Origin of the sequence: Sutterella sp. AM11-39 (assembly GCF_003472385.1) — a bacterium.
GTDB lineage: Bacteria > Pseudomonadota > Gammaproteobacteria > Burkholderiales > Burkholderiaceae_F > Duodenibacillus > Duodenibacillus intestinigallinarum.
This window is the reverse complement of record NZ_QRLV01000006.1, coordinates 57,672-115,342: the sequence shown is the minus strand read 5'-3', so window position 1 is coordinate 115,342 and position 57,671 is coordinate 57,672. Positions and strand designations below refer to the sequence as shown.

Sequence of the window (57,671 nt, the reverse complement as noted above, 5' to 3'; positions counted from 1 at the left end):
CCAGATGAAGCTGTGCCCGCTCAACGCAGCGGCCGACCGTTTTCCAATCGATGCGCATGAGCTTTTCAATGCTTGAGCGAGGCAGGTACTTGGCCAGCCAGGCCACTTGTAAATCGAACTCCTTGGTGAAGCCCGATCCGTGAAAGGCCCAGGGAACCGCACTGGTAACGACACCATGATCCGGACACTGAATCCGGCCCGGCGCATGGCGCAGATACAGCAGGATGCCGCCGCAGTCCAGTGCACGCCAAAGGCGAGGTGATGCAGACATCGAGTCGTAGCCGGGGCAGCGTTTGCCGCAGTGCGGGCAACGACGCTGATGCCGCTTGTACGGTCGTACGTCAAGGATGACGGAGACGACACCGTCTTTATCAACGTTTAAATCCATGTCCTCGATGACAACCTGTTCGTTGACATGGGCGAAGTGCTTGCATACACTGAGCGGTCGAGCCATTGCTTTTGTGTGTTTGGTTGTGGAAGACGGAACAGTACAGAATGCGATGGCTTTTGTGTTTTTATACGCCGCAATGATTGGAGGGAGGCGCTGCCTCCCCCAAACCCCCACCGCGTTCGCCGCCACGTGGCTCGGGAGGATGCCGGAAGGCCTCCTCCGCGAGCCGAGGCTATCGCCGTGCCTTGGCCCGGTCAAGCGCTTTCGCGACATATCCTCGGTCGGCTGCGCCTCCCTTCGGTATTTCACGATCGCTTGACAGGGCCAAGAGCACGGCTACGAACGAAAAAAAACGGAACACAACGTGCTCCGACATTTTTAGCTGACTGAATTGTGACAAGACCGTGTCCGGCAAAGCTTTGGTGGATCTTCAGGCACATCCTCTACCCACAGATATGCCCGAAGCCTCGAAAAATTCAATATTCAGAAAGCCGGCATGACACGCTCTATGTGGAGTGAAATGGCGTTAGAAACACCGCTTAACAAGGAGGTGCCGGCCTGATAGGAAGTCCGTCAATCCGGATCTAATCATTTGAAATAAGGAGACCTTTTTCCGAAGGCTTGTCCGATAGCTATTCCTGAATGATTACCATAATGGCATTTGAATTTATTTGGCAAGGACAAGGTTTCTGAAGTTCATTTTTGGCCATGGCGGTTACCTGAATCGTCGACAGACCTGAGAGATTAATTGGAAGCGGCCTTCCAAAACACAAATGAAGAGAGCTGGCAAGCAGAGACGGTCAATCTTGAAGCTTCAACACAAAAAGCGATCAGTTTGCGTAGTCGTTTGGAATCAATAGTTGTTATCCAGCACGGCTCGACTTATCCACAACCTCGGCCTACGGCCCATTTAGTAGGATGAGCGGCCGAGGATGTGGATAAGTCTCTTGCCTCAGCTCTACGCAGCGGCTGATCACAGTTAAAAAACTAAGCTTTTTGCGCTCAAGACAACGCAATCAACGAACGATCGTACGGATTCGTTAAGGCTTTCTTGCCTTGACTTGCGCGGGTGGTCCAGAGATCATGCAGGGGAGGAATGCGGCTCTAAAACCCCGACGCTATTTTTTTGGGAGGCAGACAACAAATAGATGAATGTAGTCTGTACACTGAGTTCCTCGTGAAAGGAACCCTATGCTCACCGGACGCAAATTTGCCGCCAGGTTTAAGAATTCATCTGCACGCGAGGCCTACCTCACCTGGTCGGCCGGGCAGATGTTTATCTACAACGAATGCGTTCTGGAACAGAGGTTCTTTGACAGCCTCAGCCGACTGATAGCGGAAACTGAACGGCATAAGCAGCCGATTCGGAATGAGTGCCGCGTAGCGCGTCCCAAACCCGATCAGAAATACGCGCATTTCGTTGATAAGGCACAAAGACCGTGGTTGTCTCAGGTTCCCTCGGCAATTCTGGGCATCGGTGCTTTTCGTTTTTGTCAGGCCTCAAAAAGAGCGGCAACCGGACTGGCTGCTCGTCCCAAGTTGCGCGCCATCAAAGACGCCGATCGTCATCTGCTGCTGACGCGAGCCTACTTTACGATTAAACCTACAAGTCGCGCAGGTTGGTATGAACTGCGATTCGGATCCGCACGCATTCCGGGCGGAACGATTCTGTTTCGGGCACACCGTGAGTTTGTCGTGCCGGCAATGGTCAGCGTGACGCTGACAAGCAAGGCGCTCATTGTTTCCATGAGCTACGAGGAGACAGAACAAGAGCGATTCCCCGAAACAGAAAAGGAAATACTTGAGCGTCTGCGGCAATACTCCGAAGAGGAACTCATTGCCTGCGGAAACGGGATCGACCGAGGTGTCGTGCGCCCGGTTCAGACAAGTAACGATCCCGAGCCTTATGCGCCGACAAAGGATCAGCTGGAGAGGATCCGCCGCAAAGAACGTCAGCGCAAGCATTATCAGAAGCGCATGGCCCGTTGCGAAAAAGGCAGCCGTAACAGGGCAAAAATGCGTCGGAAAGTGGCACGGACGTTTGACTATCGCAAGAATGTCATCAACGACTTTGCGCATCAGACCTCGCATACTTTGGTCAGTGACGACAAAGTGCAGTTTTTTGTGCTTGAGGACTTGAGGGTCAAAAACATGACCAAAAGACCTGAGCCGAAATACGATGACAACGCAAAAGCATTGCCTAACGGCGCACGAGCCAAAGCAGGACTGAATCGAGCCATCCTCTCAAGCGGTTGGGGGAAGACGGAAGAATATTTGAAGTACAAAGCCAAAAAGGCCGGCAAACTTGTCATGAAGGTTGAGCCGGCCTACACCTCTCAGCGATGCCCGAAGTGCGGTCGGGTGGAGCGGAAGAACCGACCGTCGCAGTCGGAGTTCCGTTGTGTGAGCTGCGGATTTGAGTCGGCGAACGCGGATTATGTGGCAGCAGGAAATATCCTGATGGCAGGAGTGAAACTGATCCGCGAAGGCAGACTCGAACCGAAAAAGGTGAAAGCCACGCTGCGTGGGAAACCAGCGAAGGCAACAAATGTAAAGCTAGGTCCGGGCTGGGCCGATGTTATGCCTGTGGAGCCGGAGAGGTGTCTGGGGAAACTCAGATGCCGAACTCGCTGTGAAGCAGGAAGCCCCTCACTTAAGTGAGGGGAGATGTCACTGTAAAGATGCGTTACGCAACTGTCAGACTTTGGTAGCAAACGAGTCCGTGCCGCTTCAATTCAAGGGGCCTTTGGCCGTGTGACACTCGTCGCAATATCTTTTATTTGTCCGTTTGTCTCAAAACAAAACTCAAATGACAGTGCGGCAGTGGTAACTGCCTAAAGTGCGGGTGTCGGCAGCAAACGCATGCAACTTTGCTGCTCAACGGATTTACGAACTGACAATGGACACTGCACTATTCGATCTTTTTGTCGATTCTTTCTGGCAAATTCTGCTGCCGGGTTTGACCGTAACCATTCCGCTTACGGCGATCGCCTTTTCAGGAGCGCTCGTCATCGCGGTTGTGGTGGCGCTCATCCAGTACGCACACGTGCCTGTACTGAAGGATCTCGCGCGCTTTTATATCTGGGTCACACGCGGCACGCCGCTTCTAGTGCAGCTCTTCGTCGTCTTCTACGGTCTGCCTCACGCAGGAGTGCTGATCAATCCGTTCGTCGCCGCGGTAGTCGTCTTTGCCGTCAACGAGGGTGCCTACTGCGCCGAAACCATCCGTGCGGCACTCGAATCTGTTCCCGCCGGGCAGCTTGAAGCAGGCCTGTGCAGCGGCATGAGCTATCTGCAGACGATCGCCCGAATCGTGTTGCCCCAGGCTTTTCGAACGGCTTTCCCGACGCTTGGCAATTCGCTCATTGCCATGGTGAAGGACACATCGCTTGCTGCCAACATCACCGTCACGGAAATGTTCATGACAACGCAGCGCATCGTGGCACGCACTTACGAACCTTTGCTGCTCTATGTCGAAGTCGGCTTGATTTACCTCATTTTCTGCACAGTCCTCACGCGCCTTCAGAGTTACGGCGAAAAGCGCCTGAGAACCTATGTCTCCCGCTGAGACAAAGGAGCATCGCATGCTGTTGAGTGTTGAAAATCTGCGCAAGACCTTTCCGGGCACACCCGTATTGCATGGCATTGACCTGAAAGTCGAGAAGGGGGACGTGGTCGCGATCATCGGGCCGAGCGGATCGGGAAAGACCACGCTTTTACGTTGCCTGAATTTCTTGGAAAAAGCCGACGGCGGTCGGTTGACCTTTGCGGGCGAAATGTTTGATCTGGCGAAGATCTCCCGCAACAACGTTCTGAGGATCCGCAAGCGCACGGGTTTCGTGTTTCAAAACTACAACCTCTTTCTGAACAAGACGGCGCTTGAAAACATCACCGAAGGACTGATCGTCGGAAGAGGAATCAAAAAGGAACTGGCGCAAGCTAAGGCGCATGAGCTACTGGCTCGCTTTTCCCTGACACACCGCGAAAACGCCTATCCGAGTGAGCTCTCGGGAGGTCAACAACAGCGCGTGGCCATCGCACGAGCGCTCGCAGGCGATCCGGACATCATTTACTTCGATGAGCCGACATCCGCTCTTGACCCGGAACTTACGCGTGACGTGCTCTCGATTCTGAAAGAGCTTGCTCAACAGGGACTCACGATGGTCGTCGTCACGCATGAACTCTCCTTTGCCAAAGGCGTCGCCAACAAAGTTGTCTTTATGGAAGCCGGGCATGTGGTGGAAGCAGGAGACGCACAGACGATCTTTGGGAACCCGAAAGAACTCCGAACAAAAGAATTTTTGGAAACGCTTGCCTGAGCACCCAGCAAACAATCGATTTGGAAAAGGGAAAAACGTATGACAAGAAACCTCAAAACACTGACGATGCTCGCATCCACAGTTTTATTGACGGCGGCACTGACAGGGTGCGGAGAAGACGCTAAGCCTGAGCCTGCGGCAAAAACAGCTCAAGCGCAAACGCAGGATCTACTGGAAACGATCAAGTCACGCGGCTCGATCACAATTGCCATGGAAGGAACTTGGTCTCCGTGGACCTATCACGATAAAGACGGCAAACTCACAGGTTTTGACGTGGCCATCGGCGAGAGAATCGCCCAAAAGATCGGCGTCAAGGCTCAGTTTGTCGAAGGCAAATGGGACGGACTGCTCGCGGGGCTTGACGCGGGACGTTATGACCTGATGATCAACGGCGTGGGCATCACCAAGGAACGCAGTCAGGCATACAGCTTCTCGGATCCTTACGCCTATGACCGCGTCGCGGTGATTGTCAACGACGATCGCGCCGACATCAAGACTATGCAGGATCTCAAGGGCAAAACGACGGCCAACACCATTTCAAGCACCTATGCTCTGGCTGCTGAAGAAGCGGGAGCCAAGGTGATCGGTGTGGACGATATCAACCAGACGTTTGAGCTTTTACGCTCCAGGCGCATCGACGCGACGCTCAACTCGGAAGTGACATACCTGGACTACACCAAGGCTCATCCGGATGCCAAGATCAAAATTGCGCTCTATACGCCGCAGGCTGGCGAAATCGGCATTCCTCTGAAGAAATCGCCGCAGACTGAGTCGCTCAGAAAGGTTGTCAACGACACCATCGCAGAACTGCGAACCTCAGGTGAACTGGGCAAGATTTCGGTGCAATTCTTCGGAATTGACATCACGAAGCAACCGTGACAGCAAAACGGCTTCTATACGGCTAAAACACGCGCTATGTTCGGATTCCGTGTAAATATTTACGGGATCCGAAGGAAAACCGTGTAAATCTTTGATGCAAATCAAACTCGATACACTAAGATCTACCTTCTGTGAAAGTGGTCCTTTTATACGAAGTATTGCCAAAGCGTCTTGGCAAAAAGAGCAAGCAGCACGACGAGAATGATGGGCCGAACGATTGCAGTGCCGTTTTTAACGACAAGCGTTGCACCCAGATAATGCCCGGCAATTCCGAAGAGCCCGGCAATCAATCCGAGATGCCAGTCGACTTGTCCTGCCAGAGCGAAAGTCACCAGCGCTGCACCGGCTCCGGCAATGTTAACGACCTTTGTTTGACCGGAAGCTTCGCGCACATCCAAGCCGCCGAATGTGGAAAAAGACACGAGAAGGAATGTCCCGGAACCGGGACCATAAAACCCGTCGTAGGCATTGCACACAAAAGCGCAGGAAGACAATATGCCGACTCGTTTGGAATACGGCATATCGATATGTTCTGAGTCGTGCTTACGTTTGCGCAAAACAATTGCGGCAACGATCGGTAGCAAGACCAGAAGGATAATTTCAAAGACTTCCGGCGGAAGGTTCAAAGCAATGGACGCGCCCGCGTAACTGCCGACGAAGGAAACCAAAACGGGAAGAGGGGCGAGCTTCCAATCCACAAAACCGCTGCGGGCGAGCTTGAAGATCGACGCGGCCTTACCCATGCAGCTTGAGAGTTTGTTGGTACCGATTGCCATATGCGGCGGGATGCCTGCCAGTAGATATGCAGGCACGGCAATCAGAGCGCCGCCGCCACCGACGGCGTCGACAAAGCCGCCGAGAAAGACCAGCGGACAAACAACCAACAGAGTATTGAAATCCATTTCGATACAGAACGAAACGTGTAACGAAATCAGTCTAACACCGGGGTAATCTGCAGGCTAGCGCTGTGATAGGCTTGTCCGAGAAGATATTTCTGCCAGATGTCTGTTTTGCCATGCCGCGCTTTTCGCTTTGTCACCGCTATCTCAACGCCTTTCTCGTCTGTGCCCATGAAGCCGTCTCTGCAGAGATAGAACAACGACCGAAAAGAAAACCGCGGTAGTCACGAAGCGCCGAGGCTTTCTGAAGTTTGTTGTCGCAGTCCTCTCAATAGCGGCCGCATCCGTTCAGCATGCTCGGTACTGGCAAGAATGGATCGTTCTGATTTCCGGAACCACCAACTTTCGCATCTGGAAGAAAACCTGCGCTCGCTTGACTTCAAGCTGGAGCAATCCGAGTGGGAAGAACTTGAAAAAACAGTGGCTGCCATTCCAATCGTAGGATCTCGCTATAACACAGAACAACAAAAGCAAGTTCAGTGACAATTTTGAAGAGCGTCGATAGGTGTTTCCAAATCAAATACCTCGGCGCTCTTTTTGTCTATCGTTTCTCCATGGCATCCATAACTGTACGAAACTCAAAGAAAGGCAAAGTTAGGTAAAGCTCGAAGTTATTGTCGCAATTTGAGGTGATAATTGTTCTCAGCAAATACTTTCGGGATTTCACCATGCACTTTTTCTTCGAACTCTTGCTTCTGGCAGGTCTCGTTGCTCTGTTGATTCAGCTGCCCGCCAAATTTCTCGCAATCGCCCTGGCCATCGGCGCCATTGTTTGGTTTTTGTTGCCGGGAGGCCCCGGCGGATTTCACTTCGGAATCGGCTGCGACTGGCTAACGCGTTTCGGCGATGTCATGCACCACGGTTTCGGGCACTTCGGTTTTCCGTTCCACGGCTTTGGTGGTTTACTGACGGTTGCACTATTGATTGCGGTTGTCTGGCTCGCCTGGAAGGCATTCGGGCGAAATAAGAGTGCGGACAAGACGAACGAAAACGTCTGATGCAGTATCGACGCGGCGAGTCCAACTTGCCGCGTTTTTCGTCGAGGGTCAAAAATATGAAGAAGCTTTCGTTGGCAATGATCGGTTGCGTCGTGTTGGCCGGATGTACGGCACCTCAACAAACTACACCGCCCGTCATGGAGAAATCGGCACTAATGCCGATCGTGCAGACGGTTGTTCCCGAAGAACCGATCCTTAAGGCCAACGAAACGGTCACGGCATACACGCTCTTTGACAAGGCGATTCGCATCGGCTCGGTCGACGCCCGGTTTTCGGACTTCTACGTGCTCTTCAGTCCCGACGGAAAGCTCGCGCACCTGTATTCAGACGCCGGAAAGAAGCATGAGACATTGCAGCGCCGGTCACTGCCCAAAGGCGGCTACGTTTGGAATGTGGAAGACGACGACACCAAGAATCTGCGTCACAAAGACGGTGTTTGGACCATTGAAAAGCGCATGAAACTCATTGCCTCGCAGTCCAAATCTGACGTGGACGCGTCGCTCGGTCCGTGGGAAGAGGAATACTTCGAAGGCGTGCTGCCTGCGGCTTCCTGCCCCGGCATCCGCTATCAGCTCACGGTGCGCCACCGCTCTTATAGCGGCGACGGAGCGTATCACCTTGCGATGACCTACCTGGAAGCGGAAAAGGGTAAGGACGTGACGTTTGAGTCAATCGGCAAACGCCTCACCCAGCGCGGTACGACGGAAGATGAGGACGCCACGGTGTGGCAACTTGTGGGAGACGACGGCAAACCCGAAGCCAATTTCCTTTATGACCCGATGAATCAGACGCTCACGATGCTCACCAAAGACTTCAAGCGCATCGACTCGAAGCTCAATTACACGCTCAAGCCTACGAGCAAGAAGCAATGAGCTTAATGTGCAACCGGTTCGCGGCGGTCAACCTTTTCTGGCGTTGATCGCCGCATTTTTACCGACACGTCGCCCCATCACAAGGCAGTTGGTCATGCTCGCGCCGCCCAGTCGGTCAGTGCCGAAGATCCCGCCAGCGATTTCTCCTGCCACGAAGAGCCCCGGCATCGGCAGCCCTTGCACCGACAAAACACGCGCGTGCTCATCCGTGCGGATGCCGTCAAGCGTCGTGTGTATGTAGATTGACTCCTTGCCGAAGTAAAAAGGCGGCTGTTCGATGCGCTGAGAAAAGATCGTCTTCCCGGTGGCCTCGTCGTACCCCTTATCCACGCTCTTGTTGTAGGTCTCGATCGTCTTTTTGAGAACCGGGGAGGGGACGTGCATACGGCTAGCCATCTCTTCGATGGTGTCGGCTTTATAGACAATGCCGTTGATGAGCTTCAGCCCCAGCATGGCGCCCTTGTGCGATCGGGCGTCCGTGATCACCCAGCAGCTGCGGTCGTCAAGGTCAAGCATCTTGTCGGTGATGACCTTCCAAGGAAGGGATTCGTTCACAAACCGTTCGCCGGCGGCATTCACATAGATGTCGCCGCCGTCGTAGTCCAGCAATCGACCGCCCCAGAAGGGCAGAAGCTGCAGGCCGAAGCCGTCGGTCACCGCGGCGCCCACGGCCTGTGCGGCGTCCAAAATCTCAGACGTCGCTCCGTCCCAGACGGTACCGTAAGGATTGGCGGTCGTGTGCACTTCGGCCGTCAGACGCGGATCAATTCGTGCGCAGCGCTTACGGTCTGCTGTAAAGCCTCCGGAAGCAATCACCAGGCTTTTCGCAACATAGGTCTTCGATGTTGTTTTGCCGCCGGCAGATTCCTTCACGTTCACGATCCAGCCGCCCGAAGAGATTCTTTCAAAGCCCACCACCTGGCTGTTGAGTCGGAATGCGGCACCGGCGTCTCTCACGCATCGCGCCATGGCTAGCACATAGCTGCGGCCTGCGGAGTTGCCGGGCATTGCAAAGCATCGCGGATGCAGACCTGACTTCGCGGTAAAAACCGGACCGAAAAAGACACCTGTGGATTCGAGCCACTTGAGAGCCGAATAGTCTTGTCGGTCGTCGGAGCAAAGATCTTCGGTCGACCTTCGCCAATCATGAGATTGCGAACCTTAACGGGTTTGACCTTGCCCTGAGTCCAGCCTTCGATGCGGTTCATCGTGTCAACCGGACGCTGTTTTGTGGAGAAGCGTTCAGTCGTGCTTGCCAAAGCGGGAAGGGAAGCGGAAGCTGCGGCGGCAACCGTAGAGCTCAGAAGGAATTTGCGACGATTCATTGTTGTTTCCTCTTTTTTTGTAATCAGGCGCCTGCCGAACATTGCAGGCGTCCTTCCTGAGCCGAATTTTCGAAAGAACTAGTTCGAACCGATACCCCCAAACGGGGGATAGGGATAAAAACAGAGGAAGAAGAGGGAAGCCGAATGGGCAGAGTGTGGAAACGGAACACAACAAAACGCGGCGAAGGTTGAATGAACACTTGCCGCAAGGATGAAAGTGCAAACTTCAGAAATGAAACTTTCGACGAATAGGTGGCAGCACTTTCTTCTCAGAAAGCGACAAAATTGCGAAAGGGGCAAATAATTGTCCCTTAGAACGAAGGGTTTCTACAAAATCATTTCGATGTATAGCAAGTGCCATTACTGGATCCTGCTGATTAGCTCTTGGAAGAAGTAGCCACAGCGTTTGACGAATAAACAATATGGAGGTGTAAAAGTCTGATATCTTAGGATTAAGAGTTTTGATTTTGTCTAGCGTCTCCACATTATCATCACATGAATCCTCCTTTCCGCTCAGGTCGAAAATGACAGGGACAGTGCAGTTTAACCATCTCTTAGGAAAAACTTTCTCAGGATTACTAATGATGCAGCAGTCTCGAATAGGGACCAAAGGAACTGCTTTCATTTTTATTTTCGCTTTGACAAAGTTGTCAGGAAGTGACATTTCCTTTAGAAAATTTTCGAAAGAAGATCGCGCATCAACGACCCAAAATAGATTTTTGTAAAAATTGTTACGTGATTGAAGCTCGCCTTCCGAGATTGAGGAATGTTGAAATTCGAGAACTAAATTAGTCGGAAGCTTGACGTCTGCAACATGCTTTTCGCCCGTTTTCTCATCGTGATGAACAACCTCCTGCCACTCGTCAGGGAATTCTGACTTCCATTGCCGATGCCATGGCGTTTCTGGCTTCCACTGAACAACGCAATTGCAATTAGGAAAGTGCGCCCAGTGTTTGATCCGATATTTCCCGCAACGAGAATAAACCTCTTGCATGCAGGCTGGACAAAGACCTCGTTGCCCGGACTTGGTTGCCCTAATTTTTTGGTTGTCAGCGTTGGAATTTAAGGGGAGAGCTAATAGCATAACAACTCCTGATTAATTTGTTCGAACCATCAAAGAACAAAATCAATCATATATCCCATAAATAAATAATTCAAGTTTCAAAACGAAAAATATTTATCGCAAATAAATTTTTGTTAAGATAACAAGGCTAAAAATTCTTACTGATCTAACCGAGTTAATTGTTCTCGCCAGCCTAACGCAGATAAGATTGCTTAGCTAAATAAATCATATAATTCTTCTTAAAAGGCTTACTTAACTAATTTCTTTTATAAGCCTAACCTCGCTAATTGTTCTTATTGATCTGAGGCGGCTAATTTTTCTTATATAAATAGAACCGCGGATCCTTCTTATCAGGCTAGCTCGACTAATCTGGCTTACAAGACAAACTCGTCGAGCAAACTGTACAGATACCCCCTGGCAACGGACCGCAGAGAAACTGAGGCCCAACATCTCTTCTTCTATCTGTCTAAAGATAGTGTGGTGAGTGGGTCCCTAGTTGTTCAACAGGTATGTCTCACATGTTCTTGACAAACTCCAGTCTTGCCAAGTGCCAGCCTTTCTTTGTTTCCTCAATGCCGAGCGCCTGATCTTGCCAGTCGTTGAAAAAGGACAAACCGATCTCGCCGGGATGAGTGTAGAAGACCCCCATCTTGTCTTGAAGCTTCTCGCAAAATCGAATTTCTTCAAGCGTCAGCAACGACGGAGAAAATTCAAGCTACGGAGAACAGATCTGAGCTTGTGTTGTTTTTTATCCTTGGGTTAACCCCCACCCCGAGGCCACTTTCTTTCATTGTTTTCTTGGTGCCCCGTATCTCCTGGTGACAAGATCGTGCCTGTCCGAACGGACTTCCGCCGGATTGAGCTTAAGTCTTTGCAAGAGTCCTTTAGCTCATGTTCCGATCCGGCGGTTTTTGCAAAAACCTATTTTTCCTTGCAGGTCTGAATAAGACTAGGAGATAAATCATGAAAAAGACTTTGGCTGCTGTTGCAGTTCTCGGAGCTTTCGCTGGCTCGACTCTCGCTGCTGACGTTCAGCTCTACGGTATTGTGGATACGGGTCTGGCTTATGTCCACGGCGACGCTGATGGTCTCGGCGAAGACTTCGACTCCTTCTCCATGGAATCCGGTCAGGGTTCTGGTTCCCGCTGGGGCATCAAGGGCACTGAAGACCTCGGCAATGGTCTGACGGTTGGCTTCATCCTTGAAGACGGCTTCAACTCCGACGACGGCTCTGAAAGCGGCGTTATGTTCAACCGTGAATCGAGCCTCTTCATTCAGGGCGGTTTCGGTAAGCTCGCCTTCGGCCGCATGGGCGCTCTCAACAACGGTCAGTCCTCCTGGTCCAAGATCGGCATGATCAATGCCTTCGGCACGTCCTATGGTGAATACACCGCCCGTGTTGAACGCGTTCTGACCACCGCCGCTCAGTGGGACAACATGATCGCCTACGAAACGCCTGATTTCGCCGGCTTTAAGGTCTACGCTCAGTACGGCATGGGTAACGCTGTTGACGACTACGACAGCGAAGAAAACGAATCCTCGAGCGATCGTTTCTACGCTATCGGCGCTACCTATAACAACGGTCCGTTCGCCGCATATTTGGCTGTTGACTCCATCAATTACGCGAGCTGGAGCCACGATGCTGACGGTTTGGGTAACGACGGCGGTAGCAAGGACGTTGACGACAGCTTGACCGTCACGTTGGGCGGCAGCTACGACTTCGAAGTCGTCAAGCTCTACCTCGGCGCTCAGTACTTCGATGAAATGAAGCTGTCCACCCTCGGCGGCATCATGGCTGACGTTGACGTAGCCTGGAACGGTGAGAAGATTAAGGGCTACGGCATTACCTTCTCCGGTGACGCTCCTCTCTGGGGCGACAAGGCTCTCTTCGGGCTCGGCTATGTTGACGCTGAGTCCGCCGACAGCTTCGAAGATACCAACAACGGCGCTTCCTTTGACTTCAAGCGCTATGTTGTGAGCGTTGGCTACGACTACCCGTTCAGCAAGCGCACGGACGTCTACGCTGTCGCTTCCTATATGCAGGATCAGTGGGAAACCACGACCGCTCAAGGTGCCACCGGACGTGATGCAGATCCCTCTGCGTACTCCGTTATCGTCGGCCTGCGTCACCGCTTCTAATCTGACCCTCTTTATTTAAGAGAGACATTGATTAGCCAAACCCGCTTCGACTTCGGTTGAGGCGGGTTTTCTGCTGTTCGGCGCCAATTCAAGACCGCAACAAAACACCCTTTTGTTGCCTGAGTGTTTTTACCTATTTTTTCTCCGTCAAAAATTCAAACTCAGGCGTAGACTCAAATTGATTGAGACCCATAAGAATCGCTTAAGGCTTCCACAAAAAACCTGCACGATTCTTGTTCGCCTCAGACATTTCGATTCGTTTGCTCAACTTCAGATAGGAGAGAGGAAAGATGAGTATTCGCAAGGTTTGTGCGGCGTGTCTGACTGCGATGTTTGCTGCCGGCGCAGCAACGGCTCTGCAAGCAGCCGAACCAGCCAAGACGGCTCCGTCGACGTTCAAGCCCGGTACCTACACGGCTACCGTCAACGGCCACAATGCTCCGGTCACGGTGAAGGTCACGGTCAGCAAGAACCGCATCGAAAAGATCGACACCTCCAAGAATCTTGAAACGATTGGTGTTGGCCAGGTTGCTCTTAAACTGATGACCGACAAGATCATCAAGTACCAGTCGCTGGGCGTTGATGCAATTACCGGCGCTTCGATTTCGAGCTTTGCCGTTTTGAGCGGTGTTGAAAAGTGCCTGGAACAGGCCGGCGGCAATATGGACAAGCTCGGCGAACAGGTTGAAAAACATCCTGCCGGCACAAAGACCTATGACGCCGATGTCGTCGTGATCGGCGGCGGCGGTTCTGGTCTGGCAACCGCCATTGCCGCTTATCAGGCCGGTGCCAAGAAAGTGATCGTCATTGAAAAACTCGGCTATCTCGGCGGTTCGACCAACGTTTCCGAAGGTGCTCTGAACGCCGTTGACCCGAAGCGTCAAGGCAAGCAGGGCATTGAAGACAGCTTCGAGAAGTTCTATGACCAGACGATGAAGGGCGGCCACAACAAGGGCAATCCGGAACTCGTGAAGTATTTGACACAGAACTCCATGAAGTCGGTCGAATGGCTCGAAAGCATGGGCGTGAAGTTTAAGGACGAGATCGGCACGGCTACGGGCGCTCTCTGGCAGCGCAGCCACTATCCTGCCACTCCGTCCGGCAACACCTACATCCGCAGCTTCGAACAGGTCATCAAGGATACGAACGGCGCAATTCAAGTTCTGACGGATACGGCCGCCACCGACCTTCTGCAGGATAAGGGTCGCATCACGGGCGTGACCGCCAAGCACTTCGACCAGAAGGTAATCCTCAACGCCAAGGACGGCGTCGTGATCGCCACGGGCGGTTTCGGTGCCAACATCAAGTTCCGCCAGGAAGTCAACACGGGCGTTTGGAAGAGCGTCAAGCTTGACAACTCGATCGGCTGCACCAACATCCAGAAGGCCGCTCAGGGCGACGGTCTGATCATCGCCAAGAAGCACGGCGCCGACTTGATCAATCTGGACGACATCCAGATTCACCCGTGCGGCACGCCGGGTACCGGCCTGATGGAAAACATCCGTACGTCCGGCCGCAACCGCATCTTCGTGAACGTTGAAGGCGACCGCTTCGTCAATGAAGGCGCAGCACGCGACGTTCTCGCTGGAGCCATCTTTGCTCAGCCCAAGAGCACGTACTACGTCGTTGTTAACAAGGTTCGCTATCCGAGCCGCGACTGGGTTGACGCCAACGGCGCCACGATCCGCGACATGGTTGCTCTCGGCTCTGTTGTAGAAGCCAACACGCTTGAAGAACTTGCCAAGAAGACCGGCATGAATCCCGCCAAGTTGAAGGCCAGCGTCGACAACTACAACAAGATCGTCAAGGGCGAGATGAAGGATCCGCTGGGCTTCCAGGCCAACAACAAGGCTGACACAACCTTGACGGAAGGTCCCTGGTACGCCTGCAAGAAGGTGCCGACCGTTCACCACACGATGGGCGGCATCAAGATCAACGTCAACGCTCAGGTCATTGACGTCAACGGCAAGGTCATTCCGGGTCTGTACGCTGCCGGTGAAGTCACGGGCGGCATTCACGGCTCCAACCGTCTTGGCGGCAACGCCATTGCCGACATCATGACGTTCGGCCGCGCGGCAGGTACCAATGTCGTGAAGATGAAGTAACGCAAAATCGGCACTCGCTCGCCGTTACGGCGAGCGTTCCGAAAACCGGCAAGAACTCAAAGAGAAATTTCCTCGAGAGTTCGAGCCGGTTTCTTTTTCGCTCTTATCGCTGGTCATAAGGCAAACGGTCTAGGGCATTTGCCTCAAGACAAGTGAAATAGCCGCTCCTAAAATCGCCAAGATAGGCTATGAGCCGAGAATAAGCATCAAGCGAACACATAGAACAATGAGAGCTTGAAAAGACAATGGGAGATAAAAATATGAAAGCGCTTGCCGCCTTAAGCCAATTTGTCAATAAAACATTTGCCCTGTGGGTGCTTGTCTTTGCGGCAATCGCCTACGCCGCACCCGATCCATTTAAACCGCTGGCCGGTTGGATTTCTCCGCTTTTGGGTTTGGTGATGTTCGGCATGGGTCTGACCCTTTCGGTCAATGACTTCAAACTGGTGCTCTCAAAACCCGTGGATGTGTTGATCGGCATCCTCGCCCAGTTCATCATCATGCCGACGCTTGCTTATCTGCTTTGCATCGTGCTGCAACTGCCGGCCGAAATCGCCGTAGGCGTGATCCTCGTTGGCTGCTGCCCGGGCGGAACCTCTTCCAACGTCATGACCTTCCTGGCGCGCGGCGATACGGCGCTGTCGGTTACCATCACCAGCTGCACGACGCTTCTGGCGCCCATCGTAACCCCGGCTCTGATTTGGCTCTTTGCACATCAGTGGATTGAAATCGACCCGCTGGGCATGTTCTGGTCAATCTGCCAAATCGTTCTGATTCCGATTGCCATCGGCGTGGCGATTCATACGATTCTCGGCCAGGACCGCGTGGCCGTGGCCGCAACCTGCCTGCCGCTCATTTCCGTGGTGTCGATTGTTCTGATTGTGATGGCCGTCGTTGCCGTCAGCCAGCCCAATATCGCCAAGAGCGGTCCGCTGGTGTTTGCCGTGGTTGTTCTTCACAACGGTCTGGGCTACGTAGTGGGTTATCTCGCCGCCAAGCTCTTTAAGATGAATCTGGCCAAGAGAAAGTGCTTGGCCATCGAAGTCGGCATGCAGAACTCGGGCCTTGGCGTGGCGCTTGCGACCGTACACTTTGCCACGATGCCGCTAGCCGCTCTGCCTTCGGCCATCTTCAGCTTCTGGCACAACATTTCCGGCCCGATCGTCGCAACGATTTTCCACCGTTGGACGGAAGAGAACACGAAGTCGTAGTGCTCTGAGCAACACCGGAAGTTAAAAAAATGCCGGCGAGCTTTTTAGCTTTGCCGGCATTTTCTATTGTCAGTGCGATTGAGCGGTCGCCGCTTTGGGCGGAATCACACCGCCTCGGAATAACCCAAGGAGTGTACCGACGGCTGCCGCGAACCAGACGGTCAGGAGCAGAGCCATCAGACCATAGGCAATCATGCCGAGAAGTTCTAGGTTCGCAAGGCTCGAAAGTCGAATGCTCAACACGGTCATCGAGCCGATCGGAAAGACGAACGCCCACCAGGAAAGCGCAAAGGGCAATTTGCCTTGCAGCGCGTTGCGAACGGTCATGGCCAAAGCCAAAAGAAGCCACCAAAGCGAGGCCCCCATAAAGCCCATCGCGACCAACAAGCCGTAGCTCATCGCGGCTTCGTTGCCTGCGGCGTGCAAAAGCGACAAAAGACTCAGCGGAATCACACCGAGCGGAGCCAGATGCACCCACAGCGTCGGAGTCATCTTGCCTTCGATGGCGGGCATCAGGAAATGGCGTGCCATAGTGATGGCCACCAGTGCGATGTACATGAAGAACCCTGCACCCATGCCGAGCATGTTGACGCCGAAATATACCTCGCGCATCAGGCCTTGCGCCTGAGCTGCGAGGCCGGCACCGGCCACCGGAATCACCACGAGACCCACCGCCGGGATGAAATGCGCGGGCGTGACCATCTGAAGCTTCAGGCGATCAAGCGTAAAAAGCCGAAAGAGAATCAAGTAGCTTGCGGCAAAGGTGCCGATGGCGCCGGTCCACCACAGCAAAGCGACCCAATCGGGATCAATGCCGCGCATGCTCCATTGACCTGCCATAACCAATAACGCGATAGGGAAGGTCGCGTAGAAACTTCCCTCGACGGGGTGCGAGATCGTTTCAAAGACCGCGCGAGGGTAGATGAGAATGCGCAGCACGGCGGCGAAACCGAGCACCAACAGCATCGCAATCGCTGTGTAGTGAAGAGCGTCGGCAATCCACACCGCTGAGGTTCCCGCAAAAAGAAGCTGAGCGGCCAGACTGGCCACCGACGTTCCCATGACGGAGGCAAACCATCCCGGGGCCATTGTTTTGACAAAGTGCATCGTTAACTTTCCTCAGAATCGGTTGAAACAGTCAACAACTCGGGCGATGAAGCCTTCCAGTCCTGTACGCCGTCGGAGAGCACATAAAGCGTCTTACCGTGTTTGGCAAAGATTTCCTGAGCCTGCCGCGCCAGAAAGCAGTAGGGACTGCGGCAGTAGGCGGCAGCGGGAGTTTCCGAATCCAGTTTTGTAATGGTCTCGGAAAGACTTGCCAGCGGCATGCTCAGGGCGCCGGCCAGATGTCCGCTTTGGAACTCTTCGAGCGGACGCACGTCAATGAGCTGAAGTTTTCCCTGCTGTGCAAGCGCCAGACCTTCGGACAGCGAGAGTTCATCCTTGACGTCCGTTTGCGGAGCCCCAAGAAGTGTCTCGGCCGTCGTGCGAAGCAGCACCGCCAGTTGCAAGACTTCCTGACAGCGCACGGCGTACCAACGGAAACGCCCTTTGCGCTCGACCGTCAAAAGACCGCATTCGACCAACACCTGAAGATGCTGGCTCACGCTTCTGATGTCGGTCTGCAAAAGGGAGGCAATCGTCTCGACGCTTCTAGGAGCCTGCGCCAGGATCTCGATGATCTCCAGACGCGTCTGCTGACCTAACGCGCGGCTCAAGCGCCCCACTTGCGCGTACAAGGCATGCTTCTGAGCAAGATATTCAGACATAGAAAAACTCGATCGTCGTGAAGTTGTTTTCCGTCAATCTACAGAACGTTGGAATGTTGGGCAATACACTTACAAAACAATGAGTTACTCAAGTAACGGAAAGCATCTTAAGGGATACTTCAGATTGGCCGATCGGCGCCATACTCATCAATTTATGAGTGCCCAACATAGAAAATATCTATTGAGCCGATGATCAAAAAAAGAACAACGATGGGTACTCCTTCGGGATAGAGCCCAAAGTTCGGCGGATCGGGGCATCAATGAAGAAAGAGGAGGGAAACGGGAATCGTTTTTATCGGCAAAAGAAGTAGAGCGACTCCGCATAACGGATTAGGGAAGACATTCGGGAGCCGTTCCACAGAGGGAGAGACAGAAAGGAAACGAACGTTAACAATGGCTCAAACCTTGGCGAAAGGCTCTCACAAGAGGGCATTCGCCGGAGTCAAAAGCTTTTTGTTTTTTCCACTAGGAGAGCCCCCATGAACGAGTTCCTCGGACTCTACCCGGCCTGGCTTGAGCCCGGCATCGGTGCGGGATGGGTGATCGGCTTCATCGCCACGATCCACGTGCTGTTTTCGCACGCTTCGGTCGGTGCCGCGCTTGTCTTTGCGTGGCTTGCACGACGTGCGGTGACGGCCAACCAGCCCCAGCACCTTGACTTTATCCGCAAATACGGCGCCTTCCTGCTGATCTTCAGCTACGTGCTCGGCTCGGTCACCGGCCCCGGCATCTGGTTTGCCGCCACAATCGCCAATCCCCGCGGCATTTCGGCGCTGATTCACAACTTCGTCTGGCTCTGGGCCACCGAATGGGTGTTCTTCCTGATCGAAGTCGCCGGCGTCTATCTGCTCGTGTACCTCGCAGGCCGCGTGCCCATCAAAACCTATCTGCGCTACTGCACGATCTTTGCCCTCTCGAGCGTCGGCACGCTTCTCATCATCGTGGGCATTCTCTCGTTCATGCTCTGGCCCGGTCAGGATTCGTGGTACCAAACGGGCGGGGTGCTCTCGGCCTTCTTCGGAGAATCGATGTTCGCGCAGCTCTCGGCCCGGTTCTTCTTCATGCTCACCATCACCGGCGTCGTGGGCGGCTTTGCAGCAGCCAAGACCGCGGATCCGGCAGAAAAGAGCTACATCGCGCGCACGCTCTCTGGTCTGGGCGCTATGGGCGCCGTGTTGGGTACTGCGAGCCTCTACTGGTTTGCCTCGACTTTGACGTCGGACGCCACCATCGTTTCGGCTACGCGCATGCCCGAAAGTTTTGCCGCGATGATGTGGGCAGCTCTCGCGGTCACACTCGTGTACTTTGCGCTCACCGCCTGGCGACCGTCCGTAATGAATCTTCCGCTGACCGTCGCCGCCACGCTCGTTATCCTCGTGCTGGGACTTGCACCGAGTGAGACGGCCCGTGAAATCGTTCGCAAGCCCTGGGTGGCCGGCCGCTTTGTCTATGCCAACCAGATCATCGGACGCGACGTACCGGCACTGGAAGTTAAGAGCGAATTGCCGGTTCTCTCCAAAAACGGGTTCCTTGCAACGCACCCGTTTATACCGGAGAACCTTCGCAAACCCGAAAGCAAGTGGGAGCGTCTGGAAGCAGGCCGCCTGATTTCGATTGCCGCCTGCTCGAGCTGCCATTCGCTCACCGACACTGGCATCCGACCGATCGCCAAGTACTTCCCGGCAGAGGCCGACGCTGCCGGCATCAAGGACTGGCTCTCGGCAGGGCTCTACCGCGGCCACATCGTCTACATGCCGCCGCTGCCCTTGCCTGAACTCGATCGCGACGTGATGAGCGAATTCCTCGCCGAAATCATCGCCGTTCAGAAAACCGATCCGCAACGGGCCGCGAATTACGCCGTCAAAGGCTTTCCGAAGGACTCCGTGGGAGGTAAGTAATCATGAATGAAAATCTGACGACTGCCGCTGCCGCCATGACCGCAGCTCTGGCCGACCCCGCGGGCGCGCCCTCGCATCCGGCCATCTTTCTGGTGTTGGGCGTCGTGACCTTTGCGCTTCACATCGCTGCCGTGTCGATTCTGCTCGGCAGCACCGGTCTGGCGCTCTTTGCCCGCTACAAGGCAACCGACTATTGGCTGCGTCTGGGTTCGACCATGGCCTTTACGGCCAAAGCCGCCACGGGAGCCGCAATTGTCCTGGGCGTCGCGCCGCTTCTTTTCGTGCAGGTCATCTTCGACCCGTTCTGGTACGCCTCCAGCATGCTCTCGGCCGTCTGGACTCTGGTGTTCCTGGGCTTGCTGATGATCGGTTATCTCGCGCTTTACCGCGTTCACTCGATCCTTCACACGCAAGGAGGAGAGAATAAGGGCCGAGGAGCCGTACTGTGGCTTGCCGTCGCTCTGGTGCTTTTTCTTGCCTGCGGCACACTCATGCACGTTCTCTCAAATCAGGCGCTCTTTCCGACGCACTGGCTTGAGTGGTATGCGCCCGAAGGTCAGGTCGACACGTCCGGCCGCGGTCTGCATTACGTACTGATCCCAAGACTGCTCTTTTTCTTTGCCTTGTCGCTGCCTGTTACGGCCGCCTGGATCTACGGCATGCGCCGCTGGGTGCTTTCCAAATCGCACCAGACCATGGAAGACGGGCTGTATTCCGACTTCTTGGAAAAGGTCGCCTTCGGCATGGGCCGCACGGGTGGCATTCTCGTGGTGCTGTTGGGCATCGTCTGGATGGCATGCCTGCCTTCCGAGCAGTCCTGGTTCCTGTTGTCGGCCTGGCCCTATGTTGGGCTGATCGGCGCACTCTTCTTCGTGGCAATGCCGTTCATCCAGAAGCGCCGGCGTCTGTGCACGACCTGCAACTACATGGCTTTCGTGATGACGATTGTCATGACGGTGCTGCTTGCCGCCGTACGTGAAGCGCTGCGCGTGGGCACGCTCCTTGAATCTGCCGGCTTCAACCCGATGAATCTGGCCGTGCATTGGGACGTTCCGAGTCTTGCCATCTTCTTTGTGACATTCCTTCTGGTGGGCGGAACGGCTCTGGCGTACATCTTCATTTCAGCCTGGAAAGCGGGACTTGCGACGGCGGGACAACCCGGCGCCGTCTGGACCCCGTCAGCAGGTCTGGAACGTCTGGGCTTCTGGGCCAGCACACTGCTGGGCCTTTGGATCGTCGGCTACTTCGTGGTCGGCTTCGCGGTTGTTTTGCAATAAGGGAGACGACACGATGCAAACCAAACAGCTGAAGTATCTGACTGTTGCGGCGGCCTCCGTACTCATTGTCTCGGTCGCCTACGCCGCCGACAAACCGGCAGAATCCACCAAAGAACCATCGGGCGCAACCTTTGCGCACACCTGCGCGGCCTGTCACGGCACCTACGGCTACTCCAACGACTCGGCGTTTCCGGGACTGGCCGGCATGGACCACCAAGTCTTTGTGCGGGAGATGAAACGATTCCGCTCCAAAGACCGTCCGAGCTCCATCATGAGTCACATTGCCGACGGTTACAACGATGCCGAACTCGAGCGCATGGCCGCGTTCTTTGCCGCTTTACCGAAGAAACCTGAGGGCAAGTCCGCACCCGAACAACCGAGCAAAGGGGAGACACCGTGATGTTTGATACCTTTAACACCAAGGGCCTTGCGGGCCGCAGTGCGACCTCGCTCTACACACGCCGCCGACTTCTGGCGACGGCAGCTGGCTTTGCCGCTGTCTCGATGCTGCCTGCCGCAGGCGCTCTAGCCAATGTCAAGAGCCTTGCCAAACACCGCGTTCTCATCGTAGGCGCCGGGGTGGGCGGCGCAACGGCAGCGCGTTATCTGAAGATGTGGCAGCCCGACGCCGACGTCACCATCATCGAACGAAATCCCGTGTTCATCCGTCACTACGGCAGTTCCGAACACCTCACCGGTGCGGTTTCGATGGCCGACCTCACAGTAAGCTATGAGGGCCTACGCGCGCACGGCGTCAAGATCGTGCAGGGTGTGGCGCAAGCGCTTGACCCCGTGAGAAAGGAAGTCGCCGCCACGGTCAACGGTTCGGTGCAAAAGTTCGGCTACGACTCTCTGCTCGTCTCGCCCGGTGTCGAGCTGCTCTACGACAAGATTGAAGGCTACAGCGCCCAAGTTGCCAACAGCACGATTCCCTCGGGCTGGATTGCGGGCGTACAGACCGAGATCCTGCGCCGACAGCTTCTTGCCATGCCCGACGGCGGCACCGTTGTGCTCGTTGCGCCCCCGAATCCGTACCGCTGCCCGCCGGGGCCATACGAGCGCAGCGCTCTGATGACCGAATGGCTCGGTCACTACAAACCGCGCAGCCGCGTTGTGATCGTCGACCCGAAAAACGACTTCGTGACCGACGAGACGATGATTCTCGGCTGGAACCATCTCTACGGCTTTACACCGCCTCAGCCTTACTACGACAAGCTTGAAAAATTCATGGTCGAGCCCAAAGCCGACTGCAGGCTCGAGTGGATTCGTCAAAAGGACGGCGGAAAGCCGCTTTCCATTGATCCCGCTACCCGAACGGTCACGGCTGAAGGCGGAAAGATCAAGGCGGACGTCTTGAATATCGTTCCGCCGATGCGTGCGGCCAACGTAGCACGAGCCTTTGGGCTCACGAATGACTCCGGGTTCTGTCCGATTGATCGCCGCACCTTCGAGTCGACAAAAATTCCCGACGTATATGTGTTGGGCGACGCCTCAATTGCAGACGCCATGCCCAAGTCCGGATATTCGGCCAACACGCAGGCAAAGGTCTGCGTACGTGCTCTCATCGGCAAGGTCACGCAGACCGGCATTCCGGAACCGGCGTGGTCCAACACCTGTTATGCGCTTGCGGGCGACGACTGGGGGCTTTTCGTGGCCGACACGTTCCGTATCGTCGACGGCAAGATTGCTCGCACCAACACAAGGGCGCGCTATCAGGATCTCAGCGCCTCGCGTGAAGAACGCATGGTCGCCTCACGCTACTTGAGAGCCTGGATGCGCAGCATCACGGCCGACGCATTCGGTTAGGAGAACACACGATGAAGACTTTGAAATATCTTGCCGCAGCCGGTCTTCTTGCGGCAGCCGCCGCAGCCGTTGCCGCAGAAGGTAGCCCGGTGATCTCCGAGCAGGCGGGCGCGAAAAATTCGACAGTGACGGCAGACGTCACCGTACAGGCGCCGGCCCCCGCTGTCAAACAAAAGACAGCACTTTCGCCCGAGGAGTGGCAGCGAGTATCAGCGGCCATGCCCAAAGCCGAAGTCATAAACGGCTTTGCCGTGCACAGCAAGCAGTTCTGCGCAAGCTGTCACGGCAAGGAAGGCATTGCCGATACGCCCAACTGGCCGGATGTGGCAGGCCAACCGTATGCCGTCACCGTCAAGGCTCTTTTAGACTATCGCGACGGTCGGCGCAAGGGAACGCCCGCGTCCGACCTGATGTCGGCGGCCGCCGCCAAGCTCACCGATCAGCAGATTGCCGACGTGGCGGCGCTTTACGAATACCTTCCGGGACGCAACGCCAAGAAAGCGGCGCCGACCACACCCGCACCGGAACTTGTCAATTCGGGCGACGCCTCGCGCTACATCACCCCGTGCGCTGCTTGTCACGGCATTGATGCCCGCGGCAACAACAACGGACTGGTGCCGGTGCTCCACGGTCAGCAAGCGACTGTACTTGCCGCCGCACTCAAGGACTACCGCTCGGGTGCCCGACAGTCCGACATTCTCGGAGAAATGCGCGTCTTCAGTCGCAAGCTCACGGACGCCGAAATCGAGCAGCTGGCCAACTGGTACGCCGCTCAGCCGGGACGCGTCGGTCAGGAAGAAAAGAAGGGAGAAGGGGAGCCGTAACCGGTCAAAGGAACGGACTTAAGATCCTTTCGTTGAACAAAACCAAAGCCCGTGAGTGTTGTGCTTGCGGGCTTTGCGTCATCATGCAAAGCAGTCTCATTCTCGCCCATATACTTTGTACAATCTTTACATCAGTTTTTCTCGACCTGATGCCTAAAGAAGCTTGCAGCACGGTCCACCCAACCTTCGGCTGCCGTATTCGTCCCGAGACCAAAGAACAGCGGCTCGTCGAGCACGTCGCCGACGGTTGACTGCGGCGTGAAGGTACCGTTCGCAATATCACGAGCAATGGACATGGGGCCAAAAGAAGAAAAAGAGGCGGCAGCAAGGAACGTCAGAAGCTGCCGCCTGGAGCCAAGGTTATGCACCATGGTCAAACTCTTGGGATGGATGTCACTCACTCAGTCAACCGTTGCGTCGGTAAAACGACTGTTGTAGCGGTCGCATTGAATGGGCAAAGCGTCGAGCATGCGGTTGAGCTCGGTCATTTCCTCGTCCGTGAAGACCACATCGGCAGCTCCGACGTTTTCTTCCAGACGATGCAGTTTCGTAGTTCCCGGAATCGGCACGATCCACGGACGGCGCGCCAACACCCAAGCCAGAGCAATCTGAGATGGCGTTGCGTTCTTGGCCGTAGCCATATTGCGGATGAAATCAATGATGCCTTGGTGAGCCTTGATGTTTTCAGGATAGAACAACGGCAGATTGCGACGGAAGTCCGTTTCCACGAGCTTTTCGTTGGGATTGATCGTTCCGGTCAGGAACCCGCGCCCCAGCGGGCTGTAGGGAACGAAACCGATGTTGTGCTTTTCGAGGACATCGAAGACACCGTTTTCTTCGGACTCGCGGAAGATCCATCGAAAATTCGTTTTCAACCGCTGCAAGCGGGCAAACAGCCTGTGCACGCTCAATCGTCTTGGTGCCGACCTCTGAGAGTCCCCAGCCGCGGATCTTGCCTTCGGCAATGAACTTGCCCATGGTCTCGGCTACGTCTTCCACAGGCACCTTCGGATCGACGCGGTGCAGATAATAAATGTCCACGTAGTCGGTTCGAAGACGCTTTAACGATCCTTCGAGCGACTTTCTCAGAGTCTCGGCTCGTGCGTCCAAAATCAGATTGCCGTCGGCAGCAAAGGCGATGCCGCATTTTGTGGCGATGCTGACTTTATCGCGCAAACCGTCGAGCGCCTTTCCGACGAGCTCTTCGTTGATGTATGGACCGTAGCTTTCGGCGGTGTCGAAAAGCGTCACGCCCATATCCACTGCCTTATGGATGAGCTCGATCATGTCCTTTTCGGGCGACGGACGACCGTAGCCGAAGTTCATGCTCATGCAGCCCAGGCCGATTTCCGAAACCGTGATGCCGCTTTGTCCGAGAATGCGTTGTTTCATTTCCATGTCCACCAAAATGAGTTTTTGACAGGAGAAATCGTATTGAGCGGCCCGGTCGTTCTTTTGCCGAAAGTCCGCTCGTTTTTGCCAATTCCTGCCGTTTCGGTTTTCATCAGTGCTCTATGTGACGAGAGCACATCCACTCGATGATCTTCGGATCACGGTGCGAAAAGAACTGACTGGTGTTGGTATCCAATGCCGCAATGCGTTTCATGTCGTCCTCTTCAAGCTCGAAATCAAAAATGTTGAGGTTCTCGACCATGCGTTCGGGACGAACGGTTTTGGCAATGACAACAGCGCCAAGTTGGTGGACGTAACGCAACACGATCTGGCCCACCGTGCGTTCATAACGATGAGCAATGCTCTCAAGCGTCGGATGCGTGAACAAATTGTTTTTGCCCTCGGCAAAGGGTGCCCAGGCCACAGGCGTCGTGCCGAACTTATTCAGAATCGGAAGAGTTTCCTGCTGTTGACAGAAGGGATTGATCTCAATCTGATTGACATGGGGGCAAATGGCATTGTGATGCGCAAAATCAATGAAACGATCCGATGCGAAATTGCTCACGCCGATGGCTCGAAGAATCTTGTTCTGGTAGAAGCTTTGCATCGTGCGCCAGGCGCCGTAAACGTCACCCACCGGTTGGTGAATCAGATAAAGGTCGAGGTAATCGAGACCGAGCAAGTCGAGAGAGCGGTCAATGGCTCGGCGCGCACCTTCTTCGCTTGCATCCTCCACCCAAAGCTTGGTTGTGATGAAAAGTTCTCGACGATCCAACCCGCAAGCCTTGATGGCGTGACCGACGGCAGCTTCATTGCCGTAAGAAGCGGCGGTGTCAATGGCACGGTATCCGGCAGCAATCGCATCTTCTACGGCTTTCTGGCATTCCTTGAGGTCGCGAATTTGGTACACACCGAAAACGGCGGCCGGCATCAGTACGCCGTTGGAAAGCGAGACGTTTGGAATCCTAGACATTTGTTTTCTCCGAAGGCGGCAGACAGAAGAACAAGCAATTCCGCCGCCGAAGTGTTTCCGATGCCGATCATTCTCGGCCAGGAGATGGGAACTCAGCTACGGCAAAACAAACCGATCTTTTGCCTTTTTCTGCCTCGAAGGTGCTGAATCGTTAACGGACGGCCAATTACCTGAGGAAAACCGTCATCGGCAGTTTTAGGCAAAAATCAGAAATCAAGCGGCAAAGATTTGACCAAGGCAAGTGCGAGGATGCTCGTGAGGAAATATCTTTTGCCAAGGAGTTCATCATGCTCGAGCTCACACGCCGCGAACTGATCTCAAGCGCCATCGCCGCCGCAGGCCTGATGGCCACGTCACCGATTTCAAGCGCCGCCGCGCCCAAAAAGCCGATCGTCTACTGGACGCCGGAACTCTCGGGCGACGCTCTGTTGCGTCTGTACCAACTGATCAATAAGGACATCACAGGCCGTGTCGCTCTGAAACTTCACACGGGCGAACCGGGCGGACCTAACATTCTGCCGCGCGAATGGATCAAGCAGTTCCAGCGCGCCGTACCGCAAAGCAGGATTGTCGAGTCCAATGTTCTCTACAAGAGCCCGCGTCAGACAAGCGAAGGCCATCGTCGTGTTCTCGCGCAAAACGGTTGGAACTTCTGTCCGGTTGACATCTTGGATGAAGAGGGTGACACGCTGCTTCCCGTCAAAGGCGGCATGCATCTGAAACAGTTCCATGTCGGCAAGCACTTCTTTAACTACGACTCCATGGTGGTGCTGACTCACTTTAAGGGACACGGCATGGGCGGCTTCGGCGGTTCGCTCAAGAACATCGCCATCGGGTGCGCTTCGGGCGCACACGGCAAAGCGGAAGTGCATGCGGTAAAAGCCGACGGGAGCTGGACGACAGGTGCAGCCTTCATGGAACACATGGCCGACGCCGGCAAGGGCATTACGCAGCACTTCGGGAAACGAATCGTTTACCTGAACGTGCTGCGTAACATGTCGGTTGACTGCGACTGCGCGGGCGTTGCCGCAAGCGAACCGACGATGCCGGACCTGGGGATTTTGGCTTCGACCGATTTGGTTGCCATCGACCAAGCGTCGATTGACATCGTCTACGCGATGCCCAAGTTCATGAACCATTCGCTCGTCAAGCGCATTGAGTCGCGTGAGGGGCTCCGCCAACTTTCGGCCATGAAGGAACTCGGCATGGGCACGGGGCAATACGAAATCGTACGAGTGTTGGATAAGAAACCCGGTCAGAGACCGATCGGTGACGGTACGGACGAAGCGTGAGCCAATTTGCGCGAACTTTGTCAAAATAGAGAACCAAAGCGAAACAGCGGCCGCTGATCGTCAAAAAAGCTTCTCCCTCAGGAGCTCAGCGGCTGCATTTCGCTTTTCCTCGTGTGCAGGTGGACAATGACAGGCGACACGACCAAAATTTTCAACGCAATTGACACCGTCGAAGAACCGGAAGTCAAAGCACTTCGGGAACGGCTGATCGAGCGCGTGCGCAATGCCGTCAAAGGCTACACGCCCGTCGATCAAATTCCGGGATTGCATCTGTCCTACGTTGAGCAGGCGCAGACTGTCTCCAACTGCTTTTACGTGCTCTCTGTCGGACTGATCCTCCAAGGCACGAAAAACCTCGTGATAGGCGACAAGAGCTACCGTTACGGAACGGGGTCGATGATCGTCACTTCGGTCGATATGCCCACGTCCTACGAGTTGGTCGGCGTCAAGCCTTCAAACCCGTTTGTATCACTGTCGCTGCGTTTGAATCCCGCCACAATCGCGGATTTCCTTCTGGAAGAAGACCCGCCGCAGGACGGTGTGCGCGATGTCTTTAACGTCGAAAAGCCCACGCAGGAATTGCTCGAAGACTTCGAGCGGCTCTTGAAGCTTCTTGATCATCCCGAGCAGATCAAGGCCAGAGCCCCGATCCTGATTCGCGACATTCATTACCTCGCGCTTTCGAGCAGCTCGGGCGCCTGCCTGCGCGCGTTGTATGCTCCGAGCACCGTTGGCCAGCGCATCCGAAAGTCCATTCAATGGCTGCGAGCCAACTTCAGGGAATCCGTTTCTGTTGAGCAGATGGCTTCCGTTGCCGGTATGGCGCCGACAACGTTTCACCGGCACTTCAAAAGCTTCACATCGCTGTCGCCGCTCCAGTATCAGAAACGGCTGCGTCTGTACGAAGCGCAGCAGTTTATGCTCAAGGGAGAAGGGGACGTAAATTCCGCGGCCTACGCCGTGGGCTATCAAAGCCCTCAGCAATTTAACCGAGACTACAAGCATCTGTTCGGAATCTCACCGGGAAAAATCATCAGAGAGCAGCGCCAGTCGCTCTATGAGGCACTGACAGAAAAGCCAACTGCGCCCTGACTCCGAATTGATCTCCAACGAGCCGCCGTTCTTCCTTGAGCGGCGGTTTTCATTGTTCAGGGCGATATCAAGCGACCGAACCAAGCCGTTTGTTGCCTGAAAATGTTTGGAAAGTTTTCAAACGGGCGTTTTGTCTTGCTAATCATATATTCTGAGTATATGTTTTACGTACAACGCCTAAGAATGATTTTCGTTTCGGCGTAGAGAATTTTTTCAACATACCCATACAGGAAGAAAACCATGCTGACCGCCCGTCAAAAAGAACTTGTCAAAGCCACCGTCCCGGTCCTGCGCGAACACGGCGTTGCGCTGATCTCGCATTTCTACAAGCGCATGCTCACGGGCAACCCCGAGCTGCAAAACGTCTTTAACAACGCGCACCAGGCGCGCGGCCACCAGCAGCAGGCATTGGCGGGCGCCGTTCTGGCCTACGCTGAAAACATTGAAAACCCGACGGTGCTTCTGAACGCCGTCAAGCACATCGCCACCAAGCACTGCACAATCGGCATCCGCGCCGAACAGTACGGCATCGTGGGCAAACACCTTCTCGCATCCATCAAGGAAGTGCTGGGCGAAGCCGCCAACGACGAATTGATCGAAGCGTGGGCTGCCGCCTACGGTCAGCTGGCCGACATTCTCATCGGCGTGGAAGGAGGCATCTACAAGGAACAAACCCTGGCTGACGGCGGTTGGTCGGGCTGGCGTCCATTCGTGGTCGAGCGCAAGGTGCAGGAAACCGAAAACGTCACGAGCTTTTACCTGAAACCCGCCGACAAGGGCACCGTTTCCGCGTACAAACCCGGCCAGTTCGTCTCGGTGCGCGTGTATCTGCCTGAACTCGGCATCATGCAGCCGCGTCAGTATTCGCTCTCGCGCGCTTCGCTTCAAAACGACGGTCTGCGGATTTCTGTCAAGCGCATTGACACCGCGTGCGACAAGCCCGCCGGTCTCGTTTCCAACCATCTGCACGCCCGCGTCAATGTCGGCGACGTGATCGACGTCTCGGCTCCCACCGGTGAGTTCTATCTCAAGGAAGGCAACAACCCGGTCCTGCTCGTGAGCGCCGGTATCGGTATCACGCCCATTCTCGCCATGCTTCAGGACATCGCCGCGAAAAACCCGCAGCGCCCGGTCAAAGTCCTGCACGTGGCTCGCACCGCGGATGACTTTGCGCTCAAGAAGGAAGTGCGCGAAGCTGTAGCCAAGCTCGAAAAGGGCGAATGCGCCGTGTATCTGACGCGAGCCACCGAAACGAAGGAAATGTGCCCGTGCTTCAAACTCAGTCGACCGGACGCCGCTGCCGTTGCCGCGCTGGAGCCTGCCGCTGAGAGCGACGTCTACATCTGCGGTCCCGTGAGCTTCATGGACGATATGCGTGAAACGTTCGTGGCTGCGGGCGTTCCGGCAGCCAACGTGCACTCGGAAGCCTTCGGTACGGGCAATCAGAGCTAAAGAGATAGAGAAAGGACGCGGACCGAGTGTCCGCTGTGAAGAATCGGGCGGTGTTTCGGAAATATCCGACGCCGCCCTTTTTTGTTATCACTGGTCGACAGACCGTATTTGCACAGTGATTCCCAAGCCAGCACAGATTTGAAGTAGGGGAACATACAGACAATTTTTGATTGTCTCAAAAATGCAACATTTAACGTAAAGTCCCCGCTTTTTTCCATGTGATTGACCTAAATCAAGACGTTTTCATGGGGGGGGCAAAATGCCTCGTCCCTTTTGCGAGGGAACTTTTCAATCCTTGGAGACTACCAATGAAAAAAACTCTTCTTGCTAGCGCACTCCTGCTGGCATTTTCAGCTGGAGCTCACGCTGTCGAATGGGAAAACCCCGTTCTGGAATACGATGGCAACAACGATGAGGCCATGAACAAAGCCTATACCAAGTTTGTGAAAAATGATCTTGGACATACATCCGGTTTGACAGAACTGAAGGAAGACGAAACGGGTTACGTTACCTCTCCCAATCTTCAAAATGGTGAAGATATCAACTACGGCGGCGCTCCCGTTTTCCTGCAAAGTAGCGATACCAATCTTGAAGTTGTCAATAATGGCAAGATTTGGGTTGTTGGCGGTGTAGAAGAGGAAGGCAAGGCCTACGTGGCCGAAGGTATGGGAACTTCCGGCGCATCCACGGAACAATCGGTAACCAATAACGGAACCATCTTTGTTGACGGGAAAAATAATTCCATGGCCTACAGCCGTATCAAAGGTATGTCGGCAATCAATGGGAAGGCCATAAACACTGACACTGGAACCATTTTTGTCAAAAACGGCGGTGTTGCAATGCTTGACAACACTGCAACTGGAGCCGACGGTACCAAGGTGCTGCAAAACGACGGCACTATCATTGTGCAATCGGCAGATGTTCGCGCCATCGGTATCTATTATCGAAAGCAAGGTAACGCCGAAGTCAGCAACAACGGGACGATCTACGCCCAAGGCGAAAATGCAGTAGGCGTAGTTCTCGGCGCTGACATTGATGAACAGAAGGAGTTTACGAACAACAACGCAATCTTAGCTTCGGATGGTGGGAAAGCCATTGTTGTCTCCGATGAATTGACCAAAGGTGCTACGCTCAATTTCGGCGCAAATTCCCAAGTCGACGGTCTGGTTGATGCCAACAGCAACACTATCCTCAATTTCACTGGTAATACCGACACCATCGAACTGGCAGACGATGCCCAGGCGATTAACGTTGATAGCGCAAGCAATATTACGATTCGCCAAGGGACCGACACCGGACTTGATATTGATTCTGTAACCACAGCTCAAGGCGGTTCCACGTCTTTTGAACTTACCCGTTTGGGTACCACCGGCGACGAAGTTTTGGCGATTGGACAGGTTGACGGTGATATTTCTGTCGGTTACACCGGCGATGTCTCTGACGATCTTGTCCAGGGTGCCGACGCAAACGACTTGTTCAATGGCATTCTGATCGAAGAAGGTCAAGACTTGACTACCGTCACGGTCGACGAAGGTGCGTGGGGCAACGCTTTGGTCGCCACCAAGGATGAAAACGGTGTCCATCTGCGTTCCACCTCCACGAACTCCCTTCTGTCTTCTGCCAAAGATGTGGCCTTGACTGCCGCATTGATGTGGAGAAGCCAGCTCACCAATTTGACTGACCGTCTCGGAACGTTGCGTACGTTGCCGCAGGCTGCCGGCGGCTGGGCTCGATACAACAATGGTCGTCTGGAAGGCCGCGGTATCGAACACGATTACAACACGATTGAAGTGGGCTTCGATGCTCCTGTCAGCAACAACTTCCTGGTTGGTGTGAGCTTTGACTACACGTTCGGCGATACGGACATTGCCGCCGGTACTTCCGACAACGACACCTACGCCTTGGGCTTGTACGGCACCTATTTCTCCGAAAGCGGCAGCTTCCTTGACTTGATGGCCAAAATCGGTCGAATTGACGCCGAATACGACCTTGACAACGGCATTCATGAAAAAGCCGACTACATGATGACCGGTGCCATCGTTGGCGTTGAAGGCGGTCATCGCTTTGACCTTAGCCACAATATGTTTGTGGAACCGCAGGTACAACTGACCTATAGCTGGTTGCGTGCTTCCTCGTACTCAACCGACATTCGTACTGTTGATTTGGAAACGATGGAAAGCCTCATTGCTCGTGTGGGCTTCATGGGCGGTGTCAAGTTCAACGAGAACAAGGGCGCTGCTTATCTGAAGGCAAGCTACAACCATGACTTCCTGGGTGACGTTGATGCCAAGTTCAGCGGTGTCGTTGACGGCAACCCCATCGCCCTTGGCATCAATGATGAGCTTGATGACAATTGGGGCGAAGTCTCGCTGGGTGCCAGCTACAACGTTACCGATTCCGTACACGCGTTCATTGATGTCGGCACCAGCTTCGGTGGCGATATTGACCAGAAGTGGCGCGTGAACTTCGGCGGTCGATACGTCTTCTAACGTGAGTCATATGCCCTGATAAAGGGTTAAAAGGACTCCATATGAACATCCCCAACGAGACCATTAATTTCGTTGGGGATGTTTTCATTTGAATCTAATTTACGAATCAATCTGAGACCACTCGGATTGTCGCAATTTTGTCCATTGGAAAAACTGCGATCTGATCGAGTGTCACCCCGTCAAGTTCCTTGTAGAACGCCTCGCGTGCATTGAAAAGAACTCCGCGCAAGCGGCAACCGCCGTTTAAAAGGGGACAACGGGGTTCGTCGCACTCGACAAGCTCTTCATTGACTTCCGTGAGACGCACGATGTCGCCGACGCGATATTCACGAGCAGGTTTGGCAAGCGACACACCGCCGGTGCGACCGCGAACAGCCTTCAAATAGCCCTGCTGCACGGCTAGGTGCGCGACCTTGATCACCAGATTCTTGTTCCAGTTGAGCGCTTCGCTCAAGTCGTGAATCGAGACGTGGTCCTCATCGGGGTGAGAAGCCAGATACACGAAAATGCGAAGAAGGATGTCGGTGGCGCGCTTGAGCTGCATGGCATCAGGTGATTGGAGAAGGATGTCGGTGGCGCGCTTGAGCTGCATGGCATCAGGTGATTGGAAAGAGAATTGGTTAAACGAATGATAACGGCCAAAAAAGCGACAAAAATGAACGGCGCCGTTCGAAATCGAATCGAACCGGCGCCGTTTCTATCAAACGATGTGAAGAAGGATTACTTCTTGGCGGCCTTTTCCTTCAGAGTGAAGTTGTGGCAGCTGTTGCACATCAGTTCGGGCTTGGCCTGGTTGGCCTTGTGGCAGTCCTCGCAGTTGACCTTGCCCATGTGGTTGTCATGGGGGTTGGGTTCGAGGTTGGCCGTCTTCTTGGCGAGATCTTCGTAAGAAACGTGGCACTTCAGGCACTGGTTCTTCGTCACAAAGCCGTTTTCGGACTTCGGCCACATGCCCTGATGCTTCTGAGCGAGGGTCTGTTCAGCAGCAGCGGCGGCACCGGCAGCAAACGAAAGGCTCACGCTGAGAGCCAAAGCGGCGATAAAACTCTTTTTCATTTTGTCTTTCTCCCGGTGATTGGTTACTTCTTGGCGGCCTTCTTGGCGCGGTTGGCCATTTCAACGCCGGCCACACGGCCGAACACGGTAGCGGCACCGAGCTGTGCACCGCCCGCGTAGTTGTGGAAGAAGATGCCGCCGGCGGAGTTGCCAGCTGCGTAGAGACCCGGGATGCTCTTGCCGTCGAGGTTCTGGATTTCCGTCTTCGTGTTGATCAACGGACCGCCGAAGGTGGCCGTCATGCCGCCCTGAAGCGGAACGGCGTAGAACGGAGCCTTGGCAATCGGATGGGGCTTCTTGTAGGTGCAGGGCGGATTCATTTCGCCGAGCTTGCCTGCCTTCATCTTTTCGTTGTATTCGTCAACGAGCTTCTTGACCTTTTCTGCGGGCAGGCCGACCTGCTTGCACAGTTCTTCGATCGTGTCGGCCTTGCCGTAGGGCGAGTTCAGGCGGTCGAATTTCGGAATCACCTTGTCGAGCACGGAGCAGTCGCTGTCAACAATCACCCATGCGGTGTTGTCGAGCGTCATCTGAGCCGTCGTACGGGCCTTGATGACGTAGGTGTTGTTTTCGTCCATGTAGCGGTTGCCCGAGGTATTGACTTGGATGCCGTAACCGGAGTTGAGAACGTCGGCGGGATTGACGTGAGTCTTGCCGATGATCGGACCGGAGTGGAACTGGTCCATGTTCACGAACTTCGTAAAGAGCGGCAGGGTGAGGGAAATGTTTTCGCCGGTAATTGCAGGAGAACCACGCAGCACCATGCGGGTTGCCCAGCCGCCGATGTAGCGGTCGACCATTTCGGGATTGCCCGAGAAGCCGCCGGTGGCGATGCAAACGCCGCCGCGGGACATGAAGGTCTTCTGGCCGGCCGGAGTAAGGGCCTTGACGCCGGTCACGGCGAACTTGTCGTCGTGCAAAAGTTCGATGGCCTTGTGTTCGTAGCGGATGTCGATACCGCGCTTTTCAGCTGCCTTGAGAAGAGCCTGAACGAGGCGGGCGCCACCCGTTTGGCCTTCGCCCAGAACGCGGCAGGTGCGGCCCAGACGCGGATAGGGCATGGGACGGATCTTGCCGAACTTCACGCCGATATCCTTTTCAAGCCAGTCGATGCCTTCGGAAATCTTGTCGGTGTAGAGGCGGTTGAGAGCCTTGTCGCCCATCTGCTTGGAGATGTCCATCATCATGGCGTAGAAGGCGTCGGCCGTATCCTTGATGCCCTGTTCAGCCTGGTGGCGCGTGCCCCAGCCGCAGATCGAACCCAGAGCGAAGATGGCGTTGCCGTTGGGACGGTCGCACTTTTCGAGCACGACAACCTTGGCGCCGGCGTCATGAGCGGTGATGGCCGTGATGAGGCCGGCGGGACCGGCACCGAGCACGATGGCGTCAAACGTTTCCGCCTTGGCCTTCTTGGGGGCGGCTTCAGCAGTGGAAGCCAAACCAAAGCCGGCGGCGCCGACGGCGGTCGCGCCCACGAGCGAGCTCTTAAAGAGGCTGCGGCGGCTCATTTCTTTTTCGATCATTGTCTTCTCCTGATTGAGGTAGGCAAACGCACCGTCGCGACATTCAAGACGCCGACGCCGCTCTTAAGACCGATCGGATCAATGACTCTCCGACCCTGAGCACCGGCGCCGCCTGACGCGATCGATACGCCGCCAAAAGATTCGAGGTCTCTTAACAGACCTTCTCTCTGACTCAAGCGTATTTTTAGACCTCGTAGGTGCTACGTAGATTTGACGTAAATCAAAGATTCGAGTGAAGACCCGGAGGATTTTCCCGAATCCGGACCATACGTCGGGCCGAATCAGAAGAAATGTTCGGAGAGAACGACTTGAGGTTCGCCCGCGGAATTGATCTCCACCCAGCCCTTGCGAGGGCGATTCTTGTCATCGAGATCCCAATCGGGAATCACGGTGCGGGTGAAGTTGTCATAGACGTAATGCGCCGGGCGGTGGGTGTGGCCGTGAATGACGTGAGCGCAGTTCTTGGCGAAGACTTCACAAGCGACTTCGTCATAGACCACGTCCATCATCTCGCGCGAGCGTTCGGTCTTGGTCTTCTTGGACTGCGCGCGCGCTTTTTTTGCAAAGTCGATGCGCTCCTCAACAGTCATGCGAAGCGCCATCAGCTGAAAAGCTTCGTCGTGCATCTGACGGCGAAACTCCTGGTACTCGTCGTCCAACGTGCACCACTTGTCGCCATGAGAAAGAAGAATGCGCTTGCCGGAGCATTCGACGACGGTGCCGTCGGCGACAAGCTCGGCGCCGCAATGGCGCGCAAAATCTTCGCCGATCAGAAAGTCGCGGTTGCCCTGCATGAGGTAAACACGTTTGCCCAGAGAGGCGTATTTGCGCAACGCTCGGGCCAGGGGTTCGGCCGGAGAAGAGGCGTCGTCGCCGATCCAGTATTCAAAAATGTCGCCGAGCAAAAAGAGTTCGTCATAGTTTTTAGCCTGAGTTTTCAAAAACCACAGAAACCCGAGCACGGTCTTTTTATTGCGGCCGGAAAGATGCAGGTCGGAAACGAAAACGGGACGCGACAATGGCGCCATTTCAGTGATACCGCTGACGCAGGGAGCCTTGAGCGGCTCGGAGAGTTTGAGTCCCGTAAGCTTCATTTTCGGTAAGCAAAAGAAGCCCCCGCACGAAAGCAGGGGCCGTATTTCCTGATAAATCAGATCTCTTCGACCTTTTCCATCACAACGTCTTCGACAGGCACATCACCGTACCAGGAGCGGGAAGCCGTGCGCACGCGAGCGATGGCGTCAATCACGTCGGTGCCGGAAACAACCTTGCCGAACACGGCGTAGCCCCAGCCGCGGGAGGTGGGGGAGGTGTGATTCAGGAAGTCGTTGTCGGCCACATTGATGAAGAACTGGCTCGTGGCAGAGTGCGGCTCGTTGGTGCGGGCCATCGCGATCGTGTACTTGTCGTTCTTCAGACCGTTGTTGGCTTCGTTTTCAATCGGAGCCTTGGTTTGCTTCTGCTTCAGACCGGGTTCAAAGCCGCCGCCCTGAATCATGAAGCCGCTGATGACGCGGTGAAAAATCGTGCCGTTGTAAAAGCCCGAGCGAACGTAGGAAAGGAAATTTTCGCAGGTCTTCGGAGCAGCTGCTTCATTGAGTTCGACGTCAAAGACGCCCATATTGGTCGTAAAGCGAATCATGATTACGAATCACATCCCAAAGAAAAAAATAAAAAATTCAAGGCCAAAGACACGGAGCTCCTTTGTCGCAAGAAGCTCCACACTCACTTAGCGCTTGATCTTGACGGAGAGGATTTTAACGGTTTGCATCGGAACGTCACGCATGCCCATGCGCGTACCGGTCTTTGCGGAGCCGATCTTGTCGACAACATCCATACCGCGAATCACTCGCCCGAACACCGTGTAGCCCCAGCCGTCGCGTGCGTTTTTGGCATCCAGGAAGTCGTTGTCGACCGTGTTCACGAACCACTGACAGGTGGCCGAGTGAGGTTCATTCGTGCGGGCCATGGCAATCGTGCCGCGCAGGTTGGGCAACCCGCCGCGGGCTTCGTTGACAATCGCGGGGTGCGTTGCACGCTTTTGCTTCAAGTCAGGCGTAAAGCCGCCGCCCTGCACCATGAAGCCGTCGATGACGCGATGAAAGATCGTTCCGTCGTAAAAGCCTTCGTCGGCGTAGCGGATAAAGTTGGCGACCGTGATGGGAGCGCGCTGGGCGTCCAGACGCACGACGAAGTCGCCGAGCGAGGTGGAGATTTCCGCGATCGGCTCATCCTTGGGTGCGGCAACGGCGGAGCCGCCCGCAACAACGGCGGCCAGAGCCGCAGGGAAGGTCAGACGGAAGCGATTGGCAATTTTCATGATGTGTCTCTTCGAACAAAGGCGCTTGAGCATGTCAGGACTTAAGCGCAAAAAACGATTGCGGTCGATTACTCGCCCAGAAGCTTGTTGAGCAGTTCAATGTTAGCGTTTAGCTTTTCTTTATTGCCACCCGTTTTAATTGCGGTGTTGTAGGCGTTCTTGGCTTTTGCTAAATAGAGGTTGCCTAAATTCATATGAGCTAGCGCAAAACCCGGGCGAAGGGCCACTGCCTTTACAAGAAGCTCTTCGGCTCGTACGAGGTTGCCGTTGCGCGAGTAGAGCCCCGCGAGATTGTTGTATGCCTCGGGGATTTCCGGATAGGTGCGGATGAACTGCTCAAAGCCGTTGATCGCCTTGTCGCGATCGCCCATGCGTTCGTAGACGACGCAGCGCTGGAATCGGAGCTGTGCGGAGTGGGGGTTGGACTTGAGGCCCTCGGCGATGAGTTTCAATGCGTCGTTGTAGTCACCGCGGTTGATGAGCTTGTCGACCACGCCCGGCACCTGGCCGTTATTGAGAAGGACAGAAGGCGCGTCAGGATCGACGAGCGCGGCGCAAGCCGGAAGCGTTGCTGCCGCCACCAGAGCGCAGCCGGCGGCAACGAGCGCCGGACGAACGAAAGAAAGCATTCGGGTCATTGGGTGGAATTTGTGAGCCTGACGCCGGCAAGTTGAAAAAAGCCCGAAAAAGCGGGTTCGGGCGCCATTTTTCAGGGCCGCAGCAGGCACGAAACTGTTAAACTCCGTAGATTGTAATGCATCGCCGCATTCGCTCCTTTGCGCCCATCGGTGGCTCTTTGTTACGGAATGCGGCAGGCAGCACGAAAAATCAGAAACGAAAGTACGCAATGACCCTTCAAATCTATTCGACGCTCAGCAAAGACATCCGCCCGTTTACGCCCATCGAACCCGGCAAGGTCGGCATGTACGTCTGCGGCGTCACGGTCTACGACTACACCCACATCGGCCACGGCCGCACCTTTGTCGCCTTCGACGTCGTGCGCCGCTGGCTTGAGGCAAGCGGTTACGCCGTCACGTTCGTGCGCAACGTCACCGACGTCGACGACAAGATCATCAAGCGCGCCGCCGAGCGCGGCATCTCCACGAAGGAACTCACCGACGAATTCACCGCTGCAATGCAGCAGGACATGCTGAGTCTCGGGTGCCTTGCGCCCACGTACGAGCCGCGCGCCACCGAATTCATCCCGCAGATGCTCAACCTCGTTGAAAAGCTCGAGCAAAAGGGCCTTGCCTATGCCGCCGACAACGGCGACGTCGACTACGCCGTACGCAAGTTCGCCGGCTACGGCAAGCTCTCAGGACGTCAGCCCGACGAAATGCGCGCGGGCGCCCGCATCGAAGTGGCTCAAGCCAAGCGCGATCCGCTCGACTTCGTACTTTGGAAGGCCGCCAAGCCGGGCGAGCCCGCCTGGGATTCGAAGTGGGGCAAGGGGCGCCCGGGCTGGCACATCGAGTGCTCGGCCATGAGCTGCCACTATCTTGGCAAGACCTTTGACATCCACGGCGGCGGCCCGGATCTGATCTTCCCGCACCATGAAAACGAAATTGCGCAAAGCGAAGGCGCCAATGACGCTCCCTTTGCCAACGTCTGGATGCACTCCGGTCCGCTGCGCGTCAAGCGCGAGGACGGCACCGAAGAGAAGATGAGCAAGTCTCTGGGCAACTTCTGGACGATTCGCGACGCGTTGAAGGAAACGAACGGCGCCTATGGCGAAGGCAACGGCAGCGAAGTGCTGCGCTTCTTCCTTTTGAGAAGCCACTACCGCAGCCCGATCAGCTTTGCCAACAGTCTCATCGACGATTCGCACAAGGCGCTGCAGCGCCTTTATACGGCACTCAAGAACGCCCCGAAAGATGAGAACAGCGAGGCGATCGATTGGACCAATCCGTGGGCCGCTAAATTCAAGGCCGCGATGGACGAAGATTTCAACACGCCCGAAGCGATCGGCGTGTTGCAGCAGATGGCTGCGGAGATCAACCGAACGGGCGATGCTCAAACCGCCTCGCTTCTGAAAAAATTAGGTGCGGTTCTCAACGTCCTGCAGCTTGACGCGGAAGTGTTCCTGAAGGGTGCCGTCACGGGGCTTGACGAAGCCGCCATCGACGCCAAGGTGGCCGAGCGCACGGCCGCCAAGAAGGCGCGCGACTTTGCCCGCGCCGACGCCATCCGCAACGAACTCGCCGCGCTCGGCATCGTGATCGAAGACGGTCCGGCCGGTTCAACCTGGCGCCGTCAGTAACGTTTTCGCTCGTCGGTTATGGCAATCGTCACCTGGTGGAACGAAGCGCTCGAGGCTCTCTCGGGCGAAGCGTATTTCCTTGAAGCCCGTCGCAGAACGGCGGGGCAGGGACTTGTTGCCTGTGAAAATCTCTTTAACACGTATGTGCGCGCCGTATGCGGTCAGCAGGTCAATACGGCTGTGGCTGAAAAAATGGCGCAGTCGGTCTTCGAGTACGCCGGAGACAAAGGCGACAACGCCGCCGACGCTCTGGCCGGAAGTTCTGTCGACGCGCTTCGTAATCTGGGACTCTCGCAAACCAAGGCGGGAGCTCTTGTAGCGATCGCGCAAAAGTATGTCGAGGGCAGCTTCACGGCGCCGGCGCTGGAAGCACTTGACGACGCGGCGGTGCGCGCTCGATTGACCGGCGTCAAGGGCGTGGGGCCGTGGACTGCGGACATGGTGCTGATTTTCGGATTGAACCGACCGGATGTTTGGGCGCAAACGGATTTCGGGCTGCGCAAAGCGCTGGAAAAAACCGGGCTCGGTGCCAAGGACCCGCGGGTGTGGGCTCCGTGGCGCACAGCCGCCACATGGCTTTTGTGGCAGAGCCTCACCGCAACCCCCGTACAGTATTAGTTAGTCAAGGCGAAACCGACGTTTTGCCGTTAGGAACATAAGCATGGCCAAAGCAGTATTTCTGGATTTCGAAAAGGATCTCGGCGAAATCTACAAAAAGATGGAAGAGCTCGAAAATAAGGAACTGGAAACAGGTGTGAGCGAAAACGAAGCGCTCTCCGAGCTCAAGCGCAAGATGCGCACGCGTACGGCCGAGATCTACGCCGATTTGACGCCGTGGCAGACGGCTCTGGTGGCACGCCACCCCAACCGTCCGTACACGCTCGACTACATCGACGCCATTTTTGAGGATTTCCACGAACTGCACGGCGATCGCACCTTTGCCGACGATCAGAGCATCGTGGGCGGTCTGGCGCGTCTGGGCGAACACGCCGTGATGGTGATCGGCCACCAGAAGGGCCGCGACACCCGCGAACGCACGCGCCGCAACTTCGGCATGACCAAGCCCGAAGGCTACCGCAAGGCTCTGCGTCTGATGAAGCTTGCCGAAAAGTTCAGCCTGCCGGTCTTCACGTTCGTCGACACCCCGGGCGCCTATCCCGGCATCGACGCGGAAGAGCGCAATCAGTCCGAAGCCATCGGCCGCAACATCTATGAGCTGGCCAAACTGCGCGTTCCCGTGATCTCCACGATCATCGGCGAAGGCGGCTCGGGCGGAGCTCTCGCCATTGCCGTGTGCGACTCGCTCATCATGCTTCAATACTCCACGTATTCCGTGATCAGCCCTGAAGGGTGCGCCTCCATTCTCTGGAAGAGCGCCGACAAGGCTCCTGAAGCCGCTCAAGCTCTGGCGCTCACATCCGACCGACTCCTTGAACTCGGCCTCGTCGACAAGGTGATCAGCGAACCGCTCGGCGGCGCGCACCGCGATCCCAAGCTCATGGCTTCGACCCTGCGCAAGACCCTGGTCGATCAGTTGAAGGCGTTCCTCACGATGGATCCGGACGCTCTGGTCGAGCGCCGTCTCGGCCGTCTGATGAACTACGGCCGCTTTGAGGAAAAGTGCAGCAGCGCTTATGAACTGCTGTGCCAGGCTGCGCACGAAAGCGAACTGCCGCTTGAAGAGTCGGCGGCGGAAGAACCCAAGACGAAGGAGCCGGAAACACCCAAGAAGCCGCGCCGCAGCTGCGCATTGCGCCGCAAGCCCGTAGCGAAGAAATCGCAAGTGGCAGAAACCGCGGAAACCGTCGCTGAGACCGCTCCGAAGAAACCTGCGCGCCGCCGTTCCGCGACGCGCAAAACTGCTGCAAAGAAGGAGGCTCCCGAAGCCGCTTCCGCAGAACCCGCAAAGGAATAAATTCAGGCGTAAATGACGCATAAGAAGCAACGTGCGGCCACGTCTCCGGCTGCCAGGCTCACGCTTTTGCTTGCCGACACGATCGATACGATCGCCGACCGCAAGCCCGCCGCGAGCGTCGAACAGTTTTGTTTGACGCCCGTCAACCCCGTGCGCATTCTGGTTGCGTACTCGGGTGGCAAAGATTCGACGGCGCTCGTCGACGTTCTCGCGCGTCTCAAGAAGACCGCCTACAAGAACGTGATCGAGTCGGTGACGGCCGTGCATGTGCATCACGGCTTGAGCAAGATGGCCGACGAATGGGTGCGGCACGCCGAGGAGCAGTGCGCCAAGTGGCAGATTCCGCTGCGCGTCGAGCGCGTCTACGTGCCTCAGCACTCGGCCTGCGGCATTGAAGCCGCCGCCCGTCAGGCCCGCTACAAGGCGCTCATGAAGGTCGCCCGAGAACTCAATTCGGACGCGATCTTCACGGCGCACCATTTGGACGATCGCATCGAGACCTTCCTCATTCAGTGGATCCGCGGTGCGGGTCCCGAGGGGCTTGCCGCAATCAGCCCCGTGCGCATGCTCGAAAGCGCCGGCGACGACGCCGAACTTGTGCTCGCGCGTCCCTGGCTCGAAGTCTCGAGCAACGAAATCGCCGCCTACGTCAAGCGCGCCAAGCTCACCTGGGTCGAAGACGACAGCAATGCCGATACGCGCTTTTTGCGCAACCTCATTCGCAACGACATCCTGCCGCCGTTGGACGCCGCCCGAAAAGGGTGGAGAGCAGCTGCGGCACGTTCCATCACGCTCGTGGCGCAGTCGGCTGAAATTCTTTCCAACCTGGGCGAGGACGACTGCCTGCACTGCGCAGGCGACAAACCGGGGTCACTCAACATCGCCAAGCTTCTCAATCTCGGTTTTGAGCGTCAGGCCAACTGTCTGAGAGCCTGGCTCGGGCTGTCGGGCATCCGTTCGCCTTCGCATGCCAAACTGAGCGAAATCCTGCGTCAGCTTCGGCAGACCCATGCCGACACCAAGATGAGTTTTCGCATCGGCGGCAAGGAACTGCGCCGCTGGGGCGTCAATCTTGTTCTGGTCGATCCCGTAACCGCTCCGCGCGGCGCCGAGCTTCTTATTGCGCTCGAATGGAAGGGCGAGGAGAGCATTGCGCTTGCGCCCTGGGCCGGCGTCTTGAAGTTCGTTCGCTGCGAAGCCGACGAACCGGGGCTTGACGCCAACCTGCTGCGGGAAGGCAAGCTCGAAGTGCGTCCGCGCAAGGGCGGCGAAAAGATCAAGCTCTATCGACTGCGTCCGTCGCGCAACCTCAAGCATCTTTTCCAGGCCGTTGGTGTGCCTTCGTTTGAGCGCAGCAAACTTCCGCTTGTGTGGCTAAACGACCGCCTGGTGTACGCCGCCGGGCTCGGTACCGACGTGCGCATGTACGCCGATCCGGTGCTTTCCCCCGAGCGCGTTCGTCTCGTTTGGGTGCCCGACAAGCCGCTTCTGGCTCTGGGACCTGCCGAGGACGACCTCTAAACAAGAATTCTTAACTCGCATCATGGGCCGCAGAGAAACTAAAAAACGCATGGGCGATCTCTTCAACGACGTCATGCTCGAAGACAGTGCCGATCTGATCGCGGGCGTGGACGAGGCGGGCCGCGGCCCGCTTGCCGGCCCTGTGGTGGCCGCCGCCGTCATCCTTGATCCGATGCGCCCGATTGCGGGCCTGCGCGACAGCAAGAAACTCTCCGAAGAAGCCCGCGAAGCGCTGGCACCGCTCATCAAGGAAAGAGCGCTTGACTGGTCGGTGGCGCACGCCACGGTCGAGGAAATCGACGAACTCAACATTCTGCAGGCCACGATGCTCGCGATGAAACGAGCCGTGATGGGCCTTACTGTGCGGCCCAATCTGGTGCTCGTCGACGGCAACCGCGTGCCGCACATCGACATTGCGGTAAACGCAATCGTCGGAGGCGACGACAAGGTGGCTGCCATTTCCGCGGCGTCGATCATCGCGAAGACTACGCGTGACCAGTGGCTTGTGGAGCTCGACAAGGAGCATCCCGAATACGGCTTTGCCAAGCACAAGGGTTACGGCACCCCTGAACATTTGGCTGCACTCGAAAAATACGGTCCTTTGCCGGCTCATCGCAAGACCTTTGCACCGGTAAAAAAAGTGATCGAAATGCGAAAGGGCAAAGAAGGCGAGCTTGAATTGACTTAACCCAATGATCGCTAAGCGCAAAAAGCAAAAGTCCGACACAAAAACAGAATTTTGATAGATTCTCTTTATTACAGAAGACAAAAAGAGGGCGGCACCTATCGGAGAAATTCATCGATAGGTGCCGCCCAAATTGCAGGAGCGTATTTTTGTCAGATCAGACGTCCGGCCTTCTTGTTAGAGATATTGCAGAACGCGGCTAAGCGTACGAACGCGGTTTTCGATCGTGTCCACGCGCAGGTATTCGCGTTCGGAATGGAAACCGGCACCGGCGGGAGCCACGCCGTCAATGACGGGCACGCCGACCTGAGCGATGCGGTTGGCGTCGGAGCCGCCGCCGGCATCGACCCAAGTGGCTTCGTAGCCTTCTTCCTTGGCAGCACGATTGACCATTTCAACGAGTTCCTTGGTGGCGTCCGTGCAGGGCATGGCCGGCGACTTGGAAACGCGCGTGGCGTCAACGGTGATGCCGTCGCCCCAATTCTGCTTTGCCAGAGCTTCAATGCCTTCATCAATTTCGCGGCCGTCTTCGTCGTTCCAGCAGCGGGTGTCGATCTTAAGGGTGCACTTTTCCGGAACCGTGTTGCAGACCGTACCTCCTTCGATAACGCCGACCGTCACGCTCGTGCCCTTGCCTTCGAGGTCCTGGAGGTTGGTGATGGCGATTGTGAGGTGAGCGGCAGCCAGAACCGCGCTGCGGCCGTCCTGCGGGTTATTGCCGGCGTGAGCGGCCACACCGTGCACGACCACGTTCCAAACGGAGCGACCCTTGCGGGAACGAACGAAGGCACCCGTGGCGCGGCCGGGTTCGCAAACGATGGCGCGCTTGCACTTGGAAGCCATCTGCTGGAGCCATTCGCGGGAGGAAAGCGAACTGATTTCTTCGTCGGGGTTGTAGCACACAGCGATGGCCAGACGATCAAGGTCTTCCTTGCGGGCGTTCTTGAGAGCGTGGAAGATCGCGATGACACCGGCCTTGCAGTCGGCGCACCCCGGCCCCGTCACCTTGCCGTCTTCAACCTTGAAGGGGCGTGCGGCGGCGGTACCGTCGGGAAACACGGTGTCGAGGTGAGCATTGAACATGATGTCGAACTTTTCGGCACCGGGCTTGTTCGTCGCAAACAGACCCTTGCCGGCCTTCGGGCCGAGGTCCACAAGTTCCGTCGCAAAACCGATGGAGTCGAAGTGGCGCTTCATGATGTTGGCCACCTTGGTGACGCCTTCGCAGTTGGCGCTGCCGCAGTCGAGATTGACAACTTCGGCGAGGTCTTGGAGATAGGTCTCGAGCATTTGGTTTGTCCTTAAAAAATGTCCCTTTCCCGGGAGGTGTATCGGATAGGGACAATTCTTCAGGATTGAGCTCGAACTCGCCTTGTACCTTGGTTCAAGACGATGCGATTTCTCCGATGGCAGCCAAATATTTATGCGCTTCCAGAGCCGAGCGCACGCCAAGTTTCTTGCAGGCGTTGGCTCGATGGATCTTGACCGTGTGTTCCTGGATGCCCAGGTCGATCGCGATCACCTTATTGAGTTTGTCGTCGGCAACCAAACGGATAATTTCCTTTTCACGCTGCGTGAGCGTCTCAAAGGCGCTGCGCATCATGTCGATACGGAATTTTTCTTTTCTCGCTTCTATGTTTTGATCCGACAACCGACGCACGGTCTGACGCAAACGCTCGGGTTCGACGGGTTTCTCGCAAAAGTCGCCCGCACCTTTTTGCAGTGCCATCACCGCCATGGAAATGTCGCCGTGACCGGTGAGAAACACGATCGGCAGATCAATGCCGCGGCGCAACATTTCGTCCTGAAGTTCCAGTCCGTTCATATCGGGCATACGCACGTCGAGAATCACGCAGCCGGGGGTACGAATATCGTCATTTTCCAGAAAGGCAGCGGCGCTCTCGTAAGCCACGGCTTCGATTCCTGCCACGCGAAGCGTAAAGACGGTGGAATTGCGCACCGTTTCTTCGTCGTCAATGACGCGAGCCAGAGGCCGCAGAGCTCGGCTGCTCAGTTCTTCGGTCATGCGGTTTGCTCCTCATGAGGTTGATCGGCGGCCGGAATGCAAAGCGAGACGGACAAGCCGCCCGGCTGATTGCGGGTGAATTCCAGTCGGGCCGCGTGACGCTCGGCAATGGTACGGCTGATCGACAGGCCCAGGCCGAGCCCTTCGATTTTTTCACTCGCCACGGGACGCGCAAGCGTACGGAACTGCTCGTCGGAAACGGCCGGTCCGTTGTCTTGGACCTTGAGTCTCCAGAAAGCTGTCGTTGTGCTCGATTCGGAGGTCAGCGAAATATGAATCTCTCCCTTGCCGTCGGGGTTCTTCCGAATCGCCGAAAGGGCGTTTTTGAGGCAATTGACCACAAGGAGCTCAAGCTCCAGGGCGTCGCCCGAAACAAACGCTTCGGGCGGAAGCGAAGAGAGGATGCGAACACCGGTGAGGTCGCTCCCTGATCGGAAGGAACCGAAGGCATGCTTGACGATGTCGCACAGATCCACCGATTGATGTGCCTTCTCACGGTTCTTCGCATAGGCCCGCACGCGATCGACGATGCTTGCCACGCGCTCGGCCTGCTTGGTGATTTCACGGGTAGCCTCGTCAATCACCGGATCCTTGCCGCGGCCGCCCAAGTAAAGAGACAAGCCGTCGGCGTAATTGATTAGGCTTGCCACCGGTTGGCGCAATTCGTGAGCGATCATGCTCGAAATTTCCGAGACAAAACCCGCACGCTCCAATTGCGAGAGTCTTTCGCGGTCAATGCGGGCAGTCTTTTCAAGTTCCGACTTCTCATCGATCACTTCCACGAGCTTTTTGGTGCGGCGCGCCACGGTGCGGCTCACGGCAAAGCTGTAGAGCACGGCGGCAGCCAGAAGAAGCACGCCGATCAAAAGCGCATACTTGTAGCGATCGATCATCACGCTCGAGCCGGTCATTCGCACGGTCGGACTATAGCCCAGGCGCTCGACCAGATGGCGAGTTTCGCTCAAATTGGCACCGACGGTCCACCCGTATCCCGACTCGCTCATCGGCATGGAAAGGAGCGCCGCGGAAAGTCTGCGCTTGATGTCGGGTGACAAGGAGGCCCGAGCCGCAAAGATGAGATCGGGATAGAGATCAGTCGAACGCAGACAGGCAAAGGTGTCTTCGGATTTCTTGCCCACCACCTTGATCGTATTGGGCGCCACCAGCCCTCGGGCCACCAGGCTTTCGAATTCGCAGGTGCGCAGAATACCGAAGTCGACTTCCTTATTGAGCACGGCCTCGACGATGGGCATGCCGGACTTGTCCTTGAAGTAGGCCTTGCCGAAGTAGTTTTTCGGATACTGCGTGATGTTGGAGATTTCCCCCAGAGCAACGATCCAGCCCGCAAAGGACTGGGGACTTAAGGCAGCAACACGTTTGGAGCGCAGATCAGACGTACTCGTGATTCCCGCGTCGTCGGCACGCGCAATGAAAACCGCGCCCATGGCCTTGCCCGGATCTTGCGACTGAGGAGACTTGCGCACGGCCAAAGCCGTGGCGCCGGAGGTTTCAAGGTAGGTGTATAGGCCGCTTGTGACCACAAAGAGGTCAACCTCGTGCTTAACTGCGGCAACGGTCAGATCGAATTCGGACAAAGGCACGACTTGAAACGCGTACTCGGGCATCGCGTTTTTGAGGCGCTCGATCGTGACGTCCATCAAGTCGGTGCGGAATGTGAACAGCGGCGAATAGTACACGCCCACGCGAAGCGTCGCAGGCTGCCGGGCAGGCTTGCGCGCTTCGGACGAAGCTTCCAGATAGTCGGCAGCATCCTCCACGTCTTCTGCGGTTTGAGCAAACGACGGAGAAACGAAGCCCATGATAAGAGCGCAGACCAAGGCCGAAGCCCCGGGCAAGACCTTGCGCAGGCGGTTTCTCAGAAGCAAGCCGTGTTGTGTATGGGCCATCGGTACCTTTTTTCCGAGAGATCGACAAACTTCGATTGTACCAATACGAAAAAGACAGGCTGTGCGCTCGAAGAAGGAACGCTCAGCCTGCCCAACAGGAGGAGAATGATTGGAAATTAATTGAGCAGGATCGTGGTCACCACCATCACGATCAAGCCGCCGATCATCGGAATTGCCGTACGGCGAATGAGCGCGAACGGACTGATGCCCGAGCAACCCGCCACAGCGACCACCACGGCGGTAATCGGGGACATGTTGCGGGCCATGCCGGTCGAGAGCTGCATCGGCATGAGAAGCAGGATGGTCGAGACGCCGAACTGCTGAGCAAAGTCAGGCATCAGCGGCGAGAAGGCGTAGAACGGAGCATTGCCCGAACCCATCACGACGGAAGCAATCGAAATGAAGGTCACGACGACGATCATGATGGCATAAGCGGGCAGGCCCATGTTCTTGGTGACGTCAATCAGATAATCGATGGTACCCGTGGCGATCAGGCCCTTGGCAAAGAGTTCGCCGGCAACGATCAGGGTGATCACGGTCGCGAACTGACGGCCCATCGTGTTGAAGAAGTCCATGGCGGTCGTGAGCACTTCCTTGGCGGGCTTGCGGATGAGTTCGCAAATCAGAGCCACCGTAAAGGAGATGAACATTGCCGTCGGAACATCAAGCTTGATGCTCGAGATCACGAAGCGGTTGAACACGAAGAGCATGATGAGCGGCAGCATCGGCAGGAAACCATACCAGGCCGGCGCGCCCTTGCTGTCGAGGTCGTTTTGCTTGGCGACGGTTTCATCGATTTCGTTGGCCTTTTCACCGTCCTTGGCGTCAAAGTACTTCTGGGAGAAGTAATGCAGCACGGCCACGGCAATCGTGGTCACGAGACCGACCGGAAGCTGGTATTCGATGAAGTAGGTCATCGTATCCATGCCGGCCACCTGAGCGGCGTAGTTGGCAGCGCCCGATGTCGGACCCATGTCAAGGCAGGACACCGTGATGATCAGGGCGGCGGCGGAAAGTCGGGAGACACCGAGGCGCACGAGCACCGGATACATCGTCACCATCAAGAGCATGGACAGACCCGAAGCGCTCGGAATGAACAAGTCAGCCACGGCACCTACGACGTAACTCAGAGCGAGCACGAGATAGGGGGACTTGAAGACGCGCAGCGGACGGGAGATGTAATCGGCCATCAGAGCGCTTGCGCCGATCTTGGCCATGTAGGTGGAATAGCCCGAGGCGGCCATGATCAGCAGACCGATGCCGGCCACGCGGGAGCTCATCAGGGAGGTGATGCATTTGAAGAGGTCAAAGCCCACGAAGCCCGTGCTAGAAACACCCTTGGGAAGAATCTGAGCACCGTTGGGGAGAAGCCCAAGCGCATCCATGGCCAGGGCACTGACCAACAAAACCAAGCCGCCGAAGAAGAGCACGAACTGGGCTTTCATCTTCTTGAGCAGAATCCAGACCACCAGGACGGTGACTGCAAGTGAAATTAAGACGCCGATCATTTTTTCGGAGTTCTTTTCGGTTGAATTTGCACACGTGTTTGTTATGTGGCAGACAACGCATCGATGTTGCAGCAAGCGAAAAGTGCGGGAAGAAGTGCTTCTTTTCGTCGACGTGTCAGATCTGTGGATACATTGCCGCCGGTTTTCGAGTGAAATTCTGAAGATCGGCGTCAAATTTCTCCTTGTACCTTGGTTCAATACCGCGCAAGGTCGCTTATGAAAAAGCCGTTGCCATGACCCTCCGGCCCAAATTGCGCTATTGTCCGAAAGACAAGAAACGAGCCGGCCTCTTACTTAAATAAGAGAGGCTTTTCGAGCGAAAAGGAAAATTCAGATGCAGACAATTCAATCCGTCGCCCTCATCGGCATGGGCGCTTTGGGCATTCTCTACGGCCACACCATGGCCCGGAAGATGAAAGAGGGGGCCGTAACGTTTTTGGTTGATGAGAAGCGCAAGCAGCGCTATCGCGCCGATCCCCCGACCTTTAACGGAGAACCTTGCCGATTTGCCTTTTGCGCGCCCAAGGACTACCCGGGCAAAGCCGAGCTTTTGATCTTCGGAGTTAAGGGCACGCAATTGAAAGAAGCGATCGAATCCGTGCGTCCCGTCGTGGGCCCTGAAACAATCATCGTGTCGCTTTTAAACGGCATCACCAGCGAAACCATTCTTGAGGAAGCCTTCCCGCAGGCCACCGTCCTTTACAGCGTCGCACAGGGCATGGCCGCAACGCGCGTGGGCACGCACGTCACCTGCAAGAATCCCGGTTTTCTCTTCATCGGGGTGCCCGCACGCCACGCCGATCGGCTGCCTGCCCTTAAAACCGTCGAGGCTTTCTTTGACTCCACGGGCGTCGTCTATCGCCACGAGGAAGACATTGAGCGCCGCATCTGGTGCAAGTGGATGTTCAACATCGGCGTCAACCAAACAATTGCCGTTGCCAAGGGCACCTTTGCCGACATCCAAAAGCCCGGCCCCGTGCGCGATCGCTACATTGCCGCGATGCGTGAGGTTGTCGCTGTAGCCGAAAAAGTCGGCGTGGACGTCACCGAGCGCGACCTTGAGGAATACATCCGCATCGGCGACGGACTCGACCCGGAAGGCATGCCGAGCCTTCGTCAGGACACAAAGGCTCACCGTCCGACCGAAGTCGATTTCTTCTCGGGCGCCTTGATTGAAAAGGCGAGGGCGGTCGGCGTTCCGGTGCCCGTCAACGAAGCGCTTAACCGAGAAATCAAAGCCATTGAAGCAAGCTGGAAAAACGTCGATGCTCCCGTTGTTGACATGCTCTGCGCACATACCTCCGTGCGCGACTACACGGACGAGCCGGTGTCGGAGGCCATGCGTCAGAAGATTCTTGATGCCGTCTTTGCCGCGTCAAGCTCGTGCTTCCTGCAGCTTGTCACCGTCATTCGCGTCACCGACCCCGAACTGCGCCGCGTGATGTATGAAGCAAGCGGCAATCAGCCGCAGGTTCTTTCCGCACCGGAATTCTGGGTCTTCTGCGCCGACTATCATCGTGACGCCGGGCTTTGCCCCAACGCAGATCTCGGCTGGACCGAGCAGTTCCTCACATCAACGCTTGACGTTGGCATCTGCGTGCAAAACGCCATGGTAGCGCTCGAATCCCTGGGATTGGGAGGATGCTTCATCGGGGGATTACGTAACGACATCTCCAAGGCTGATCAAGCTTTGGGGTTGCCTCAAAACGTCTACCCGGTGCTAGGTCTTGCCTTCGGCCACCCAGCCTTCAAAAACGAAGTCAAGCCGCGTCTGCCTCAAACAATCACCGTGATGGAAAACCGCTACGTTGAGCCGAACGTACAAGAGCTCAAGGCATACGATGCCGTGACGGAAAACTATTTCGCTACACGAAGCCGTTCTCCGCGCAAGGATTCCTGGACCAAGGGCATCGGCGGCGTACTCGAGCGCGAACGCCGTCCGTTCATTTTGGAGTTTCTGCGCTCGAAGGGCTTCGCCGCAAAATAGGAGAAGAGGAGAGACTTCTCAAAAATTCGCGCTATACTTGATTCCGACATTTGTCGGAAACGATGTTTCAATGTTGAAGTATGCCCAGACCCAGTCGTTGTCGTCGCGTTTGCTGTGAACCGCTCGTGCGTCTCTTTGCCCCGCAGGGGACAGAGGGGACTGAACCTGTCGTTCTGCTCGTTGAAGAGTACGAAGCGATTCGAATCGTTGACCTAGAAAAGCGCACCCACGATCAGTGCGCGCAGCAGATGCAGATCTCCCGCACGACAGCGACCGAAATCTACGAAAAGGCACGCTTCAAGATTGCCGACGCCATCGTCAACGGCAAGCCGCTTGTGATCGAAGGCGGCAACTATCGGATTTGTCAGGAATCAAGCTGCTGCGCGTGTCCCGGCCGTTGCCGGCGCAATACCGTCGCCCGAGCCGCCGCACAGGAAAATCAAGGAGTCTCACATATGAAAATCGCGATGCCCGTCAAAAACGACGTCATCTTCCAGCACTTCGGCATGGCGCCCAACTTCAAGATCTATGTTGTGCAAGACGGAGCCGTCATTTCGACCGAAACGATTGCCGCAGGCGGCCACGGTCACGCCGCCGTGGTGAACCTTCTCGTAAAGAACGCCGTCGACTGCGTGATCTGCGGCGGCCTCGGACCGGGCGCCGTGCAGTCGCTGGCACAGGCCAACATCCGGCTTTATGCCGGCAACGAAGGCGACTGTGATGCTGCCGTCGCCTCGCTCATCGCCGGCACACTTGAAAACAACGTTGAAGCCGCCACAGCCGGCCGCGGCCACCATCACTGCCATGGTCATGGCCACGAAGAGGGTGGATGCGGCTGCCACGGACACCACGGCCATGCAGAAGAGGGCTGCGGCTGTCACGGTCACAAACAAGAGGGCGAATGCAGCTGCGGCGGTCACTGCGAATGCGGCAAAGAAGAATGCGACTGCCACGGAGAAGGCCGTTGCGGATGCCACGGGCATGGTCATGGTCACGGTCACTGCGGCTGCGGAAAACACTGATCGCTTCCTCTGACCATTTCAGGTCTCTCGATCTTCCTTAGACCTTCTGCTCGATGCAGGCTTGAGCAGAAGGTTTTTTCCGGCTCTTCACCTTCAGCGCACCGCAACAAAATTGCGCTGGGAGAAAGTGCTTAGTTTTGTAGGCTCTCTACAACACTTGTCAAATCGGCATGAAATAGGCCTTGACAGTGCTTGCCTCGGTCAAATTTCAACCGATAAGATCAGGCGCACTGCCCTTGGCAGAAACCAATCCCCTCTAATAAAAACACATCTCCACGGGAGACTCTGACAATGAAAAAGATCGCCATCGCTGTTGCAGCCACCATGACGGCCGCTACCGCAAGCGCTATGGATTTCACGCTCTACGGTATCGTTGACACCGGTTTGGGCTACACCCACGTCAATACCCTTAACGAACCCACCGAAAACAGATTTGAAGAAATCAACGGCTACAACTCCGGTTCCCGCTTCGGCTTTAAGGGTACCGAAGACCTGGGCAACGGCTACTCTGTGTCCTTCGTGCTGGAAAACGGCTTTTCGTCCGATAGCGGTGCGTTGGGACAGGGAGGCCGCATGTTCGGTCGTGAAGCTCAGCTCAAGTTCCATTCTCCCTATGGCACGTTGAGCTTCGGCCGTGCCGGTACGCTCATTTCCGGCGCCGGTACGCTGGATATCTGGGGCGTCAACGCCGACGTTCTGCCCGGCGGCTGGGACGGCATCTTCAATATCGGCAACTACCAGGGCAACGGCATGCGCCTGGACAACATGGTGACCTACCAGACTCCGACGGCTGCGGGCTTTACCGGCTATCTGCAGTATTCGTTTGCCAACGACACGGTTGGAGGCGATGACGATGACTCCCGCGCCAACGAACGCGGCAGCAACCGTTACTTTGCCGCAGGCTTGACCTATAACAATGGTCCGCTGGGTGTTGTAGCCGTTTATGACTCCGTGATGTTCCGCCATTACAACAAGAGTGAGGTAGGCGCCCCCGGCGACAACGAAAATACTAATCCGAACGTTGGCGATAGCCGCGTTTTGAGCATTGGCGGCCATTATGACTTCGGTGTGGCACGCGTCACGGCATTCGGTCAGTACGTCAAAGGATCCCGTACCGGTTTCGGTGACGGCCTCGGCTACAGCGCCATTTTCTGGTTCAACGATACTGACAAAACTGATACCAAGAATCAAAGTTATTACTACGATGCCGACGGCTACAACTTCCACCTCGGCGCTCAGTTCCCGTTGCCCTGCGGTCGCCTGTATGCCGGTGCTTACTACGGCTACCTCGAAGCCAACGACGATCCGGATAACACGGATGCCACCAACTGGAACGTGTTCCTGGCTCACGAGTACGATCTCTCCAAGCGTACGATCATCTATTCCGGCATCGGTTATAAGCAGCTGAAATTGGAAGACAACGACGGGAAGTTTGATGAAGTCAAGGCCACCCAGGTCATCGTCGGTCTGCGTCACATCTTCTAATCGGAATGCTTACATAAGCTAGCCGATTGAAAGGCCAGTCCCGTCGGCTCACGGAGTCGGCGGGATTTTTCTTGCGCGGTAGAATCCGAACACGTTTGTCTTTTTATACATAGCTATGACCTACGCCAATCGCCGCGTTTTCGTTGTGGTGCCCGCCGCTGGCTGCGGCTCTCGCATGCTGTCCGACCGCCCCAAGCAATACCTGCCTCTTGGGCGAAGCGGACAGACGGTGCTGCAGACGACCGTGCTCGCTCTGTTGGATGTGCCGGAAATTGACGGCATCTATGTTGCTGTCAGTCCCGAAGACGAATACGTCGAGACGCTTGCTATTCCTGCGGCCGTGCTGCGCACCGGCGGTAAGACGCGAGCTGAGACGGTCTATCAAACACTCGAGGCGCTCTCGGACACTATCGCCGATGAAGACCTGGTTCTGGTACATGATGCCGCGCGCCCCTTCGTGCAGCCGCAGGATGTTTCCAATCTGATTGTCCGCACGCAAAAGGGAATCGAAGAGGGGATGTGCGCCGGCATGGTTCTTGCCGTACCGGTCTGGGACACGGTCAAGCGCGTGGACGAAAAGGGCCTTCTCGTTGAAGACGTCGAACGCAACGGGCTGATGCGCATCGCCACGCCGCAATGTTTCCCATACAGGCAGCTGAAATCGGCGCTTGCCGAAAACCTTGAAACCACTGACGAATCGAGCGCTATGCGCGACGCCGGCTACGCCGTGGGCGTCGTCGAATCCTCGTCACGAAACATCAAACTCACGCGTCCTCAGGACATTGAAGACGCTCGATCGCTAACGGAGACTCCCATGAAAATGCGCATCGGCATCGGCTACGACTCACATCGCCTGGTGGAAGGCCGCAAATTCATTCTCGGCGGCATCGAAATCGAACATACGTTGGGCCTTGACGGCCACAGCGACGCCGATGCGCTGCTGCACGCCATCACCGATGCCGTTCTGGGTGCTGCGCGCCTGGGCAATATCGGCACGTTTTTCCCCGACACCGATCCGAAGTACAAGGGAGCCGACAGCGCCGTTCTTTTGAAGACCGCCTATGAGGCGGTTCGCGAAGCCGGATGGAGCGTGGTGAATATCGACGCCGTTGTGGTCGCGCAAAAACCCAAGCTCAATCCGCACGTGGCCGCCATGCAAACGCGCATCGAAGAGATTCTGGAACTTGACGAAGGCAGCGTTTCTATCAAACCCAAGACCAATGAAAAACTCGGATTTGAAGGCAGAGAAGAGGGGGTTAGCACCCAGGCCGTGGTGCTACTCCAAAGCGATTGCTGTTAAAATCCCGCGTCTACCGCGAAACATCCATTCAAGATCTCGTACTGGAACAACGTCATGGCCCAATCCACAAAACGCGCCATTCGCGCCGCAGCCGGCGAATTCAATCAACTGACGAACGAAGAACTGCGCAAGCGCGTTCAGGAACCTCTGACCGAAAGCCAGTTTGCCGCCATTCAGCGCGTTTATGCCCAGCGCGGCATGAAGATGCCCGAAAAGCACGGTGAAGTCTCGGAAGATCCGGCACCGGGCACACGTGTGATTTCGCTCGAAGAATTCTCCAACGCCGACTTTGGTCTGGAAAAGCGCAAACCCGGCATGGGTTGGCCCGAAGTCGTCGCCGTGATCGTCGGCATGGTAACCTCGGTCATCTTCTACCAGAAGTCATTCCTAACGGCCACATTACTGGGCCTGGGTATCGCTTTGGTCGTCTACGGCATACTCATCTTTGCCCGCAAGAACTGGCGCGAACTCGCCTTTAAGTCCGGCAAGATCGAAGAAGTCAAGGTCGGCCGCAAAAAGCGCAAATAACCGATCGTCGGTTGCCGAGATCAAAAAAGCCTGTCACATCGCCGACAGGCTTTTTTTCTTGAAGGAAATTTCAGAGCCGCAGACAGGCGGGACCATCTATCGGTTCAAACAACTGCGCTTCGGACACAATGAGCTCCTGCGCGTCTGCGCTCACTTCATACTGACAGATTTCAATCCGCACGGGCTCTTCGGTGACGACAGTCAAAAGCGTCTCGCCGTCGGTAAAGAAACACACCGCCGCTGCACTCAACTCGGAATGTCCGACGTAGGGGCAGTCGCACGCCGAGCAAAACGGCACGTTCATTTTCACGGCCGACTCGTACATGCCGAAGAAGCAATAGAAGTCGGTAACATGGTCCTCGGCAGCATCCCAATGACGCTTGTCAAAAAGGCGGGTAAAAATCGCTTCGCTCACTCGGGAGCGCTGCATCACTTCAAGGTCAATACCGACGGGAACAGAACTTACCGCCGCACCGATCCAGGTCTTGGTGTGCGAAATGGAAGTCTGTCCGAAACTTGCTCCCACAATGCGCGGAGAGCGGGGTGGAGTTTCGACAACAGCCGCATCGGGCTCGGTTTCCAGGAGCTTGGCCAAAAGCACGCGAGCCCAAAGAAATTCCAGACGCCGTTTGTGGCTCAGAAATGTCGTGGCGCGCAAGGCGGCCTCTGCGCTGATGTTCCTCATCAGACGATCGCCGGGCAACGATTCGGCGCGAGGAGCCATAGCCAGACGCAGCGTTGCAGGTGTATTTAGAGCATTGCGTGAGGTCATATAGAGATTGTGACATATCGGAGCCATCTGCCGCATCAGCCAATCGTCCCAACATAACAGCCCATCTATCAAAATTTAAAAATAATAGTTATTTGATTGAAAATAGTAATACACCTATAATCTCAGACGAACGAATAACGGCCGACACGATGGCAAGCGACACGGAAAAGCAATCTTTTCCCCGAGCCCGATTTCAGTACAATTTGCCAATCTTTTCGAGCCAATTCGTTGAAGGCGCGCAACTGCAGATACCAAAAAGAAGATTTCAGACAGGTTGACGCCGACGCATCCCCACCGCAAGACGAACGTTCTGCTACAGGAGAGAAACAAATGATCCGCTATGGCGTATGGAACGGGATCAAGTACGACAACACGCTGGGCGACGACAAGGCCCCGGAAGGCCTTGACCTCAAGGCCCTGAAAAACTTCAATCCCGGCAATCCGATTGACGTCGTCATCGGCAACGCCGGCTTTCTGGTGTTCGACGATTCCGTCAGTCTGGCGGGAGTCCTGCTTGGCTACTACGAAAAAGTTTCCGAGGCTTCCTGCGGCCGATGCACGCCATGCCGCACAGGCTCACGCCTCATTGAACTTGCTCTGCGCGATCTGGTCGAGGGCAGAGGAGCTGCTGTCGACTGGGATCACATCTATGAATCGGCCGAGCAAATGATGCTCACGAGCCTCTGCGGCATCGGCCGCACGGCTCCGGCCGCTTTCGTGGGCGCCATGAAGCATTTCCGCGAACGTCTCTTTGAAACGGCCGAACCCATGCGCGGCGACATGTTCGTCACGATTACCGCCAAGTGCATTGAAGCGTGCCCGGCTCACGTCAATGTTCCTCGCTATATCGACTACGTACGCGACGGCCATCCGGAACTTGCCGCGGGAGTTTTGCTCAATCACTATCCGCTGGTAGCCACATGCGGACGCGTATGCGTGCGTCCCTGCGAAGCGGCCTGCCGCCGCAACGAAGTCGACAAGCCGATCGCCATCCGCGACATCAAGCGTTGGGTAAGCGACAACACGGGCGTGCCGATTCACGAACTCTTTAACGGCATGAAACCTACTGTCGATCGCAGCAAGGCTCGCGTAGCCGTTGTGGGTGCGGGGCCGGCCGGCTTGAACTGCGCTTACCACCTGCTCTTGATGGGATATCCGGTCGACATCTATGACAAAGACACCAAGGCGGGCGGCATGGCTTTGCGCGGCATTCCGCCGTATCGTCTGCCCAAGGGCTTGCTGCAACAGGAAACGGATGCCATCACCGAGCTCGGCGGCGTCTGGCATTACGGCAAGCGCTTGGGAAAGGACTTCTCCGTCTCAAGCCTCTTCGAAGAGGGGTACGCCGCCGTCTTCCTTGGCATCGGCTGCGCCGAAGGCGCCTATCTGGG

The 57,671-nt window shown here is 55.9% G+C and carries 50 protein-coding genes and 2 pseudogenes (2 of these 52 cut by a window edge); 30 read left to right on the top strand and 22 right to left on the bottom strand.

Features of this window, described 5'->3' with window-relative positions; genetic code table 11:
• Positions 1-454 carry the 5' portion of an ISL3 family transposase gene (locus DW133_RS06625; RefSeq protein WP_158571141.1) on the bottom strand. 917 nt of this gene lie to the left of the window's left edge, so the window shows 454 of its 1,371 coding nt (coding positions 1-454); it begins with the start codon at positions 452-454; its stop codon lies beyond the left edge, outside the window.
• Positions 455-1,582: 1,128 nt separating this feature from the next.
• Here DW133_RS06625 and DW133_RS06620 point away from each other — a divergent pair.
• The 4 genes from DW133_RS06620 to DW133_RS06605 all read left to right on the top strand — a co-directional run bounded on the left by DW133_RS06620 (position 1,583) and on the right by DW133_RS06605 (position 5,589).
• Entirely contained in the window at positions 1,583-3,052 is a 1,470-nt protein-coding gene (locus tag DW133_RS06620) for an RNA-guided endonuclease TnpB family protein (protein WP_118275859.1), read from the top strand.
• Between the two features lie 238 nt (positions 3,053-3,290).
• The gene (locus tag DW133_RS06615; RefSeq protein WP_118275858.1) at positions 3,291-3,959 is read left to right on the top strand and encodes an amino acid ABC transporter permease; all 669 of its coding nucleotides are present in this window, start codon (positions 3,291-3,293) and stop codon (positions 3,957-3,959) included.
• A 19-nt stretch (positions 3,960-3,978) separates the two neighbouring features.
• Positions 3,979-4,710 (top strand): amino acid ABC transporter ATP-binding protein, encoded by a 732-nt coding sequence (locus DW133_RS06610; RefSeq protein ID WP_118275889.1) that lies wholly within the window; start codon positions 3,979-3,981, stop codon positions 4,708-4,710.
• 39 nt (positions 4,711-4,749) lie between these two features.
• Positions 4,750-5,589: a transporter substrate-binding domain-containing protein gene (locus tag DW133_RS06605; protein WP_118275857.1), complete on the top strand. Its 840-nt coding sequence runs from the start codon at positions 4,750-4,752 to the stop codon at positions 5,587-5,589.
• A gap of 146 nt (positions 5,590-5,735) precedes the next feature.
• On the opposite strand, the gene DW133_RS06600 is transcribed toward DW133_RS06605, so the two are convergent.
• Positions 5,736-6,491 (bottom strand): TSUP family transporter, encoded by a 756-nt coding sequence (locus DW133_RS06600; RefSeq protein ID WP_233542132.1) that lies wholly within the window; start codon positions 6,489-6,491, stop codon positions 5,736-5,738.
• A 309-nt stretch (positions 6,492-6,800) separates the two neighbouring features.
• Here DW133_RS06600 and DW133_RS06595 point away from each other — a divergent pair, with 309 nt between their 5' ends.
• The 3 genes from DW133_RS06595 to DW133_RS06585 all read left to right on the top strand — a co-directional run bounded on the left by DW133_RS06595 (position 6,801) and on the right by DW133_RS06585 (position 8,358).
• On the top strand, positions 6,801-6,971 hold the full coding sequence (locus DW133_RS06595; RefSeq protein WP_199588833.1) for a hypothetical protein: 171 nt from the start codon (positions 6,801-6,803) through the stop codon (positions 6,969-6,971).
• 185 nt (positions 6,972-7,156) lie between these two features.
• Positions 7,157-7,486 (top strand): hypothetical protein, encoded by a 330-nt coding sequence (locus DW133_RS06590; RefSeq protein WP_118275855.1) that lies wholly within the window; start codon positions 7,157-7,159, stop codon positions 7,484-7,486.
• A 56-nt stretch (positions 7,487-7,542) separates the two neighbouring features.
• On the top strand, positions 7,543-8,358 hold the full coding sequence (locus DW133_RS06585) for a copper resistance protein NlpE N-terminal domain-containing protein (protein ID WP_158571140.1): 816 nt from the start codon (positions 7,543-7,545) through the stop codon (positions 8,356-8,358).
• Positions 8,359-8,385: 27 nt separating this feature from the next.
• Here DW133_RS06585 and DW133_RS06580 read toward each other — a convergent pair whose 3' ends face one another.
• The 3 genes from DW133_RS06580 to DW133_RS06570 form a co-directional block, all read right to left on the bottom strand.
• On the bottom strand, positions 8,386-9,366 hold the full coding sequence (locus DW133_RS06580) for an FAD-binding protein (RefSeq protein WP_118275853.1): 981 nt from the start codon (positions 9,364-9,366) through the stop codon (positions 8,386-8,388).
• Positions 9,330-9,683 (bottom strand): hypothetical protein, encoded by a 354-nt coding sequence (locus DW133_RS10195; protein WP_147408891.1) that lies wholly within the window; start codon positions 9,681-9,683, stop codon positions 9,330-9,332. Before DW133_RS10195 ends, DW133_RS06580 begins: the two co-directional genes overlap by 37 nt.
• Positions 9,684-9,909: 226 nt before the next feature.
• Positions 9,910-10,767, bottom strand: a complete 858-nt coding sequence (locus tag DW133_RS06570; protein WP_118275851.1) for a competence protein CoiA — start codon at positions 10,765-10,767, stop codon at positions 9,910-9,912.
• Between the two features lie 942 nt (positions 10,768-11,709).
• Between DW133_RS06570 and DW133_RS06560 the strand changes: the two genes are divergently transcribed.
• From DW133_RS06560 to DW133_RS06550, 3 genes are all read left to right on the top strand, one after another.
• The gene (locus tag DW133_RS06560; RefSeq protein WP_118275849.1) at positions 11,710-12,885 is read left to right on the top strand and encodes a porin; all 1,176 of its coding nucleotides are present in this window, start codon (positions 11,710-11,712) and stop codon (positions 12,883-12,885) included.
• A gap of 329 nt (positions 12,886-13,214) precedes the next feature.
• Positions 13,215-14,990: a flavocytochrome c gene (locus tag DW133_RS06555; protein ID WP_199588840.1), complete on the top strand. Its 1,776-nt coding sequence runs from the start codon at positions 13,215-13,217 to the stop codon at positions 14,988-14,990.
• 260 nt (positions 14,991-15,250) lie between these two features.
• Entirely contained in the window at positions 15,251-16,201 is a 951-nt protein-coding gene (locus tag DW133_RS06550; RefSeq protein ID WP_118275847.1) for a bile acid:sodium symporter family protein, read from the top strand.
• 69 nt (positions 16,202-16,270) lie between these two features.
• On the opposite strand, the gene DW133_RS06545 is transcribed toward DW133_RS06550, so the two are convergent.
• Positions 16,271-17,308 (bottom strand): C4-dicarboxylate ABC transporter, encoded by a 1,038-nt coding sequence (locus DW133_RS06545; RefSeq protein WP_118275846.1) that lies wholly within the window; start codon positions 17,306-17,308, stop codon positions 16,271-16,273.
• A 2-nt stretch (positions 17,309-17,310) separates the two neighbouring features.
• Positions 17,311-17,970 carry a metalloregulator ArsR/SmtB family transcription factor gene (locus tag DW133_RS06540; RefSeq protein ID WP_118275845.1) on the bottom strand — a complete coding sequence of 220 codons (660 nt, stop codon included), beginning with the start codon at positions 17,968-17,970 and terminating at the stop codon, positions 17,311-17,313.
• Between the two features lie 479 nt (positions 17,971-18,449).
• On the opposite strand from DW133_RS06540, the gene DW133_RS06535 reads away from it, so the two are divergent.
• The 5 genes from DW133_RS06535 to DW133_RS06515 are packed head-to-tail and all read left to right on the top strand — an operon-like array spanning position 18,450 to position 23,775.
• Positions 18,450-19,868, top strand: a complete 1,419-nt coding sequence (locus DW133_RS06535; protein WP_199588831.1) for a cytochrome c — start codon at positions 18,450-18,452, stop codon at positions 19,866-19,868.
• Between the two features lie 2 nt (positions 19,869-19,870).
• The gene (locus tag DW133_RS06530) at positions 19,871-21,145 is read left to right on the top strand and encodes a hypothetical protein (protein ID WP_118275844.1); all 1,275 of its coding nucleotides are present in this window, start codon (positions 19,871-19,873) and stop codon (positions 21,143-21,145) included.
• A gap of 13 nt (positions 21,146-21,158) precedes the next feature.
• Complete coding sequence (locus tag DW133_RS06525) at positions 21,159-21,545, top strand: cytochrome C (protein ID WP_118275843.1); 387 nt, start codon at positions 21,159-21,161, stop codon at positions 21,543-21,545.
• Entirely contained in the window at positions 21,545-22,951 is a 1,407-nt protein-coding gene (locus DW133_RS06520) for an NAD(P)/FAD-dependent oxidoreductase (protein WP_118275842.1), read from the top strand. Before DW133_RS06525 ends, DW133_RS06520 begins: the two co-directional genes overlap by 1 nt.
• A gap of 11 nt (positions 22,952-22,962) precedes the next feature.
• On the top strand, positions 22,963-23,775 hold the full coding sequence (locus DW133_RS06515; protein WP_233542131.1) for a c-type cytochrome: 813 nt from the start codon (positions 22,963-22,965) through the stop codon (positions 23,773-23,775).
• Positions 23,776-23,906: 131 nt separating this feature from the next.
• Here the strand turns inward: DW133_RS06515 and DW133_RS09995 are convergent, their stop codons facing one another.
• From DW133_RS09995 to DW133_RS06505, 3 genes and pseudogenes are all read right to left on the bottom strand, one after another.
• The gene (locus DW133_RS09995; RefSeq protein WP_147408890.1) at positions 23,907-24,146 is read right to left on the bottom strand and encodes a hypothetical protein; all 240 of its coding nucleotides are present in this window, start codon (positions 24,144-24,146) and stop codon (positions 23,907-23,909) included.
• Positions 24,147-24,176: 30 nt separating this feature from the next.
• Positions 24,177-25,167: pseudogene (locus DW133_RS06510) on the bottom strand (aldo/keto reductase).
• A 112-nt stretch (positions 25,168-25,279) separates the two neighbouring features.
• Entirely contained in the window at positions 25,280-26,131 is an 852-nt protein-coding gene (locus DW133_RS06505) for an aldo/keto reductase (protein WP_199588838.1), read from the bottom strand.
• A gap of 296 nt (positions 26,132-26,427) precedes the next feature.
• Here DW133_RS06505 and DW133_RS06500 point away from each other — a divergent pair, with 296 nt between their 5' ends.
• The 4 genes from DW133_RS06500 (at position 26,428) to DW133_RS06485 (ending at position 32,465) form a co-directional block, all read left to right on the top strand.
• Positions 26,428-27,432: a DUF362 domain-containing protein gene (locus tag DW133_RS06500; protein WP_118275840.1), complete on the top strand. Its 1,005-nt coding sequence runs from the start codon at positions 26,428-26,430 to the stop codon at positions 27,430-27,432.
• Positions 27,433-27,558: 126 nt separating this feature from the next.
• Entirely contained in the window at positions 27,559-28,524 is a 966-nt protein-coding gene (locus tag DW133_RS06495) for an AraC family transcriptional regulator (RefSeq protein WP_118275839.1), read from the top strand.
• A 240-nt stretch (positions 28,525-28,764) separates the two neighbouring features.
• Complete coding sequence (gene hmpA, locus DW133_RS06490; protein WP_118275838.1) at positions 28,765-29,976, top strand: NO-inducible flavohemoprotein; 1,212 nt, start codon at positions 28,765-28,767, stop codon at positions 29,974-29,976.
• Positions 29,977-30,284: 308 nt separating this feature from the next.
• The gene (locus tag DW133_RS06485; RefSeq protein WP_158571139.1) at positions 30,285-32,465 is read left to right on the top strand and encodes an autotransporter outer membrane beta-barrel domain-containing protein; all 2,181 of its coding nucleotides are present in this window, start codon (positions 30,285-30,287) and stop codon (positions 32,463-32,465) included.
• 106 nt (positions 32,466-32,571) lie between these two features.
• On the opposite strand, the gene DW133_RS06480 is transcribed toward DW133_RS06485, so the two are convergent.
• From DW133_RS06480 to DW133_RS06450, 7 genes are all read right to left on the bottom strand, one after another.
• Positions 32,572-33,057, bottom strand: a complete 486-nt coding sequence (locus DW133_RS06480; RefSeq protein ID WP_118275836.1) for an Rrf2 family transcriptional regulator — start codon at positions 33,055-33,057, stop codon at positions 32,572-32,574.
• Between the two features lie 128 nt (positions 33,058-33,185).
• Positions 33,186-33,521 carry a cytochrome c3 family protein gene (locus DW133_RS06475; protein ID WP_118275835.1) on the bottom strand — a complete coding sequence of 112 codons (336 nt, stop codon included), beginning with the start codon at positions 33,519-33,521 and terminating at the stop codon, positions 33,186-33,188.
• 23 nt (positions 33,522-33,544) lie between these two features.
• The gene (locus DW133_RS06470) at positions 33,545-35,044 is read right to left on the bottom strand and encodes an FAD-dependent oxidoreductase (RefSeq protein WP_118275834.1); all 1,500 of its coding nucleotides are present in this window, start codon (positions 35,042-35,044) and stop codon (positions 33,545-33,547) included.
• Positions 35,045-35,325: 281 nt separating this feature from the next.
• Complete coding sequence (locus DW133_RS06465) at positions 35,326-36,138, bottom strand: UDP-2,3-diacylglucosamine diphosphatase (RefSeq protein ID WP_118275833.1); 813 nt, start codon at positions 36,136-36,138, stop codon at positions 35,326-35,328.
• Positions 36,139-36,194: 56 nt separating this feature from the next.
• Entirely contained in the window at positions 36,195-36,686 is a 492-nt protein-coding gene (locus DW133_RS06460; RefSeq protein ID WP_118275832.1) for a peptidylprolyl isomerase, read from the bottom strand.
• A gap of 87 nt (positions 36,687-36,773) precedes the next feature.
• Positions 36,774-37,364 (bottom strand): peptidylprolyl isomerase, encoded by a 591-nt coding sequence (locus tag DW133_RS06455; RefSeq protein WP_118275887.1) that lies wholly within the window; start codon positions 37,362-37,364, stop codon positions 36,774-36,776.
• Between the two features lie 68 nt (positions 37,365-37,432).
• Positions 37,433-37,993 carry a tetratricopeptide repeat protein gene (locus DW133_RS06450; RefSeq protein WP_158571138.1) on the bottom strand — a complete coding sequence of 187 codons (561 nt, stop codon included), beginning with the start codon at positions 37,991-37,993 and terminating at the stop codon, positions 37,433-37,435.
• A gap of 218 nt (positions 37,994-38,211) precedes the next feature.
• On the opposite strand from DW133_RS06450, the gene cysS reads away from it, so the two are divergent.
• The 5 genes and pseudogenes from cysS (at position 38,212) to rnhB (ending at position 43,748) form a co-directional block, all read left to right on the top strand.
• Positions 38,212-39,624: a cysteine--tRNA ligase gene (gene cysS / locus DW133_RS06445; protein ID WP_118275886.1), complete on the top strand. Its 1,413-nt coding sequence runs from the start codon at positions 38,212-38,214 to the stop codon at positions 39,622-39,624.
• Between the two features lie 18 nt (positions 39,625-39,642).
• The gene (locus DW133_RS06440) at positions 39,643-40,242 is read left to right on the top strand and encodes a DNA-3-methyladenine glycosylase (protein WP_118275830.1); all 600 of its coding nucleotides are present in this window, start codon (positions 39,643-39,645) and stop codon (positions 40,240-40,242) included.
• Positions 40,243-40,285: 43 nt separating this feature from the next.
• Positions 40,286-41,242: pseudogene (locus DW133_RS06435) on the top strand (acetyl-CoA carboxylase carboxyltransferase subunit alpha); the annotation flags it as partial.
• 309 nt (positions 41,243-41,551) lie between these two features.
• A complete protein-coding gene (tilS, locus tag DW133_RS06430; protein WP_118275828.1) occupies positions 41,552-43,060 on the top strand; it encodes a tRNA lysidine(34) synthetase TilS in 1,509 nt (502 codons plus the stop codon).
• 49 nt (positions 43,061-43,109) lie between these two features.
• Entirely contained in the window at positions 43,110-43,748 is a 639-nt protein-coding gene (gene rnhB, locus DW133_RS06425; protein WP_199588836.1) for a ribonuclease HII, read from the top strand.
• 174 nt (positions 43,749-43,922) lie between these two features.
• Here rnhB and DW133_RS06420 read toward each other — a convergent pair whose 3' ends face one another.
• The 4 genes from DW133_RS06420 to dcuC form a co-directional block, all read right to left on the bottom strand.
• On the bottom strand, positions 43,923-45,035 hold the full coding sequence (locus tag DW133_RS06420; protein WP_118275827.1) for a M20 family metallopeptidase: 1,113 nt from the start codon (positions 45,033-45,035) through the stop codon (positions 43,923-43,925).
• Between the two features lie 94 nt (positions 45,036-45,129).
• Positions 45,130-45,771, bottom strand: coding sequence for a response regulator transcription factor (locus tag DW133_RS06415; RefSeq protein ID WP_118275826.1), 642 nt, complete (start codon positions 45,769-45,771; stop codon positions 45,130-45,132).
• Complete coding sequence (locus DW133_RS06410; RefSeq protein WP_118275825.1) at positions 45,768-47,678, bottom strand: PhnD/SsuA/transferrin family substrate-binding protein; 1,911 nt, start codon at positions 47,676-47,678, stop codon at positions 45,768-45,770. Before DW133_RS06410 ends, DW133_RS06415 begins: the two co-directional genes overlap by 4 nt.
• A 116-nt stretch (positions 47,679-47,794) precedes the next feature.
• On the bottom strand, positions 47,795-49,186 hold the full coding sequence (gene dcuC, locus DW133_RS06405) for a C4-dicarboxylate transporter DcuC (RefSeq protein ID WP_118275824.1): 1,392 nt from the start codon (positions 49,184-49,186) through the stop codon (positions 47,795-47,797).
• Between the two features lie 334 nt (positions 49,187-49,520).
• Here dcuC and nfsA point away from each other — a divergent pair, with 334 nt between their 5' ends.
• The 5 genes from nfsA (at position 49,521) to DW133_RS06380 (ending at position 55,508) form a co-directional block, all read left to right on the top strand.
• Positions 49,521-51,173 carry an oxygen-insensitive NADPH nitroreductase gene (gene nfsA, locus DW133_RS06400; protein WP_118275823.1) on the top strand — a complete coding sequence of 551 codons (1,653 nt, stop codon included), beginning with the start codon at positions 49,521-49,523 and terminating at the stop codon, positions 51,171-51,173.
• Between the two features lie 80 nt (positions 51,174-51,253).
• Positions 51,254-52,195 (top strand): DUF134 domain-containing protein, encoded by a 942-nt coding sequence (locus DW133_RS06395; RefSeq protein WP_118275822.1) that lies wholly within the window; start codon positions 51,254-51,256, stop codon positions 52,193-52,195.
• A gap of 291 nt (positions 52,196-52,486) precedes the next feature.
• Complete coding sequence (locus DW133_RS06390) at positions 52,487-53,680, top strand: porin (protein WP_118275821.1); 1,194 nt, start codon at positions 52,487-52,489, stop codon at positions 53,678-53,680.
• A gap of 115 nt (positions 53,681-53,795) precedes the next feature.
• Positions 53,796-54,980, top strand: a complete 1,185-nt coding sequence (gene ispF / locus DW133_RS10270) for a 2-C-methyl-D-erythritol 2,4-cyclodiphosphate synthase (protein ID WP_118275820.1) — start codon at positions 53,796-53,798, stop codon at positions 54,978-54,980.
• Between the two features lie 54 nt (positions 54,981-55,034).
• Positions 55,035-55,508 carry a hypothetical protein gene (locus DW133_RS06380; RefSeq protein ID WP_118275819.1) on the top strand — a complete coding sequence of 158 codons (474 nt, stop codon included), beginning with the start codon at positions 55,035-55,037 and terminating at the stop codon, positions 55,506-55,508.
• 70 nt (positions 55,509-55,578) lie between these two features.
• On the opposite strand, the gene DW133_RS06375 is transcribed toward DW133_RS06380, so the two are convergent.
• Positions 55,579-56,280 (bottom strand): 4'-phosphopantetheinyl transferase superfamily protein, encoded by a 702-nt coding sequence (locus DW133_RS06375; protein ID WP_147408889.1) that lies wholly within the window; start codon positions 56,278-56,280, stop codon positions 55,579-55,581.
• 330 nt (positions 56,281-56,610) lie between these two features.
• On the opposite strand from DW133_RS06375, the gene DW133_RS06370 reads away from it, so the two are divergent.
• On the top strand, positions 56,611-57,671 hold the 5' portion of the coding sequence (locus DW133_RS06370) for an FAD-dependent oxidoreductase (RefSeq protein WP_118275817.1). Its footprint extends 940 nt past the window's final position; the window shows 1,061 of its 2,001 coding nt (coding positions 1-1,061); it begins with the start codon at positions 56,611-56,613; its stop codon lies beyond the right edge, outside the window.

Excerpts from the sequence above, each read along its gene's own strand:
- ispF (WP_118275820.1), top strand. The coding sequence starts at position 53,796 with ATGACCTACGCCAATCGCCGCGTTTTCGTTGTGGTGCCCGCCGCTGGC.
- DW133_RS06415 (WP_118275826.1), bottom strand. The coding sequence starts at position 45,771 with ATGACCGAAGAACTGAGCAGCCGAGCTCTGCGGCCTCTGGCTCGCGTC.
- DW133_RS06550 (WP_118275847.1), top strand. The coding sequence starts at position 15,251 with ATGAAAGCGCTTGCCGCCTTAAGCCAATTTGTCAATAAAACATTTGCC.
- DW133_RS06520 (WP_118275842.1), top strand. The coding sequence starts at position 21,545 with ATGTTTGATACCTTTAACACCAAGGGCCTTGCGGGCCGCAGTGCGACC.
- DW133_RS06500 (WP_118275840.1), top strand. The coding sequence starts at position 26,428 with ATGCTCGAGCTCACACGCCGCGAACTGATCTCAAGCGCCATCGCCGCC.
- DW133_RS06450 (WP_158571138.1), bottom strand. The coding sequence starts at position 37,993 with ATGCTTTCTTTCGTTCGTCCGGCGCTCGTTGCCGCCGGCTGCGCTCTG.
- DW133_RS06395 (WP_118275822.1), top strand. The coding sequence starts at position 51,254 with ATGCCCAGACCCAGTCGTTGTCGTCGCGTTTGCTGTGAACCGCTCGTG.
- DW133_RS06555 (WP_199588840.1), top strand. The coding sequence starts at position 13,215 with ATGTTTGCTGCCGGCGCAGCAACGGCTCTGCAAGCAGCCGAACCAGCC.
- DW133_RS09995 (WP_147408890.1), bottom strand. The coding sequence starts at position 24,146 with ATGGTGCATAACCTTGGCTCCAGGCGGCAGCTTCTGACGTTCCTTGCT.
- dcuC (WP_118275824.1), bottom strand. The coding sequence starts at position 49,186 with ATGATCGGCGTCTTAATTTCACTTGCAGTCACCGTCCTGGTGGTCTGG.
- DW133_RS06595 (WP_199588833.1), top strand. The coding sequence starts at position 6,801 with ATGGATCGTTCTGATTTCCGGAACCACCAACTTTCGCATCTGGAAGAA.
- DW133_RS06600 (WP_233542132.1), bottom strand. The coding sequence starts at position 6,491 with ATGGATTTCAATACTCTGTTGGTTGTTTGTCCGCTGGTCTTTCTCGGC.
- DW133_RS06375 (WP_147408889.1), bottom strand. The coding sequence starts at position 56,280 with ATGACCTCACGCAATGCTCTAAATACACCTGCAACGCTGCGTCTGGCT.
- DW133_RS06620 (WP_118275859.1), top strand. The coding sequence starts at position 1,583 with ATGCTCACCGGACGCAAATTTGCCGCCAGGTTTAAGAATTCATCTGCA.
- DW133_RS06615 (WP_118275858.1), top strand. The coding sequence starts at position 3,291 with ATGGACACTGCACTATTCGATCTTTTTGTCGATTCTTTCTGGCAAATT.
- DW133_RS06605 (WP_118275857.1), top strand. The coding sequence starts at position 4,750 with ATGACAAGAAACCTCAAAACACTGACGATGCTCGCATCCACAGTTTTA.
- DW133_RS06545 (WP_118275846.1), bottom strand. The coding sequence starts at position 17,308 with ATGCACTTTGTCAAAACAATGGCCCCGGGATGGTTTGCCTCCGTCATG.
- DW133_RS06515 (WP_233542131.1), top strand. The coding sequence starts at position 22,963 with ATGAAGACTTTGAAATATCTTGCCGCAGCCGGTCTTCTTGCGGCAGCC.
- DW133_RS06410 (WP_118275825.1), bottom strand. The coding sequence starts at position 47,678 with ATGGCCCATACACAACACGGCTTGCTTCTGAGAAACCGCCTGCGCAAG.
- DW133_RS06495 (WP_118275839.1), top strand. The coding sequence starts at position 27,559 with ATGACAGGCGACACGACCAAAATTTTCAACGCAATTGACACCGTCGAA.
- DW133_RS06540 (WP_118275845.1), bottom strand. The coding sequence starts at position 17,970 with ATGTCTGAATATCTTGCTCAGAAGCATGCCTTGTACGCGCAAGTGGGG.
- DW133_RS06460 (WP_118275832.1), bottom strand. The coding sequence starts at position 36,686 with ATGATTCGCTTTACGACCAATATGGGCGTCTTTGACGTCGAACTCAAT.
- DW133_RS06455 (WP_118275887.1), bottom strand. The coding sequence starts at position 37,364 with ATGAAAATTGCCAATCGCTTCCGTCTGACCTTCCCTGCGGCTCTGGCC.
- tilS (WP_118275828.1), top strand. The coding sequence starts at position 41,552 with ATGACGCATAAGAAGCAACGTGCGGCCACGTCTCCGGCTGCCAGGCTC.
- nfsA (WP_118275823.1), top strand. The coding sequence starts at position 49,521 with ATGCAGACAATTCAATCCGTCGCCCTCATCGGCATGGGCGCTTTGGGC.
- DW133_RS06440 (WP_118275830.1), top strand. The coding sequence starts at position 39,643 with ATGGCAATCGTCACCTGGTGGAACGAAGCGCTCGAGGCTCTCTCGGGC.
- cysS (WP_118275886.1), top strand. The coding sequence starts at position 38,212 with ATGACCCTTCAAATCTATTCGACGCTCAGCAAAGACATCCGCCCGTTT.
- DW133_RS06465 (WP_118275833.1), bottom strand. The coding sequence starts at position 36,138 with ATGAAGCTTACGGGACTCAAACTCTCCGAGCCGCTCAAGGCTCCCTGC.
- DW133_RS06585 (WP_158571140.1), top strand. The coding sequence starts at position 7,543 with ATGAAGAAGCTTTCGTTGGCAATGATCGGTTGCGTCGTGTTGGCCGGA.
- DW133_RS06480 (WP_118275836.1), bottom strand. The coding sequence starts at position 33,057 with ATGCAGCTCAAGCGCGCCACCGACATCCTTCTCCAATCACCTGATGCC.
- DW133_RS06525 (WP_118275843.1), top strand. The coding sequence starts at position 21,159 with ATGCAAACCAAACAGCTGAAGTATCTGACTGTTGCGGCGGCCTCCGTA.
- DW133_RS06570 (WP_118275851.1), bottom strand. The coding sequence starts at position 10,767 with ATGCTATTAGCTCTCCCCTTAAATTCCAACGCTGACAACCAAAAAATT.
- DW133_RS06470 (WP_118275834.1), bottom strand. The coding sequence starts at position 35,044 with ATGATCGAAAAAGAAATGAGCCGCCGCAGCCTCTTTAAGAGCTCGCTC.
- DW133_RS06420 (WP_118275827.1), bottom strand. The coding sequence starts at position 45,035 with ATGCTCGAGACCTATCTCCAAGACCTCGCCGAAGTTGTCAATCTCGAC.
- DW133_RS06560 (WP_118275849.1), top strand. The coding sequence starts at position 11,710 with ATGAAAAAGACTTTGGCTGCTGTTGCAGTTCTCGGAGCTTTCGCTGGC.
- hmpA (WP_118275838.1), top strand. The coding sequence starts at position 28,765 with ATGCTGACCGCCCGTCAAAAAGAACTTGTCAAAGCCACCGTCCCGGTC.
- DW133_RS06590 (WP_118275855.1), top strand. The coding sequence starts at position 7,157 with ATGCACTTTTTCTTCGAACTCTTGCTTCTGGCAGGTCTCGTTGCTCTG.
- DW133_RS06390 (WP_118275821.1), top strand. The coding sequence starts at position 52,487 with ATGAAAAAGATCGCCATCGCTGTTGCAGCCACCATGACGGCCGCTACC.
- DW133_RS06535 (WP_199588831.1), top strand. The coding sequence starts at position 18,450 with ATGAACGAGTTCCTCGGACTCTACCCGGCCTGGCTTGAGCCCGGCATC.
- DW133_RS06580 (WP_118275853.1), bottom strand. The coding sequence starts at position 9,366 with ATGCCCGGCAACTCCGCAGGCCGCAGCTATGTGCTAGCCATGGCGCGA.
- rnhB (WP_199588836.1), top strand. The coding sequence starts at position 43,110 with ATGGGCGATCTCTTCAACGACGTCATGCTCGAAGACAGTGCCGATCTG.
- DW133_RS06380 (WP_118275819.1), top strand. The coding sequence starts at position 55,035 with ATGGCCCAATCCACAAAACGCGCCATTCGCGCCGCAGCCGGCGAATTC.
- DW133_RS06485 (WP_158571139.1), top strand. The coding sequence starts at position 30,285 with ATGAAAAAAACTCTTCTTGCTAGCGCACTCCTGCTGGCATTTTCAGCT.
- DW133_RS10195 (WP_147408891.1), bottom strand. The coding sequence starts at position 9,683 with ATGAATCGTCGCAAATTCCTTCTGAGCTCTACGGTTGCCGCCGCAGCT.
- DW133_RS06475 (WP_118275835.1), bottom strand. The coding sequence starts at position 33,521 with ATGAAAAAGAGTTTTATCGCCGCTTTGGCTCTCAGCGTGAGCCTTTCG.
- DW133_RS06530 (WP_118275844.1), top strand. The coding sequence starts at position 19,871 with ATGAATGAAAATCTGACGACTGCCGCTGCCGCCATGACCGCAGCTCTG.